This window comes from Phytobacter sp. SCO41 (genome assembly GCF_003073275.1).
Lineage (GTDB): Bacteria > Pseudomonadota > Gammaproteobacteria > Enterobacterales > Enterobacteriaceae > Phytobacter > Phytobacter diazotrophicus.
The window spans coordinates 173015-230685 of sequence record NZ_CP027225.1 but is presented as its reverse complement, the minus strand read 5'-3'; the positions used below and the strand labels follow the sequence as shown (position 1 = coordinate 230685).

Annotated in this window: 51 protein-coding genes, 1 tRNA gene, 3 other RNA genes and 1 pseudogene (1 of these 56 cut by a window edge); 22 read left to right on the top strand and 34 right to left on the bottom strand. The window is 54.7% G+C overall.

Going from position 1 to position 57671, the window contains the following annotated elements:
* The 4 genes in view from bcsB to bcsO are tightly spaced (at most 17 nt apart) and all read right to left on the bottom strand, a layout consistent with a single transcriptional unit that may run on beyond the window.
* Positions 1-794, bottom strand: the beginning of a protein-coding gene (gene bcsB / locus C5523_RS01100) for a cellulose biosynthesis cyclic di-GMP-binding regulatory protein BcsB (RefSeq protein ID WP_108700475.1). It extends 1501 nt beyond the left edge of the window; only the first 794 of its 2295 coding nucleotides appear in the window; the start codon lies at positions 792-794; its stop codon lies beyond the left edge, outside the window.
* Entirely contained in the window at positions 791-2905 is a 2115-nt protein-coding gene (gene bcsA, locus C5523_RS01095; RefSeq protein ID WP_108700474.1) for a UDP-forming cellulose synthase catalytic subunit, read from the bottom strand. Before bcsA ends, bcsB begins: the two co-directional genes overlap by 4 nt.
* A 17-nt stretch (positions 2906-2922) precedes the next feature.
* Complete coding sequence (bcsQ, locus tag C5523_RS01090) at positions 2923-3726, bottom strand: cellulose biosynthesis protein BcsQ (protein ID WP_025760128.1); 804 nt, start codon at positions 3724-3726, stop codon at positions 2923-2925.
* Entirely contained in the window at positions 3717-4301 is a 585-nt protein-coding gene (gene bcsO / locus C5523_RS01085) for a cellulose biosynthesis protein BcsO (RefSeq protein ID WP_039080209.1), read from the bottom strand. Before bcsO ends, bcsQ begins: the two co-directional genes overlap by 10 nt.
* 574 nt (positions 4302-4875) lie before the next feature.
* On the opposite strand from bcsO, the gene C5523_RS01080 reads away from it, so the two are divergent.
* The gene (locus C5523_RS01080) at positions 4876-5787 is read left to right on the top strand and encodes a LysR substrate-binding domain-containing protein (RefSeq protein WP_039080208.1); all 912 of its coding nucleotides are present in this window, start codon (positions 4876-4878) and stop codon (positions 5785-5787) included.
* Here C5523_RS01080 and C5523_RS01075 read toward each other — a convergent pair.
* A complete protein-coding gene (locus C5523_RS01075; RefSeq protein WP_108700473.1) occupies positions 5779-6597 on the bottom strand; it encodes a DUF2877 domain-containing protein in 819 nt (272 codons plus the stop codon). The genes C5523_RS01080 and C5523_RS01075 overlap by 9 nt on opposite strands.
* A 239-nt stretch (positions 6598-6836) precedes the next feature.
* On the opposite strand from C5523_RS01075, the gene C5523_RS01070 reads away from it, so the two are divergent.
* From C5523_RS01070 to C5523_RS01050, 6 genes are all read left to right on the top strand, one after another.
* A complete protein-coding gene (locus tag C5523_RS01070) occupies positions 6837-7499 on the top strand; it encodes a cysteine hydrolase family protein (protein WP_039080206.1) in 663 nt (220 codons plus the stop codon).
* 67 nt (positions 7500-7566) lie between these two features.
* Positions 7567-9114 carry an acyl-CoA synthetase FdrA gene (gene fdrA, locus C5523_RS01065; protein ID WP_108700472.1) on the top strand — a complete coding sequence of 516 codons (1548 nt, stop codon included), beginning with the start codon at positions 7567-7569 and terminating at the stop codon, positions 9112-9114.
* A gap of 3 nt (positions 9115-9117) precedes the next feature.
* Complete coding sequence (locus C5523_RS01060; RefSeq protein WP_079496929.1) at positions 9118-10518, top strand: DUF1116 domain-containing protein; 1401 nt, start codon at positions 9118-9120, stop codon at positions 10516-10518.
* 110 nt (positions 10519-10628) lie between these two features.
* On the top strand, positions 10629-10757 hold the full coding sequence (locus C5523_RS27870) for a hypothetical protein (protein WP_255423272.1): 129 nt from the start codon (positions 10629-10631) through the stop codon (positions 10755-10757).
* 28 nt (positions 10758-10785) lie between these two features.
* Positions 10786-11181: a glutamyl-tRNA amidotransferase gene (locus tag C5523_RS01055; protein WP_039080203.1), complete on the top strand. Its 396-nt coding sequence runs from the start codon at positions 10786-10788 to the stop codon at positions 11179-11181.
* Between the two features lie 19 nt (positions 11182-11200).
* The gene (locus tag C5523_RS01050; RefSeq protein WP_107224358.1) at positions 11201-12799 is read left to right on the top strand and encodes a regulator; all 1599 of its coding nucleotides are present in this window, start codon (positions 11201-11203) and stop codon (positions 12797-12799) included.
* Between the two features lie 126 nt (positions 12800-12925).
* Here the strand turns inward: C5523_RS01050 and dppF are convergent, their stop codons facing one another.
* From dppF to C5523_RS00985, 13 genes are all read right to left on the bottom strand, one after another.
* Positions 12926-13936: a dipeptide ABC transporter ATP-binding subunit DppF gene (dppF, locus tag C5523_RS01045; protein WP_039080201.1), complete on the bottom strand. Its 1011-nt coding sequence runs from the start codon at positions 13934-13936 to the stop codon at positions 12926-12928.
* Positions 13933-14916 (bottom strand): dipeptide ABC transporter ATP-binding protein, encoded by a 984-nt coding sequence (gene dppD / locus C5523_RS01040; RefSeq protein ID WP_039080200.1) that lies wholly within the window; start codon positions 14914-14916, stop codon positions 13933-13935. Before dppD ends, dppF begins: the two co-directional genes overlap by 4 nt.
* Positions 14917-14926: 10 nt before the next feature.
* A complete protein-coding gene (gene dppC, locus C5523_RS01035; protein ID WP_039080199.1) occupies positions 14927-15829 on the bottom strand; it encodes a dipeptide ABC transporter permease DppC in 903 nt (300 codons plus the stop codon).
* 9 nt (positions 15830-15838) lie between these two features.
* The gene (dppB, locus tag C5523_RS01030; RefSeq protein ID WP_039080198.1) at positions 15839-16858 is read right to left on the bottom strand and encodes a dipeptide ABC transporter permease DppB; all 1020 of its coding nucleotides are present in this window, start codon (positions 16856-16858) and stop codon (positions 15839-15841) included.
* A gap of 169 nt (positions 16859-17027) precedes the next feature.
* Positions 17028-18635, bottom strand: a complete 1608-nt coding sequence (gene dppA / locus C5523_RS01025) for a dipeptide ABC transporter periplasmic-binding protein DppA (RefSeq protein ID WP_039080197.1) — start codon at positions 18633-18635, stop codon at positions 17028-17030.
* 868 nt (positions 18636-19503) lie between these two features.
* Positions 19504-19637: non-coding RNA, RtT sRNA (locus tag C5523_RS01020), on the bottom strand.
* Between the two features lie 32 nt (positions 19638-19669).
* Positions 19670-19803, bottom strand: a non-coding RNA gene (locus C5523_RS01015) — RtT sRNA.
* 32 nt (positions 19804-19835) lie between these two features.
* Positions 19836-19969: non-coding RNA, RtT sRNA (locus C5523_RS01010), on the bottom strand.
* Between the two features lie 32 nt (positions 19970-20001).
* Positions 20002-20078, bottom strand: a tRNA-Pro gene (locus tag C5523_RS01005).
* 90 nt (positions 20079-20168) lie between these two features.
* Positions 20169-21851 carry a kdo(2)-lipid A phosphoethanolamine 7''-transferase gene (gene eptB, locus C5523_RS01000; protein ID WP_071195034.1) on the bottom strand — a complete coding sequence of 561 codons (1683 nt, stop codon included), beginning with the start codon at positions 21849-21851 and terminating at the stop codon, positions 20169-20171.
* Between the two features lie 214 nt (positions 21852-22065).
* The gene (locus tag C5523_RS00995; protein WP_039080195.1) at positions 22066-22497 is read right to left on the bottom strand and encodes an organic hydroperoxide resistance protein; all 432 of its coding nucleotides are present in this window, start codon (positions 22495-22497) and stop codon (positions 22066-22068) included.
* 136 nt (positions 22498-22633) lie between these two features.
* Entirely contained in the window at positions 22634-23836 is a 1203-nt protein-coding gene (locus C5523_RS00990) for an MFS transporter (RefSeq protein WP_039080194.1), read from the bottom strand.
* A 244-nt stretch (positions 23837-24080) separates the two neighbouring features.
* Positions 24081-24770 (bottom strand): autotransporter domain-containing protein, encoded by a 690-nt coding sequence (locus C5523_RS00985; protein ID WP_108700471.1) that lies wholly within the window; start codon positions 24768-24770, stop codon positions 24081-24083.
* Between the two features lie 160 nt (positions 24771-24930).
* On the opposite strand from C5523_RS00985, the gene tag reads away from it, so the two are divergent.
* Complete coding sequence (tag, locus tag C5523_RS00980; protein ID WP_039080192.1) at positions 24931-25512, top strand: DNA-3-methyladenine glycosylase I; 582 nt, start codon at positions 24931-24933, stop codon at positions 25510-25512.
* The gene (locus tag C5523_RS00975) at positions 25490-25936 is read left to right on the top strand and encodes an N-acetyltransferase (RefSeq protein ID WP_108700470.1); all 447 of its coding nucleotides are present in this window, start codon (positions 25490-25492) and stop codon (positions 25934-25936) included. The genes tag and C5523_RS00975 overlap by 23 nt, the downstream gene beginning before the upstream one ends.
* Here the strand turns inward: C5523_RS00975 and C5523_RS00970 are convergent.
* A complete protein-coding gene (locus tag C5523_RS00970; protein WP_223878751.1) occupies positions 25899-28247 on the bottom strand; it encodes a molybdopterin guanine dinucleotide-containing S/N-oxide reductase in 2349 nt (782 codons plus the stop codon). The two genes, C5523_RS00975 and C5523_RS00970, sit on opposite strands and share 38 nt — an antisense overlap.
* Between C5523_RS00970 and C5523_RS27350 the strand changes: the two genes are divergently transcribed.
* From C5523_RS27350 to ghrB, 6 genes are all read left to right on the top strand, one after another.
* Complete coding sequence (locus C5523_RS27350; protein WP_146158920.1) at positions 28242-28532, top strand: hypothetical protein; 291 nt, start codon at positions 28242-28244, stop codon at positions 28530-28532. The two genes, C5523_RS00970 and C5523_RS27350, sit on opposite strands and share 6 nt — an antisense overlap.
* Positions 28444-29460: a substrate-binding domain-containing protein gene (locus tag C5523_RS00965; RefSeq protein ID WP_108700468.1), complete on the top strand. Its 1017-nt coding sequence runs from the start codon at positions 28444-28446 to the stop codon at positions 29458-29460. Before C5523_RS27350 ends, C5523_RS00965 begins: the two co-directional genes overlap by 89 nt.
* A gap of 112 nt (positions 29461-29572) precedes the next feature.
* Complete coding sequence (locus C5523_RS00960; protein ID WP_079496922.1) at positions 29573-30322, top strand: sugar phosphate isomerase/epimerase; 750 nt, start codon at positions 29573-29575, stop codon at positions 30320-30322.
* 4 nt (positions 30323-30326) lie between these two features.
* Positions 30327-31265, top strand: a complete 939-nt coding sequence (locus C5523_RS00955) for a sugar kinase (protein WP_108700467.1) — start codon at positions 30327-30329, stop codon at positions 31263-31265.
* A gap of 177 nt (positions 31266-31442) precedes the next feature.
* A complete protein-coding gene (locus C5523_RS00950; RefSeq protein WP_039080186.1) occupies positions 31443-32723 on the top strand; it encodes an MFS transporter in 1281 nt (426 codons plus the stop codon).
* A gap of 20 nt (positions 32724-32743) precedes the next feature.
* Entirely contained in the window at positions 32744-33718 is a 975-nt protein-coding gene (ghrB, locus tag C5523_RS00945; RefSeq protein ID WP_071195041.1) for a glyoxylate/hydroxypyruvate reductase GhrB, read from the top strand.
* Positions 33719-33787: 69 nt separating this feature from the next.
* Here the strand turns inward: ghrB and C5523_RS00940 are convergent, their stop codons facing one another.
* The gene (locus C5523_RS00940; protein WP_039080184.1) at positions 33788-34498 is read right to left on the bottom strand and encodes a DUF3053 domain-containing protein; all 711 of its coding nucleotides are present in this window, start codon (positions 34496-34498) and stop codon (positions 33788-33790) included.
* 377 nt (positions 34499-34875) lie between these two features.
* Here C5523_RS00940 and C5523_RS00935 point away from each other — a divergent pair, with 377 nt between their 5' ends.
* Positions 34876-35169: an HTH-type transcriptional regulator gene (locus C5523_RS00935; RefSeq protein WP_039080183.1), complete on the top strand. Its 294-nt coding sequence runs from the start codon at positions 34876-34878 to the stop codon at positions 35167-35169.
* A gap of 43 nt (positions 35170-35212) precedes the next feature.
* On the opposite strand, the gene C5523_RS00930 is transcribed toward C5523_RS00935, so the two are convergent.
* From C5523_RS00930 to C5523_RS00900, 7 genes and pseudogenes are all read right to left on the bottom strand, one after another.
* Positions 35213-36832 (bottom strand): ABC-F family ATP-binding cassette domain-containing protein, encoded by a 1620-nt coding sequence (locus C5523_RS00930; RefSeq protein ID WP_108700466.1) that lies wholly within the window; start codon positions 36830-36832, stop codon positions 35213-35215.
* Between the two features lie 585 nt (positions 36833-37417).
* Positions 37418-37903 carry a GNAT family N-acetyltransferase gene (locus C5523_RS00925; RefSeq protein WP_039080181.1) on the bottom strand — a complete coding sequence of 162 codons (486 nt, stop codon included), beginning with the start codon at positions 37901-37903 and terminating at the stop codon, positions 37418-37420.
* Positions 37891-38157 (bottom strand): DUF1778 domain-containing protein, encoded by a 267-nt coding sequence (locus C5523_RS00920; RefSeq protein WP_039080180.1) that lies wholly within the window; start codon positions 38155-38157, stop codon positions 37891-37893. The genes C5523_RS00925 and C5523_RS00920 overlap by 13 nt, the downstream gene beginning before the upstream one ends.
* Before the next feature lie 157 nt (positions 38158-38314).
* A pseudogene (locus C5523_RS00915) lies at positions 38315-38563 on the bottom strand (transposase); the annotation flags it as partial.
* A 119-nt stretch (positions 38564-38682) separates the two neighbouring features.
* Positions 38683-40752: a glycine--tRNA ligase subunit beta gene (gene glyS, locus C5523_RS00910; RefSeq protein WP_039080179.1), complete on the bottom strand. Its 2070-nt coding sequence runs from the start codon at positions 40750-40752 to the stop codon at positions 38683-38685.
* A 9-nt stretch (positions 40753-40761) separates the two neighbouring features.
* The gene (gene glyQ / locus C5523_RS00905; RefSeq protein WP_004126458.1) at positions 40762-41673 is read right to left on the bottom strand and encodes a glycine--tRNA ligase subunit alpha; all 912 of its coding nucleotides are present in this window, start codon (positions 41671-41673) and stop codon (positions 40762-40764) included.
* A gap of 105 nt (positions 41674-41778) precedes the next feature.
* Positions 41779-42084, bottom strand: coding sequence for a YsaB family lipoprotein (locus tag C5523_RS00900; protein ID WP_172960866.1), 306 nt, complete (start codon positions 42082-42084; stop codon positions 41779-41781).
* Positions 42085-42259: 175 nt separating this feature from the next.
* Between C5523_RS00900 and C5523_RS00895 the strand changes: the two genes are divergently transcribed.
* Positions 42260-43255 carry an acyltransferase gene (locus C5523_RS00895; RefSeq protein ID WP_108700465.1) on the top strand — a complete coding sequence of 332 codons (996 nt, stop codon included), beginning with the start codon at positions 42260-42262 and terminating at the stop codon, positions 43253-43255.
* A 36-nt stretch (positions 43256-43291) separates the two neighbouring features.
* Here the strand turns inward: C5523_RS00895 and yiaA are convergent, their stop codons facing one another.
* From yiaA to xylA, 5 genes are all read right to left on the bottom strand, one after another.
* The gene (gene yiaA / locus C5523_RS00890; protein ID WP_039080177.1) at positions 43292-43723 is read right to left on the bottom strand and encodes an inner membrane protein YiaA; all 432 of its coding nucleotides are present in this window, start codon (positions 43721-43723) and stop codon (positions 43292-43294) included.
* A 94-nt stretch (positions 43724-43817) separates the two neighbouring features.
* On the bottom strand, positions 43818-44738 hold the full coding sequence (locus tag C5523_RS00885) for a GlxA family transcriptional regulator (protein WP_039080176.1): 921 nt from the start codon (positions 44736-44738) through the stop codon (positions 43818-43820).
* Positions 44735-45274, bottom strand: a complete 540-nt coding sequence (locus C5523_RS00880; RefSeq protein ID WP_108700464.1) for a cysteine hydrolase family protein — start codon at positions 45272-45274, stop codon at positions 44735-44737. The genes C5523_RS00885 and C5523_RS00880 overlap by 4 nt, the downstream gene beginning before the upstream one ends.
* A 133-nt stretch (positions 45275-45407) precedes the next feature.
* Positions 45408-46862 (bottom strand): xylulokinase, encoded by a 1455-nt coding sequence (gene xylB, locus C5523_RS00875; RefSeq protein WP_039080174.1) that lies wholly within the window; start codon positions 46860-46862, stop codon positions 45408-45410.
* An 85-nt stretch (positions 46863-46947) separates the two neighbouring features.
* Positions 46948-48270: a xylose isomerase gene (gene xylA / locus C5523_RS00870; protein ID WP_039080173.1), complete on the bottom strand. Its 1323-nt coding sequence runs from the start codon at positions 48268-48270 to the stop codon at positions 46948-46950.
* 360 nt (positions 48271-48630) lie between these two features.
* Between xylA and xylF the strand changes: the two genes are divergently transcribed.
* The 4 genes from xylF to xylR all read left to right on the top strand — a co-directional run bounded on the left by xylF (position 48631) and on the right by xylR (position 53679).
* Positions 48631-49623, top strand: a complete 993-nt coding sequence (gene xylF / locus C5523_RS00865) for a D-xylose ABC transporter substrate-binding protein (RefSeq protein WP_108700463.1) — start codon at positions 48631-48633, stop codon at positions 49621-49623.
* An 83-nt stretch (positions 49624-49706) separates the two neighbouring features.
* A complete protein-coding gene (locus C5523_RS00860; protein WP_079496913.1) occupies positions 49707-51248 on the top strand; it encodes a xylose ABC transporter ATP-binding protein in 1542 nt (513 codons plus the stop codon).
* Positions 51226-52407: a xylose ABC transporter permease XylH gene (xylH, locus tag C5523_RS00855; protein WP_039080170.1), complete on the top strand. Its 1182-nt coding sequence runs from the start codon at positions 51226-51228 to the stop codon at positions 52405-52407. The genes C5523_RS00860 and xylH overlap by 23 nt, the downstream gene beginning before the upstream one ends.
* Positions 52408-52500: 93 nt before the next feature.
* The gene (gene xylR, locus C5523_RS00850; protein ID WP_039080169.1) at positions 52501-53679 is read left to right on the top strand and encodes a D-xylose utilization transcriptional activator XylR; all 1179 of its coding nucleotides are present in this window, start codon (positions 52501-52503) and stop codon (positions 53677-53679) included.
* A gap of 78 nt (positions 53680-53757) precedes the next feature.
* Here xylR and C5523_RS00845 read toward each other — a convergent pair whose 3' ends face one another.
* Positions 53758-54585: a protein bax gene (locus tag C5523_RS00845; protein ID WP_039080168.1), complete on the bottom strand. Its 828-nt coding sequence runs from the start codon at positions 54583-54585 to the stop codon at positions 53758-53760.
* Between the two features lie 317 nt (positions 54586-54902).
* Here C5523_RS00845 and C5523_RS00835 point away from each other — a divergent pair, with 317 nt between their 5' ends.
* Complete coding sequence (locus C5523_RS00835; RefSeq protein ID WP_108700462.1) at positions 54903-56933, top strand: alpha-amylase; 2031 nt, start codon at positions 54903-54905, stop codon at positions 56931-56933.
* Positions 56934-57506: 573 nt separating this feature from the next.
* Here the strand turns inward: C5523_RS00835 and C5523_RS27345 are convergent.
* Entirely contained in the window at positions 57507-57644 is a 138-nt protein-coding gene (locus C5523_RS27345) for a hypothetical protein (protein WP_172960865.1), read from the bottom strand.
* Positions 57645-57671: the final 27 nt, after the last annotated feature.

The following is a 57671-nucleotide window of genomic DNA, read 5'->3' as shown; positions in this document are numbered from 1 at the left end:
TCGCCCGGATGACCAATCAGGATGCCGTTCTTTTCCGGCAAGCGGTCATGATAGGCGGCAAACGACACGCCACGGTAGTCTGCCTGGATCCCCATCCACGATGAGATCAGCGCACTGGCGCTTAAGGTATCGCCACTGAGCTTCGCCGGGAAAGCCATGGCGATCGCCGCCGGGGTCATTTGCATGCTGTCAAAGAACGGGCGCGGGAAGTGGCTTAAATCGGCGCCAATGTCCAGTTGCTGCCCTTCCAGCTCGAAACGGGAATCCGCCATGATGGTGACGCGATATTTATCGCTCAGGTCGCGCTGGCACTGCATGGCATCGCCATCGTTGATTTTAAAGCTCAGGTTGTTGCTCGACACCATCAGCGCCGAGGGAATATCCAACTGATAACGCGCGGTGTCGCTGTCGGTCACGGTCAGCGGTACCGTCCCCAGCGGCTGACCATTGAGCATCAACTGCATGGTGGCATTGCGCGCCACCATCGCGGGCGACACTTTCAGGTTCAATTCAAGGCGCGCCGTGGTAATCACCTGGTCCACGGGCAGGGTAAAGGAGGCGCCCCCCTGGAACTGACCACCCGTCAGGGAAATCCCTTCCGGGAAACCCATCTGCGCGAGACTGATGCTGTTAACCACCGAAGGAATAAATACCGGTGCGCCCGGCGGCGGCACGGGTGGCGTCTCCGCCGGCTCGTTTAATTTCAGTAGCGACTCGATGGAGGTGTCTTCGGCATGCAGCGGCATAATAAAGAGTGCGCCGACCAGCACAGCCAGTGTTGTCAGACGTTTCATGCGTTGCCCTCCTCCTGGGAAGCGGCCTGGTCCTGGCCGGCGCGCAAACGGCGGTTTTCGCGACGGTCTTTCCAGGTCAGCCAGAAGAGGTCAAACACACAACGCATAATGGTCCCCAACGAACGGAACGGGTTGTCCTGAGGTTTCGGTGGGTGAATCCATGCATCCGCACGGGAGAGCACCACGCGCACCAGTTCACGACGGCGGGCCAGCGGGATGTCTTCAAACATCAGACGAATCGATTCTTCATCCGTGGCGATGGTTTTTACCGGAATGAGGATCGCGCCGGATTGCAGCAGCAGCTCAATCTCTTCAATCTCATCATCGAGATGGCGATCATCCGGTGCCACAATACGGCAGCCGCCCATCGACAGGTCAGCGGTATGGCTGCGCGACACCACGCCGCTGGCATGGTGGAGCAGTACCGGGATTTCCGCATCAATACGAATGGTTTTGCGCGTCTGTCGGGTTTCGCGCGCAACGGCAATCGCGGCCAACAGAAAGATCAGACTGTACAACCCCCAACCGACGTTTAGGGCGATAACGCGCGGATCCACGCCAAAGTAGTCATGAGCACAGGCGCGAACGATACCGGCAATCACTCCGGCCGCCAGCAGCAGGGCGATAATCAAATGCGGGCGCACCACGCTAAAATCAAAGTACCCCACGTCCAGCAGCGCACCCTTGTCGGTCACGTTGAATTTGCCGCGTTTCGGGAAAAACATCGTCACCACAGTCGGCAATGCAATGTGGAAGGCCAGCACCAGGTCGTAGATCTCCCCCCAGAAGCTATAGCGATGCCGCCCGTTCATGCGCGAGTTGACGTAAATCGCGAGGAACAGATGCGGGAGCGCATAGGCGAAAACCAGGCTCGCTGAGGAGTGAATGATGTTCAGGTTAAACAACAGATAGGCCAGCGGCGCGGTCAAAAACGCAATACGCGGCAGCGCGAACTGGTAGTAAAGCATGGCGCTCAGATAGCACAGGCGCTGTTGGATAGTCAGGCCGCGACCAAACAGCGGGTTATCCAGACGGAAAATCTGCGTCATTCCACGCGCCCAGCGGGTACGCTGGATAACGTGCAGCACCAGACGTTCAGTCGCCAGACCGGCAGCCAGTGGGATATCCAGGAATGCCGAGCTCCAACCACGGCGCTGCAACTTGAGTGCGGTGTGAGCATCTTCGGTAACGGTCTCTACGGCAAAACCGCCAATCTCTTCCAGCGCGCTACGGCGAATCACCGCACAGGAACCGCAAAAGAAGGTGGCGTTCCAGTTGTCGTTGCCCTGCTGAATCGGCCCGTAGAACAGCGACCCTTCGTTAGGGATGTTACGTCCAACGGAGAGGTTACGCTCGAACGGGTCCGGCGAGTAGAAATAGTGCGGTGTCTGCACCAGCGCCAGTTTAGGATCTTTCAGGAAACCGCCGACTGTCGCCTGCAGGAAGATGCGTGTCGCAACGTGGTCGCAGTCGAATACGGTAATCAACTCACCCTGCGTCAGCTTCATGGCGTGGTTGAGGTTACCGGCTTTGGCGTGATTGTTGTCGTTACGCGTGATGTACCCGACGCCAACGTCTGCGGCAAAAACAGCAAACTCGCGGCGTTTGCCGTCATCCAGCAGGTAGATATTCATCTTATCACGAGGATAATCAATGCATTGCGCCGCCAGCACCGTATCACGCACCACATCCAGTGGCTCGTTATAGGTAGGAATATAGACATCCACCGTCGGCCACTGGCTCATATCATCCGGCAGCGGCACAATTTCGCGTTTTAACGGCCAGACCGTCTGCAGATAGCTCAGCAGCAACATGACCCAGACGTAGACCTCCGCCAGAAACAGTCCCATTCCAAGAATGGTTTCAATTTCGGAATTAAAATGCAGGGTTTGCGTCAGGCGGAAATACATATAGCGCGTCGATAAGAGCACCGACATGACCACCATAATGACCGACACGCTGCGTTTTTTGCTAAACCCCATCAAAAACAGCACACCGATGCTGAGCAGACCAAAAATATACTGTTTCTGGCTGTCCATAGGCGTAATGATGACCAGCAGCGCAACAGGTAGCATTGCCAGTACCAGCAAAACATAAAGGAACTTTTTCATAGGTTGCCCTGCGCGAATTAGAAGCCAGACATTTTCGGTTTACTGTGAACCGTGCCGTCTCCGATTTTTACGCCTAAGATTCCGGCGACTCTTTTTGCAATGAGTTCGATATCGAATGCAGCGGCGGATGCAGGACTAAAGTCGAAAACCGACTGCTGCGAGGCATTCGCTTCTATGACGCTTTCATCACGATGAATAACGCCTAAAAGTTGATTACCTAATTTCTGTTCCATAAATGCGGTGACATCCCGGCTGACCTGACGACGGTTGTCGCTCTGGTTGAGCACGAAGTAATGGCCCGCTTTTCGATTGAGGACATCCCCGGTCAGACGGTGATTTTCAACGTGAGGCAACAGGGAAAGAGAGGCGGTATCTGCCTGCATGATGACCAGATGCAGATCGGCCAGGCGCGACATGGCTTTCAGTGCAGCAGAGGGACCAGGAGGAAAATCGGCCACAATGATCAGGCCCGGATAATTCAGCAACGTGTTGAGGCCACGAATCAGAAAATGTTCGTCATTCGTCAGACGTTCTTCAAATACCAGGCGTTGATCTTCGCTGGCTTCGCCATAAGGCAACACAAAGATATTCCCGCCTGCGGTCAATACGAACTGACTCCAGTCCGAGGACTCGGCTGATTTGGCGACATAACCACGCTCGTCAGACAGCGGCACGCCAAAGTGCAGACGCAGTGCGTTCTGCACGTCAAAATCCAGCGCCAGGACCTTACTGCCAGAACGCGCAAGGGCGTAAGCCAGATTAGCCGTGAGCGTCGTTTTCCCAACACCACCCTTCGGTGAACAAACACAAATCAACGGCATGAAGCGATCCTTTCTAGCAAAGATTGTAAAGGTTGGTTTTTTTCTACGGTGGGTTTTGCTTCTGGCGCTTTCGTTGCAAACAGCCGGGAATAATCAGCAGGCGCTGTCGCAGACGGAGCAGGTGCGGTGGTGGTCGTTGGTACAACCGGGTTAGCCGCCGGTTGGGCAGAAGGCGCAACGGGTGCCGCCGATTGCGATGCAAGTTGTCCGGCAACTTCACGGAAAATAGACGGGGCGGTCACCGCCGGTAAGTCTGTGTCGACAGGGGGAAGAACGCTTTCGGTGCTGTTTTCGGTGGTTTCGGTGCTTTCAATACTGTTGATAGTATCGATACTTTCGACGCGCTCATGACGTTGGTCGCTCGCGAAGACATCCGGGGCGACAGCCTGCGGTTGCGGCAGCGAAACGTGACCACCCATCGCCAGTTTAGACTCCTCTGTTGCAGGAGCTAGCTGATTCATGATCGCCCAACTTCCATGGTCAGGAGAGAGGTTCTGCGCCGACAGATCCTTGAATTCGTATTTTTGGTTGCGGGTCTTATCCTTAAACCTCTGCAAATCATCATAATGGTTCATAGCTATACTCATGATTTACAAAATAAACTATATACCCACCACCTACATAACCTGAGCGATCAGTTATTGGTAGATTCGTTTTATAATTAGGCTGCTCGCCTGTTGTGTGGGTACGTAGATGCTTTGGCTATTAACAATTCGCCTTATTATCGCGTGATTAAATTACACCAGTGCTAACACGCTGTTTATTTCTAGCAAATATATAAATTTCACCTGTACACATGCTATCTTTTTTTTCCCTAAAAATCATTAAAGTAGTTAATAGCAACTCATTACGTTGAACATCAACCTAAGAATCAACTTAATGTGGATAACTAACACAAAAAACCAAATAATACACGGCATGCAGGGTTTTACACCAGTATGAATAGTGAGCGATTTAATTATTGGTTACCTACTGAAATATATAGAAATACTTATTTCATTTAGAACCGGGATAAAAAACGGCAACTCACGATAACTGTGAGAATTAGCGCAACACGCCTGTTTTTAGTAGGGACCGGATGAGCAAGCTGGTCTGAATGCAGGTAATGCGTTAAAAAATAACAACGCGCTATCCGGCAAGGGAGACGGCATGTTGATTAGTGCACAAGCATTGAATGTAATCATCACCATTGCACGCTGCGGTAGTTTTGCCGCAGCCGCAGAGGAACTGCATAAAGTACCGACGGCGCTTAGCTATACGGTTCACAAGCTGGAAAGTGAATTGGGACTCAAGTTATTCAAACGCCTCGGGAAACAGCTCGAATTAACGGAAGCTGGCCGTTATTTCATTAGTAAAGGCCAGATTATCCTGACTCAACTGGATGATCTCCAGTTTGCCACCCAGCGTATTGCCGCTGGTGTCGAGACTCGTCTCAATATTACCCTTAATAATATTGTCAGCCTGCGACCGGTTTACACCCTACTCTCAGAAAGCGAATTACTGTTCCCACAAACCGAAATTCATATCGCGATTGATGTACATGATGGCGTCTGGGACGCCTTACTGGAAAAACGGGCGGATATCGCCATTGCCGCGCCCAACCAGGTCGCCTTACCCGGTGAAATATGCTGCCTGGAAATTGGCACGGTCGAATGGCTATTCGCCATCGCGCCCGATCACCCTCTTACCGCCATTCATCGTCCGCTGCGTGCCGACGACCTGCGTCCTTATCCTGCGGTGTGCATCCCGGATACCTCGGTAAAACTTGAACCCAAAGTTGCCTGGCAGCTACGGGGACAAAAAGCGGTGGTCGTGCCTGACTATCATGCGAAAATCTCTATGCATCTCAAAGGGCTGGGCATTGGTTTTCTGCCACGCCATATTTGCCAGCCCTATATTGATGATGGCCGACTCGTACATCTGCATGTTGAAGAGAGCAAACAACCGACGCCGCTGTTTCTGGCCTGGCAAAGCCGCCCGCCGCGCCCCTGTTTTAACTGGTGGCTGCAGCAGTTAAAACAGACGGAGGTGCAGAAAGCGTTATTTACGCCGTTAAGCTAAGACGTGCGCTGCCGTGAGGACGCCCGCCAGCATGTCGTGACCAGAAGAGTGCCCGTAGTCGGCGACGCGCGCGATGGCCTGCGGCCCTGTCTCGCTTTCGCCTCTCGCCAGCGTCAGCAGTTGGGCGCTGTAATGATGATTACAGCCCTGCTCCAGCATGGCGCGGCTGATATCGGTCGTACGGTCGAGTAAGGGGAGCAGCGCCGCGTTAAATGCCGCTGCACGCGCAAAGCGCCAGTTATGAAGAACCAGCGACACACCCAGCAGGAAATCATCTCCGGCGGGGGTAAGCCCCTCCCCCCGACCAATAAAGCCCATAAGGAATTCATTGAGATCCCCTTCACCCGTGCGCAGCCAGTGGGCCAAAGAGGTCTGTGCGCGTATTAACGTCGCGTCCGTACGCAGCGCGAGGCGAATGCCTTTTTCCGGCTGATGGCTGAAAAAGGCGGCGATCTGTGCTGCCAGGCGCGCCAGCATTTGCGCTTCGCCGCAGGGTATTAGCCGCGTGGAAACCGGCATGGCTGAGCCCAGTTCGATACGCGCTTTTGTGCCGTACAGGCAGGTTTCATCACGCCAGCGTAGCCGTTCCCCCACGGTAAAAAAGGGGCGCAGGTCAACGCAGTCAGTCACCATTCCCGCCGGGGCCAGCGGCATATCGCTCGCCTGCACCACCCATAGCCTCCCTTGTGGCGTTTGCACGTTACAGGCGCGCTGAAAAATCGAATGGACCCGAAGCCAGGGAACCATCGGGCGCCATGGGGGTAAAGCGTCGCAGAGTTGTATCGCCGCAATATCTCTTCCTGAGGTCATGATTACGCCTGTCAATAGGTGCGAGGTCACAAATCCGCTATCTTGTTTTGGGTGCTTTTTTTACCCAAATCCGACGCTTGTACGCCTAAAGCCTCGCCAGTTCACGATTTACGCATTATGGCGTTTTCGCGTACAGAGATGCCTCATATTTTTTGAGGTTCAGGCAGAAAAGCTTTTTGCGCACACGGCGTTATCACTCCGTACACTCCAATGAAAGGCGAATTAACAAAGGAACGTTTATGCGCACGATTAAAGCTCAACCTTTTGACTTTCAGTTCGATCCCGCCACCACCGCCCTCGTGGTGATTGATATGCAGCGCGACTTTGTTGAACGCGGTGGTTTTGGCGAAGCTCTTGGCAATGATGTCTCCCTTGTTCGCCGTGCGATCGAACCCTGTGCCGCATTGCTGAAAAGCGCTCGCGAGGCGGGTCTGCTGGTTATTCATACCCGGGAAGGACACCGTGATGACCTCAGCGACTGCCTGCCCGCCAAACGCACCCGTGGCGGTAAAACCTTTATTGGCGAGCCCGGTCCGATGGGCCGCATTCTGGTGCGAGGCCAGCCCGGCCACGACATCATTCCCGAACTCGCGCCACAGCCCGGCGAGCCGGTGATTGATAAGCCAGGCAAAGGGGCGTTTTACGCCACTGACCTGCATCTCATCCTGCAATCTCACCGCATCGCCTCGCTCATTATCTGCGGCGTCACCACCGAGGTGTGTGTGCAGAGTACCGCCCGTGAAGCCAACGATCGTGGCTATGAGTTGGTGATTCCGGAAGATTGCTGCGCCTCCTACTTTCCGGAATTTCATCAGGCGGCGCTGGCGATGATCAAAGCCCAGGGCGCCATTGTCGGCTGGGTGAGCCATTCAGCGGAGGTCATTGCGGCGCTACGCCCATGACGCTCCGGCAGACCGATACAACGTAGTAAGCAGCAAAATGAGTACCGTTTTTGCTCAAGGATAAAAGATGACACTGCACTATCAATGTTTCCCGAACCTGTATAAGGACTCCGTTTCCCTTATGCAGATCTCCGCCAAACTCAACGCGCTGGATGGGGTAGAGCAAGCATCTGTCGCCATGGCGACCCCGGCTAATATTGAACGCATGCGTGACGCGGGCATGGACATTGTCATCGACGCGCGCCCTAACGATCTGTTAATTGCGCTGGAAGCCAGCGAAGCCGCTGCGCAAGCGGCGCTGGAACTCGCGGCCTCCTTGCTGCGCCCGTCGGCAGTCGAGCCCGCTTCCGGCGCGACACAGCGTGTACCTGTCAGTATCGCTATGGGTCTGCACGACGCGCTGGAGGCCAATTTTGCCCTGATTTCTGTGCCAGGCCGCTATGCCGCTGCCGAAGCCTTGAAAGCGCTGAGCAACGGTCTGCACGTAATGATATTCAGCGATAACGTTCCGGAAGATCAAGAAGCCGCCATCAAGCGTTATGCCAGTCAGAACCAGTTGTTAGTCATGGGGCCTGATTGCGGTACCGCCATTATCAACGGTCTGCCGCTGGGCTTTGCCAATGTGGTACGACGCGGCGCTATTGGCCTGGTGGCAGCATCCGGGACCGGACTACAAGAGGTCAGTTGCCATATTCACCATCTTGGCGCTGGCGTGTCGCAAGCCATTGGCACGGGCGGGCGCGATCTGCACGAAGCCATCGGCGGTCTGAGCATGATTCAGGGCATCACCCTGTTAGCAGAAGACCCTGAAACACAACTTATTGTTCTTATTTCTAAACCACCAGCACCAGGGATTATGCAAAAAGTACTGGCCTGCGCACGCCAGTGTGAAAAACCCGTCGTCGTCCATTTTCTGGGCGCCGACGAGCACAGTTTGCAATATGAAGGCGTCATACCCGCGCTCAGTCTGCGTCACGCAGCGGAGATCGCGGTAGCCACGTTAGAGGGTAAAAAGGCGCCCAAAGAGACCAGCACCAGGGAATCTCTCCTCGCCAAAGCCCGGGACAGCATTGGGGCAATGGCGGCAAAACAAAAAGACATTCGCGGCGTGTTCGCCGGCGGCACATTCTGTTACGAAGCACAACTCGCCCTGCTGGCGGCGGGGCTGCCATGTGAATCCAACGCCCCTGTTCGTGGGGCCACGGAATTACGCAGCCGTCAGCAGGGTACCGGACATAGTCTGGTCGATATGGGGGATGACGAATTCACCCAGGGCCGACCGCATCCCATGATTGACCCCAAACTGCGCAACGCACGCCTGTTGTCGGAAGGTCGCGATCCCACCACGGCAGTCCTGTTGTTTGACATTGTTCTGGGCTACGGCGCCAGCGCAGATCCTTGCGCCACGTTATTGCCTGTGCTGGATACGCTGCGGCAAGAAGCCGCACAAACGCAGCGACACCTTTTGCTGATTGCGCACGTTTGCGGGACCGAAGACGATCCTCAGGATCGTCAGCAGCAAATTGAATGTTTAGAACAGGCTGGCGTTCTGGTGGCGGACAGCAATATCGAGGCCGCGCGACTGGCGGCTTTTGTAGCCCTTCAACGGAAATAGATTATGACGACGTTATTTCAACAACCGCTCAGCGTGCTCAACCTGGGTCTGGAGAGTTTCGCCAATAATCTGCGGGATGCAGGAGGGGATGTGTTGCATCTGCAATGGCAGCCCGCCGCATTCGGCGATGAAGAGGCTAACTGGATGTTGGCGAAATTAATGGCGGATACCCGCGTGGATGCGGCAAATGACATCGCGTTGCAGCGCTACCTGGATGCGCAACCGGTGCTGATCGGAATCAGTACAGCGCAGGAAGCCATTCCGGCGCTGGCAGCAGAACGCAAAATTTTGCACGCAGGTCCGCCCATCGCCTGGGCAGACATGTGTGGCCCAATGCAAGGGGCGATTGCCGGCGCGATTGTGCTCGAAGGGTGGGCCGACAGTGTTGAGCAGGCCATGCTAATGGCGGCAAATAGCGAGGTCGCGCTGGAACCCTGCCATCACCACCACGCCACCGGGCCAATGGCGGGGATTATCAGTCCTTCCATGCCTGTCTGGATAGTAGAGAACAAAACGCATGGCAACCGGGCCTACTGTAATTTCAACGAAGGGCTCGGGAAAGTGCTGCGCTTTGGGGCCAATCACGAAGAGGTCCTGACCCGCCTGCGCTGGATGGCCGATGTGCTGGCGCCGGTGCTCAAGAAAGCCCTCGCCATGAGCGGCGATATTGAACTTAAGCCAATGATTGCCCAGGCGCTACATATGGGTGATGAATGCCATAACCGCAACGTTGCGGCCAGCGGGTTATTCTTTCGCCGCCTGGCCTCCCATCTGGCCCGCATTGAAAAGGGCCCGGAAGTGCTGGAGTTTATCGCGGCCAACGATCACTTCTTCCTGAATCTCTCCATGGCGGCCTGTAAATCGATGCTCGATGCCGCCAGCAATGTCCCGCACAGTTCCATGGTCACGGTGATGGCACGCAACGGCGTCAACTTCGGTATCCGTCTTTCCGGGACCGGCGATCGCTGGTTTCAGGCTCCGGCTAACCCGGTTGATGGCCTGTTCTTCCCCGGTTTTGGCGTTAATGATGCGGCGGCGGATCTGGGCGACTCGGCCATTACGGAAACCGCAGGCATTGGCGGTTTTGCCATGGCGGCGTCACCGGCTATCGTGAAATTTGTTGGCGGCACCCCGGCCGATGCGGTGAGACACAGCCAGGCCATGCATGAAATTACCTTAACCACCCAGCCGGCATTTACCCTGCCCGCCCTCAATTTTGTGGGCAGCGGCTGCGGCATTGATGCGCGGCGCGTTGTCGATAGCAATATTCTGCCCATTATCAATACCGGTATCGCCCATAAGCTGGCAGGGGTCGGACAAATTGGCGCGGGTATTACCACCGCACCGCTGGCCTGCTTCATTGCCGGGCTGACGGCTCTGGCGCAAGGGAACGATCGTGTGTAGCGGTAAGGTCGCTGTCGTCGCTGTCGGCGGCAACGCAGCGCTGGCTTAGCCAGCTTTCACTCGCCGAAGCAGAAGCGCTGCTGCAAAGCCGCGAATTTGGCGCAGGCAGCATGGCCCCGAAAATTGAAGCCATGCTGACTTATTTACGCGCTCAGCCGCAGGGGCTGGGCCTGATTACCACGCCGCAGGGCATTTCCCGCGCGCTAAGCGGCAAGGGTGGCACCCGTTTTACCCGCTAACGCTGCACACTTTTCTGAGCAAAAAACCATGATAAGTAATAAGATTTTACTGGCCGTTAATGGCACATTAATGCGTGGCCTTGTGCTTAATCCTAATATGATTGCCGCACAGGCTGAGTTTGTTCGTGAAGACACTACCGCCGCCTGCTACCGCTGCTGGAGCATTAATGATAATCACCCAGGCATGATTCGCACACCCGGAGAGGGCGGGCAGATTGCGCTGGAAATTTGGGCGGTGCCGCCTGCCGGGCTTGGCGAGATCCTGCTAAAAGAACCTGCCGGATTATGTGTCGGTAAGGTCGAGTTGAGTGACGGTAGTGAAGTACTGGGTGTGCTGGCCGAACCCTGGCTGGTAGAAGGACAAAAAGAAATTACCTCTTTGGGAGGCTGGAGAGCTTATACCGGCCACTTTATGACAGCTTGATAACGTCAGGAGTAGGATCATGGCGCAAGGAAATCTCGCTCATCGGCCACAGCTTTGGGTCGCGGGCGATTTAAATGCTTTTTTTGGTCTGTTCACGAATGTGTTATTGAATGTGCTGGTGCTCTCCGGGCTGGCACTGTACGTCGCGCAAATCCCGGCAACAACGGTTTATGGTCGTATCCTGCCTGCTCTGGGCATTGCACTTCCCCTCGGAAATCTCTTCTATGCCTGGCTTGCCTGGAAATTAGCCCAGCGCGAAGGCCGCAATGATGTTACCGCCCTGCCTTATGGCCCCAGCGTGCCGCATATGTTTATCGTGGTCTTTGTGGTGATGCTGCCTACGCTGCTGATTCATAAAGACTGGATGCTGGCGTGGAAGCTGGGTCTTATCTGGGCGATGTTCGTCGGCGTTATTGTCCTGCTCGGCGTTGTCGTTGGCCCGACCATCCGTAAATACACCCCGCGTGCCGCTATGCTGGGGACGCTGGCCGGGATCGCGATTGCTTTTATCGCGATGCGCCCGGCTTATCAGATGTTTGATACCGCATGGATTGGCGTCATCTGCTTCGCCATTATCCTGCTCAACTGGGTCGGGAATGTCCGCCTGCCGTTCGGTTTACCGGGTGGGCTGGCCGTGGTCATCGTTGGCTGCGTGCTCGGCTGGGGGGCTACGCTGCTGGGTCTGAGCGACATCATGAACCCGGCTGCCGTAAAAGAAGCAACCGGCAATTTTGCGCTCCATCTGCCTTCCATTACCGGCGATGTGTTCAGCGTGCCGTCGGAGCTGATCTGGCCGCTGCTGGTGACGGCTATCCCGCTGGGTATCTTCAACTTTACTGAAATCCTCAATAACGTGGAGTCTGCCGCCGTAGGTGGCGACAGTTATAACCTGCGTGCGGTGCTGGCGGCAGATGGCGTGGGGGCGATTGTCGGTGCGCTGCTGGGCTCGCCGTTCCCGCCTGCGGTCTATATCGGCCACCCCGGCTGGAAAGCGATGGGCGGGCGTATCGGTTATTCGCTGGCGACCGGTATTGCGATGGCGATTGTCTGTTTCCTGGGGCTTACCGCACTGCTGCTGTCGATCATTCCGCTGGTCGCGATAGTGCCGATTCTGCTGTTTATCGGGCTGGTGATTGGCGCACAGGCGTTCCAGGTGTCGCCGAAACGTCATGCGCCCGCCATTATTCTGGCGCTGGTGCCGAATATTGCGGAGTGGGCGAAAACGCAGGTCGATGGCGCACTGAATGCGGCTGGGGCCAACACGGTTAATCTGCCTGCTGAGGTGATGACCAATATGGCTAATAACGGCGTGCTCTATAACGGTATGGCCACCACCGGTGGGGGTGCCGTGCTGGCAGGGCTGATGATGGGGGCGATTGCCGCGTTTATCATTGACCGCCGTTTTAACTGGGCCGCGGTCTATGCCGCAGCCGCCACGGTGCTTTCCTTTTTTGGTTTTATTCATGGACACCAGATGGCGGTTAACGCCTCGCCAACGGTGACTTTCGCCTATGCGGTGGTGACGGTGATGCTAACCTTCCTCGCCTGGCGTCAGGTGCGCGAGCAGGGCAAGCTGGACTGGTCACCGATTGATAACGACAGTGAGCCGATGAGCTAAACCCGCAGTCCCCGGTGGCGCTGCGCTTACCGGGGCTACGAACGGTAACCCGGATAAGCAATTCGCGCATTCGGGGAGGCATAAAAAAAACCGGAGCACATGGCTCCGGTTTTTTATTTCAGCGCGTTACGCCTGTGGTTTCTCGCCGTTTTCATCCTGATCGACCGCGAAGCAGGCAACCAGTTGACCGCCGTAGTCTTTGAGCTGCGGCTGCAACTGGGTGCAGGGACCGAAGCGGCGGCGGCAGCGGGCGTTAAACGCACAACCCGGCGGCGGACTCAGCGGGCTCGGCAGCTCGCCGGTCAACTTGATACGCTCGCGGCGATCGTCCGGGTTCAGGCGCGGCGTCGCAGAGAGCAACGCCTGGGTGTACGGATGACGCGGATTAGAGAAGATCTGGTCCTTGGTACCCTTCTCGACGCAGCGGCCCAGATACATCACCATCACTTCATCGGCAATGTGTTCCACCACGGACAGGTCGTGGGAGATAAACACATAGGACAGCCCCAAATCCTGCTGCAAGTCCATCATCAGGTTCAGCACCTGCGCGCGAACAGAAACGTCCAGCGCGGAGACCGGTTCGTCGGCGATCACCACGTCCGGGTCCAGCATCAGACCACGGGCAATAGCGATACGCTGACGCTGACCGCCGGAGAACATGTGCGGGTAACGGTCGTAATGCTCGGTTTTCAGGCCGACTTTCGCCATCATCGCCAGCGCTTTCTCACGACGCTCCGCCTTGCTCAGGGAGGAGTTAATCAGCAGCGGTTCTTCCAGAATCTGTCCCACTTTTTTGCGCGGGTTCAGCGAACCGTATGGGTTCTGGAACACGATCTGGATTTTCTGGCGACGCAGTTTCTGCGCATGCGGATCGTGTTTCAGCAGATCCTGCCCCTGGTAGTACAGCTCACCACCGGTCGGGGTTTCGATCATTGTCAGCAGACGGCCCAGCGTGGATTTACCACAACCGGATTCACCAACCACAGCCAGCGTTTTGCCACGTTCCAGGGTGAACGATACGCCGTCCAGCGCTTTTACCAGGCGTTCCGGGGCAAACAGCCCCTTCTTCACCGGGTAGTGTTTTTTCAGGTCGATAGCCTGCAACAGCGGTTGCGTGGCGGCCTCGTGCGTACTCATAGTGTGGGCCTCCCGGCATCATCGAGTGGGTAGTGACATTTCGACTGGCGCCCACCGTCAACGGTGTTCAGCGCAGGCTCTTCGGCGCGGCATCGGTCCGTTGCGTAGGGGCAACGCGGGTTCAGCAGACAGCCATTCGGACGGTCATACTTACCGGGTACGACGCCTGGCAGCGACGCCAGACGCGCTTTATCCTGCGCAAATTCCGGCAATGCCCGCAGCAGTGCCTGGGTATACGGATGACGCGGTGCGCGGAAGATATCTTTCGCCGCCCCGGTTTCCACCACCTGGCCTGCATACATCACGATGATTTTGTGTGCCGCTTCGGCCACCAGCGCCAGGTCATGGGTGATCAGGATCAGCGCCATGTTCTCTTTTTGCTGTAGCTCCAGCAGCAGCTCAATAATCTGCGCCTGAATAGTCACGTCCAGCGCAGTCGTTGGCTCATCGGCAATCAGCAGTTTCGGCTGACACGCGATCGCCATCGCAATCATGACACGCTGGCTCATCCCACCGGAGAGCTGATGAGGATAAACGTCCAGCCTTGATGCCGGATCGGGAATACCGACCTGGTTGAGCAGATCAATTGCGCGCTGGCGGCGGGTGTGCTTGTTGCCCCCCTGATGCACTTTGATCGCTTCCATAATCTGGAAACCGACGGTATAGCAGGGGTTCAGGCTGGTCATCGGATCCTGGAAGATCATCGCTACTTCGGAACCCACCAGACTGCGGCGCTCTTTTTCCGAAATGCGTTTCAAATCCTGACCGTTAAACTCCAGATTTTCCGCCATTACGCGGCCTGGGAAGTCAATCAACCCCATGATCGCCAGCGAACTGACCGATTTACCAGAGCCAGACTCCCCCACGATGCCAACCACTTCACCCTGATTCACACTGTAGCTTACGCGGTCTACTGCGCGAAACTCGCTGCCTTCGTCGCCGAAATGCACCGATAATTTATTAACATTTAATAACGCCATCTCGAACCTCTTACTGCTTCAGTTTGGGGTCGAGCGCATCACGCAGGCCGTCACCCATCAGGTTAAATGCCAGCACCGTCAGCAGGATCGCCAGACCAGGGAAGGTCACGACCCACCAGGCACTTTGCGCGAACTGCAACACGTCGGAGAGCATAGTGCCCCACTCCGGTGTTGGCGGCTGCGCACCCATGCCAAGGAAGCCGAGGGCGGCCATGTCGAGAATGGCGTTCGAGAAACCGAGCGACGCCTGAACAATCAGCGGCGCAAGGCAGTTAGGGAAAATATTGACGAACATCTGACGCATCGCGCCAGCCCCCGCTACGCGGGAAGCCGTCACGTAATCGCGGTTAACTTCCACCAGCACCGCGGCACGGGTAAGACGTACATAATGCGGCAAGGCGACGAAAGTGAGCGCTAACGATGCGTTGACTATCGAAGGACCAAATATCGCCACCAGGACCAGCGCCAGCAACAGGCTCGGCAGGGCCAGCATGATGTCGACAACACGCATGATGATGCTATCGATAACGCCGCCAAAGTAGCCCGCCACCAGACCGAGGATAATCCCCATGATCAGTGACAGCACCACCACCAGACAGCCGACCAGCAGCGACAGACGCGCGCCAAACATCAGACGCGACAAGGTATCGCGGCCTACGTCATCAGTACCCAGAATATGCGACCATGTGCCGCCATCCTGCCAGACCGGCGGCGCCAGCAGCGCATCGCGGAACTGATCCGCCGGGTTATGCGGCGCCAGCACGTTCGCGAAGATAGCGATAAGCAGCATCACGATCACGTAAACCAGACCAACAACCGCGCCTTTATTACGCTTGAAATAGTGCCAGAACTCCTGCAGCGGGGTCATCGGGACCGGTGCAGAGATAACTTTATTTTCAGTAACTTGTGACATGATGGCCCCTTACTTCTTGTGACGAATACGCGGGTTCACCACGCCGTAGAGCAGGTCGACCAACAGGTTGACGAGAATGATCATCGTCGCGACCAGCAATACCCCACCCTGCACAACCGGATAATCGCGGCGTTGCAGCGCGTCAATCAACCAGCGGCCCAGGCCCGGCCAGGAGAAAATGGTTTCCGTCAGGATCGCGCCTGCCAGCAATGTCCCGACCTGCAGACCGATAACGGTCACCACCGGCAGCATCGCATTACGCAGCGCATGGACGATGATAACGCGCATACGGGTTAACCCTTTGGCGCGCGCGGTACGGATATAGTCTTCGCCCAGCACTTCCAGCATCGAGGAGCGGGTCATACGGACGATAACCGCCAGCGGGATTGTCCCCAGCACGATGGCAGGCAGAATCATGTGCGCCAGGGCATCGATAAAGTTACCCTGCTCGCCCCAGATAGCCGTGTCGATCAGCATAAAACCGGTAAGCGGGTTACTGTCATCAAGGAACACCATGTCACTGACGCGCCCGGATACCGGCGTCAGGTTCCAGTGTACCGACACCAGCATGATCAGCATCATGCCCCACCAGAAGATAGGCATGGAGTAACCGGTCAGCGCGAGGCTCACGGCGGTATGATCAAAAATGGAACCACGCTTCACCGCGGCCATTACGCCCACAGGGATACCGACAGCCACCGCGAAAATCATGGCGCAGACGCCGAGTTCCAGCGTCGCTTTAAAACGCGGTACGAACTCGTCCCACACCGGAAGACGGCTCTTAAGAGAGATCCCTAAATCACCATGCAACACGCCCCACACATAGTTGACGTATTGCTGCCACAGCGGCTTGTTGAGACCAAGCTCTGCCAGCAACTGGGCATGACGCTCAGGAGAGATACCACGCTCACCTGCCATGATCATCACCGGGTCACCGGGAATCATATGAACGAAGGCAAAGGTGAGAAGGGTGATACCGATAAACGTCGGGATAACTAGCCCCAGACGTCGGAGGATGAACTGCAACATAACCCGGATTCTCTGTAGTGACGCATGCACCTGGCGGTAGTGCGTCTGTATTGCTCACAAATGTTTGGATAAACGGGAAAATCCCACTCTATCCAGGCCTTTTCCCGGAGGAATAAGGAACAAAAACCCTCCCCCCGGAAAGGGAGGAGGGACTCAGGCATCGTGCCTATTATTCAACTGACACGTTTTCGAAGTGGTGTTTGCCCAGCGGATCAACCACGTAGCCTTTGACTTCTTTACGCACCGGCTCATACACGGTGGAGTGCGCGACGATCAGTGCCGGAGCCTGGTCATGCATCACTACCTGAGCCTGTTTGTACAGTTCAATACGCTTGTTGTGGTCGTCAGTTGCGCGAGCCGGCTGAATCAAGTCTTCAAACGGCTTGTAGCACCAGCGAGAGTAGTTGGAACCGTCTTTCGCCGCAGCGCAGCTAAACAGGGTTGCGAAGAAGTTATCCGGATCCCCATTGTCGCCGGTCCAGCCCATCATTACAGCCTGGTGCTCACCCGCTTTGGCGCGTTTCAGGTACTCGCCCCACTCGTAGGTAACGATCTTGGCCTGAACACCGATTTTCGCCCAGTCAGCCTGAATCATCTCAGCCATACGGCGAGCGTTCGGGTTGTACGGACGCTGTACCGGCATCGCCCACAGTTCAACGGTGAAGCCCTGCTCGTGGCCGGATTCTTTCAGCAACTGTTTCGCTTTCTCAACGTCGTAGGTGTAATCCTTAACGTCGTCGTTATAGCCCCACATTGTCGGCGGAATCAGGTTTTTCGCGGCTACGCCAGCACCCTGGTAAACGGCTTTGATGATCGCTTCTTTATTTACCGCGTAAGTCAGCGCCTGACGCACTTTCACGTCATCAAACGGTTTCTTCTCGGTGTTGAAAGACATGTAACCGACGTTCAGGCCAGCCTGCTCCATCAGGTTAATGTTTTTGTCTTGTTTCATACGAGCGATGTCAGCCGGGTTCGGGTACGGCATAACCTGGCACTCGTTTTTCTGCAGTTTGGCATAACGTACGGAAGCGTCAGGCGTGATGGAGAAGACCAGACGGTCAATCTGCGGCTTGGTGCCCCAGTAACCTTCAAACGCTTTGTACAGAATACGGGAATCTTTCTGGTACTGTTGCAGTTGGAACGGACCGGTACCGATCGGATCCAGGTCAACTTTGTCCGGCGTACCGGCTTTCAGCATGTTGTCGGCATATTCTTTGGACAGAATAGACGCGAAGTCCATTGCCAGGTCAGCCAGGAACGGAGATTCCGGACGGGTCAGCACGAATTGAACGGTGTTGTCGTCGACTTTCTTCACTTCGCTAATCAGGTCTGGCAGGCCCATACCTTCAAAGTATTCGTAGCTGCCGCCAGAGACTTTATGGTACGGGTTCTGGGCGTTTTTCTGACGATCAAAGGAGAATACGACGTCGTCCGCGTTGAATTCACGCGTCGGTTTGAAATCTTTGTTGTCCTGCCACTTCACGCCTTTACGCAGGTGGAAAGTGTAGGTTTTGCCATCGGCGCTGATATCCCACTTCTCAGCAAGACCCGGAATGACCTCAGTAGTACCGGTTTTGAACTCAACCAGACGGTTATAAATCGGCACAGAGCTGGCATCGTAAGTAGTACCAGAAGTGAAAAGCTGTGGGTTAAAGCCTTCAGGCGAGCCTTCTGAACAATAAACCAGGGTTTTTGCCTGCACGCTGGCCGCCACAGTCATAGCCACCAGGCTAAGACCAAGCTTCAGCATCCCTGACTTCTTCAAGGAAATACTCATTATTCTGCTCCAATGTGATATGTGTTGTTACCCTTGCGCTGGGTTATCCGACAGGCCGTTATTAGATTTTTGCCTGGACTTATCGGAAGCTATGAGAGACGGGAAATCCTTTCACGAGATTGACTGAGTTGCAGTGCAGATTCTCCATGAAATGCCCCTCATGCCCTACAATCTGTCAATAGAATGTCAAAACGTCAATACAGGTAACGGGGATTTACATCGTTGATGAGAATCAACAAACAAAGTTAAAAAAAACTTCAAGCTGCTATTTTCAGCAGGTAAATTTGTGCTATGCCGTTATGGGCAGAATAATAAGCTTGAGAATCATCTCAGGTTGGTGTTTAACGTTTGAGCAGATTATGAAAAATTTCTTGCGGAATGATGAATATCTGAGCGATTAATACCGCGAACGTTAAAACGCACAGCGTAAAATGCTAACTCTATCCATAAGCAACGCGAAAAAAGATCGAACTATATATAAAAAAATACAATGGATTATGTCACAAAACCGTGACGCGGCAGGGTGAAATAAGGTGATGGAACGGTAACAGAAGCGGATGATTTTCTCCTAACCTTCTCGCCAGGGAGCCAGAAGATAGGTTCCGTGGGCGCCAGCATAAAATGGTGGATATCTGCCACCCTCCAAGACATCAGGCAAACAGGCCGCATTGGTTTTCCCCCTCTCCCTTGAGGGCTGAGGAATCCCCACAAAAATGCGAGCACGATCGGTCCCCTCTCCTCTTTGGGGAGAGGGTTAGGGTGAGGGGGAGATGCGGTTCAATATCACCACCCCGGCGGCGCTTTGCTTGCCAGGGCTACAAAACCACAGATGCAAAAAAGCCTGCTCATTGAGCAGGCTTTTCAAATTTGGTCGGTGATAGCGATTACTCGCCACTGCGTGGCTCGCCCTGCGGGCCGTTGCTGACGCAACGTTCTCTCGCTTCGCTCGGGTCGAACCTCCCTGCCCCCGGAGGTTCTCATCCTCATTGAAACAGATGCAAAAAAGCCTGCTCGTTGAGCAGGCTTTTCGAATTTGGTCGGTGATAGCGATTACTCGCCACTGCGTGGCTCGCCCTGCGGGCCGTTGCTGACGCAACGTTCTCTCGCTTCGCTCGGGTCGAACCTCCCTGCCCCCGGAGGTTCTCATCCTCATTGGCACAGATGCAAAAAAGCCTGCTCATTGAGCAGGCTTTTCAAATTTGGTCGGTGATAGAGATTACTCGCCACTGCGTGGCTCGCCCTGCGGGCCGTTGCTGACGCAACGTTCTCTCGCTTCGCTCGGGTCGAACCTCCCTGCCCCCGGAGGTTCTCATCCTCTTTGGTACAGATGCAAAAAAGCCTGCTCGTTGAGCAGGCTTTTCAAATTTGGTCGGTGATAGAGGATTCGAACCTCCGACCCCTTCGTCCCGAACGAAGTGCGCTACCAGGCTGCGCCAATCACCGAATGCGGGGCGCATCTTACTGCCACACACCCCGACCGTCAATCCCTTAATGTAAAAAAGCCAACTGACTGGCGAGAAAGCCGCCAGCGCCTCAATTTACCTTGTTAGCAGGCACATGGCACCAGTTGTTATTTTCATTAATCCCGCCGTTTGGCGAGGTATATCCCAGGCAGCCCATGATGGTGTCGTACAGTTCAACATGGCGGCGCGGTACCTTGATCGCCGCCTGCTGTTTGAGCTGTGCAAACATCTTCGCCTTGTCCGGGTTTTGCAGATATTTGTCCGACATCCATACCATCATCGGTACGCGGAACTGCTCCGGTGGCGCCATCTTACGCGGCGTACCGTGCAGATGTTCCTTCTCATTAATCGACTCACCGTGGTCCGCCGCATAGAAGATAATCGCTTTCTTATCACGCAGCTTGTCGATTACGTTGTCGATAAAATAGTCCACATAGGTGACGGAGTTATCGTACGAATTGATCAACTCTTCTTTGCTGCATTTATCGTCTACCCCCACACACTCCGGCGTCCATTGTGCGAAGCTACGGGGATAGCGCTGGGTATAATTGAAGTGCGAACCTTTGGTATGCAGAATAATCAGATGTTTACCCTGCTTGTTGTTATTTAGCGATTGCTGCAACTCATCAATTAACAGCATATCGTCAACGCTCTTGCCCCGATTACGCGGCTCCGCGCCAATCTGTTCACGATAGGCAATGTTGTCTGCCATTGTGTTGCTGTAAAACCACATCTCGCTTTGCATCGCATACAGGTCGGAAGAGAAGCCCATCTGTTTCAACACGGAAAAGACGTTTTGCTCTTTTAACGTGCGCTGGGGATTATCCTCAGCCCCACCTTCACGTACGAACATACATCGCAGCGATAGCTTGGTGGCGGTATCACACGAGTAGCCACGGAAAGCGACCAGGTTCTTCTCCTGCGCCAGCTTTGGCGTGGTGTTACGCGAGTAACCGAGTAAGCCCATGTGATCCCAGCGCGTCGTTTCACCAATGATAAACACGACATAGGTGTCATTGATGTCGTCCGGCGCGACATAACTGAATTTCGCCGCCGGGTTGATCAAGGAACGATGATCCGACGACTCGTCTACCTGCGCCCAGGCGTACAGCCCAAGTGCTGAAAGCCAGTTGGAAGGGAGATAGGAGTTCGCCACCACGCCGCCATAGCTCGGCATGTCCACGCCCGATGTCCGTTCTTCTTCCTTCTGCTGCAAATCCAGAAGGCGAATGGGACCCCATACCAGCAGCGCGGCCAGGACTACCAGGGTCACGCTCTGCACACGGTGGCCGCGCGTACGCAACTGGCGCAACAGGGTGTAGCGACAGCGGTTATTCCAGATAGACAACAGCGGCATAACACTGACAATCGCCACCCAGGCAATGAGCTGCCAGCCCACTACCTCTTTGGAGAGATCGATGTCTGTGGTCATCACCGAAGCGATAATGCCATAGCCAATAACCACATTCAGGAAGGTCATGTAATAGCTGGCTGCTGCTGAAAACAGCACCACCAGCGATGCCAGTACACGCCAGGCCCGGCGCCCGAACAATGAGAGCACACGTAATAAAAAGAAAGTCACCAGGACAGTGGCAACCAGTTCAACAACCGCAGAGAGTCCTTTCCAGACGGTGAACGCTTGCGCATAACCATCAAACCGACGGTAGAAAACTGCGCTATTCATAAACAAGCCAATATACAACGCCAGCAGAAAACTCAATTTCTGCTGAGTCATTGCTTTTAAATAACTCATGCAAGCAACCCTGGAAAAAGGGAAAACAAAGCCGCTCAGCGCTTGTAGCAGCACCGATCGGGCATTAAACGCAAGGGAAGTTAATTGAGGAACTTCTTAAGCGCGGATAAGTAGACCACAAGGAAAGGAAAAAGTGTCTGTCCGGAGTGTGATCCGGTCATACATTTACAAAATTATATAACCGGAAACACACTATCTGACACCTGAATAGTATTCAGGCAGTGATTACGTTCAGCTTAACGTCAATATTGCCGCGAGTCGCATTGGAATAAGGGCACACTATATGGGCTTTTTTCACCAATTCCTGTGCTACCTGATGATCCATTCCCGGCAGGTGAATATCCAGTTGCGCTTCAATACCAAACCCGGTCGGCAAAGGGCCAATGCCCACGGTGCCTTCAATATAAGCCTCTTGCGGTAGGCGCTGTTTTTCTACCGACGCGACATGTTTTAACGCTCCGAGAAAACAGGCCGAATACCCGGCGGCGAAAAGTTGTTCCGGGTTCGTCACCTCCCCACCGGCTCCCCCCATCTCTTTTGGCACGCCCAGTTTCACATCCAGAACGCCATCGGAAGAGATGGCTCTGCCGTCACGGCCTCCGGTGGCTTTCGCCTTCGCCCGATACACCACTTTTTCTAACGACATGTGCAACTCCTTCTGTTGGAAGACCTGCCATTAAGAATAGTCGTTGTCAGGGGAGCCTCAGAAAAGCCCGCACGTAAGGGTAATAAAAAACCGCCGACAGTCTATGTCGGCGGTTTTTTGTAAAGCAGAGGGGGAATCAGGCATGCGCTGGTTTATACACGCTGCGCTGCGGCTGACGGATGGTCGTGGAAAGTGCCAGGGAGACAATCAGGAGCGCGAAGATGACGCAGAAAGTGACATAGAAACCGCCAAACAGCGAAGCGATAATCGAACCACAAATACTGCCAATACCAAAACCTAAGTAAATCACACCGTAGTTTTTCGCGAGGTTGTTCAGACCAAAGAACTCGCTGACCAGCGACGGGAACACGGTAATGGTGCCGCCGAAATTGAAAGCTACGCAGGCTATCGCCGCGAAAAAGGAAACCGCATTCAGTGGCGCAAACAGCAGGGCTGCCATGCCAACCAGTGAAATCACCTGGCCAATGGTAATAACGCGGATGCGGGCGATTTTATCGGACAGAATGCCCAGCACCAGGCGACCGGTGAGGTTCGCAATAGAGATAACGGTGACCGCATTGGCGGCGGTTGCCACATCAAGATGCACCATGCCCTGCGCAATATCTTTCGCTACGCCAATCACATACAGGCCACTCATGCAGGCAGTCAGGAACATCACGGCTAACATCCAGTATTGCGGTTTACGCATGGACTGCGCCAGCGTGAAGTCGTTTTCCACCACACCATTGACCGCACCCACTTTTTGTTGCGGAGCGTCAGTCATCAGCATCGCGCCGCAAACAATCATCACCAGCACCATCGCCCCCCAGATCATGAAGGTCTGTTCCAGGCCAACGGTGGCCAACAGGTGGCTGTCGATAAATTTAAACCCCAGGCTGCCCAGGCCATAAGCCCCGATGGCGAAGGCGGAAATCAGCCCTTTACGTTCCGGGAACCATTTCACGCAGTTGGAAAGGGTCAGCAGGTAACCGGCACCATCCGCCAGCCCCACAAGCACACCCGCACTTAGCCACAGCATCGTCAGGTTGTTGGAGTGGGCGGTCAGGAAAAAGCCGATACCCAACAGCACGCCAGACGCTATGGTCACCCGTTTTACGCCAAAACGTTCCTGCAGTTTCCCGGCGATGGAGGAAGATAACGCCAGCCCCAGGCTTAACAAACCAAATGAAAACGCAACCTGGCTTACCGGCTCGCCCAGCTTGTCTGCCAGCGCGCTATTAAACAGGCTCCAGGTATAAACAGATCCCAACGCAAATTGTGTGATGATGGTGCCAGCCAGCGTCAGCCAGCGTGTGCGATTCAAGGATGATGTATTCATGGCAGTTGTCCTGCAAAGAAAATTAAGGGAATTCACTGCGGACAACAATAACGAAGCGCATTTCATGCCAGGGCTAAAAAGGCATGAAATGCAGTAAGCGGGGAATGAAATGCATATATGCAGGAATGAATGACATTTCGAAAAACAGACTCACCTCATTTTCTCAGGTGAGTTAGTACATACTATCGACACAGAGCGCGTGTTTATTGTTTCTTAATTGTGATCACTTTGTATTAAATGATCTTTAAAAACGGGCGCTGACGCCCATGCTGTAGAGATAATTCGGCCCGGTGAGCGAGTTTTCCGACTGCGACATTGAGGCATAAGCGGCGAAATGTTGATTAAGCAGCATATCGGCACCGACAGACACATCCAGCCAGTTGCCGTACTGGTTCGCCGCGGTCAGGCGACTCAGCCCGGATTGTGATTTCCAGACGTTTTCACCGAACTGTTGGTTGTAACTAATTTGCGCCCATGGACGAAAGTCACCAATGTGGCTATCCACGCGCCATCCCAGGGAACTGACGGTCGCGTGCCAGAGCGGATCGCTGTATTGCGACGTGGTCGCGCTGTCGCCATATTCATTGTACATTGACGTCGTAGAGCCATCGTAATGCCAGACGGCCACCGGCCCGGTCATCACATTGCCTGTGAGTGGAATATTCAGGCCAATACTCATGGTGCTGACGGCATCCATCGGCGTTTTATCGGGCAGATTAAAGGCAACGCCAGGCCCACTCTGCGCCGAGCGAATGCGTTCTTCCAGGATATCGTTATAACGTGGCTGGTGATCGCTATCCCATGTATAGCGTTGCGGCATATTATTTTGCGAATCGATCGCGATATATTCTTGTTGCCAGGCATATGCAGCATGGCTAAAAAGCAGACAAGCAGGCACTACCGCTATCAAACGGCCACTGTTTTTAATTTTCATCAATGCGACTCCACAAAAGAGCCAAAACGGCGTATTTGTTATCGTTTTTGTTGGGCAAAAGGCGAGGGTAGATATCCCTTACCTAACTATTGTCTTTTTAGCAGTCGCGTCAAGTCTGCAACTTACATAATTTTGATCAACATCAGCAACGGAGAAGGATATGCAGCGTTGTGGTTGGGTGACTCAAGACCCCCTTTATCTTGCTTATCACGATAAAGAATGGGGCGTACCGCAAACAGACGGTAAAAAATTGTTTGAGATGATTTGCCTTGAAGGACAACAGGCAGGTTTATCATGGATTACGGTACTCAAGAAACGCGAAAATTACCGTAATGCCTTTCATCAGTTCGATCCTGAAAAAGTGGCCGCGATGGGGCCAGAGGATGTCGAACGCCTGATGCTGGATGCCGGAATTATTCGCCATCGCGGCAAAATTGAGGCGATTATCGGCAATGCCCGCGCCTTGCTTGCCATGGAACAAAATGGCGAGCCTTTCGCCCCGTTTGTCTGGTCGTTTGTTGAAAACGAGCCGCAGGTTACCCAGGCCGCCACACTCGGCGACATTCCCACCTCAACGCCCGCGTCAGACGCCCTGTCAAAGGCGCTAAAAAAACGCGGCTTCAAATTTGTCGGCACCACCATCTGCTACTCCTTTATGCAAGCTTGCGGTCTGGTTAATGACCATATTACGGACTGTTTCTGTCATCCCGGAGGTCGGCATGATCCGAGAGTGGCACAGTAAAGATTTGTCTCCTCTGTTGAGCCTGTGGCTTGAAAGCACCACCTATGCGCACCCGTTTATTGCGGCAACCTACTGGCAAGACAGCGAGATGCTGGTGCGGGAAGTTTATCTCCCGTCGGCCCGCACCTGGGTCTGGGAGGAAGAAGGCAAACTGTACGGCTTTATAAGCGTAATGGACTCGCAGTATATCGGGGCGTTGTTCGTCTGCCCGAAGGCGCTGCGCAAAGGGATCGGCACCGCACTGCTTGATCACGTCAAGCAGCGCTTTAATGCCTTAAGCCTTGAGGTGTACCAGAAAAACGAGCGGGCGGTGAATTTCTATCACGCGCAGGGCTTTCGCATAGAGGACAGCGCCTGGCAGGAAGAGACGCAGCACCCGACCTGGATTATGAACTGGCAGGCGGATCAAACGCCGTCAGCGTAAGCGCCGGACCGCTGTATTTTTCCATCCATACCAGTGCGGTATTCCCCGCACAGCCATTCCCCAGCTTTGAGCTGGGGAGATCTTTTGTCAGCACGTTAACCGCGCCGTTTTTACAGATCCCCCCTTCGGCACGCTCAAGGTCCGGCCAGGCGCCCTGGTGAATACAGATCACTCCGGGCTTGATCCCTTCGCTGACCACGGCGCCTGCCAGCACCTGTCCGCGTTGGTTCCAGACACGCACCAGATCGCCATCAGCGATGCCGCGCGCTTTTGCGTCACTCGGATGCAACGTCACCGGTTCGCGCCCCGCCACCGCATACTGCTCGCGAAGTGATGAATAGTTAAGCTGGCTGTGCAGACGATGCGCCGGGTGAGCAGAAAGAAGCTGCAACTGCTCTGGTCGGGCATTACCGTGCCATTCATCCGGCTCAAGCCACATCGGATGCGGCGGGCAGTCGGCATAACCAAAACCGGCAATGCGCGCCGAGTAAATTTCGATTTTACCACTGTCGGTTTTAAGCGGATGCGCCTGCGGGTCACGCCGGAAATCAGCGAAGCGTACAAAGCGGGCATTCTCTTCGCTTTCTGGCATTTCAATCAGGGCATTCGCTTCCCAGAACTCGGCAAACGGCGGCAGGGTAACGCCCTGCGGGGCACCACGCTGCGCCGCGATGTTGTAGAAGATTTCCAGCCATTCGAGGTCGCTTTTACCTTCGGTAAAGCGCTCACGTCCGCCCGCTTCCCAACGCTCGCTGAGATCGGCGAACACCTCGAAATCGTCACGCGCTTCATCCCGCGGGGGCACCACGCGCTTCATCGGCACCAGATGCTGGTTGCTGTAGTCGCCCGTCATGGTCATATCGTTACGTTCAAACGATGTGGTGGCAGGCAGGACAATATCCGCGTGTTTTGCCGCTGCGGTCCAGAAACACTCGGAAATGACGACCAGTTCCGGCTTCTGCCAGGCGCGAATCAGCCGGTTCGTGTCCTGATGGTGGGTAAAGTTGGCGCCACCCGCCCACCAGATAAATTTAATATCCGGGAAGTGCCGGTCCATACCATTGTGCTGGTAGAAGGCTCCCGGTTTTTCCAGCGCTTCAATAATGCGCGCCACGGGGATTTTTTCGACCGCCTCAATGCCGCCTTTAACGCACCCCTGCATGGAGGCCAGTACTGCCGCCCGGCGCGTAGGGTTACCGCCGTTGGCAAAATGATACGACAGGCCAAAGCCGCCGCCGGGGATCCCAATCTGGCCCAGCATCGCCGCCAGGGTCACCAGCATCCAGTGTTTCTGCTCGCCAAACTGCTGGCGCTGCATTCCCCAGCCGGACATCAACATCGTGGTGTTTTCGTGGAAAAGTTTTGCCAGTTCACGAATTTTCGCCGCCGGAATACCGCAAATATCCGCCGCCCACTCTGCCGTTTTCGCCACGCCGTCGCTTTTCCCGGTCAGGTAATCTGCAAAGACGCTATAGCCTTGCGTACAACGCGCCAGGAATGCCTCATCCTGCCAGCCGTTTTCTACCAGCGTATGGGCGATACCGAGCATCATCGCCACATCGGTCCCCATGTGCGGCGCTAACCATTCCATACTGTCGCCAAAGAAATCGACGGTCTCCGATCGCATCGGATCGATGCAGATCAGCCGTTTGCCGCTTTTGCGTAAGGCATCGAAATAGCCGATACCCTGCTCATCCGAGGCATTCCAGGCAATTTTCAGCGTATTCAGCGGGTTGGCGCTCCACAGCACCACCACATCGCTATGTTCCAGCACCAGCGGCCAGCTAGTTTGCTGCTGATACACCTCGTTGCCGCCGACCACGTACGGCATGATCGCCTGCGCAGCACCGGTGGAGTAGTCCCCCAGATGGCCGGTATAGCCACCAGCAAGGCTCATATAACGCTGCAACAGGGTTGCCGCTTTGTGCAACACACCGTTCGAGCGCCAGCCATACGATCCGGCGAAAATGGATGCCGGGCCATGTTCTTCGCGAATGCGTTTGTGCTGCTGATGGATGAGGGCAAGCGCATCATCCCAGGAGACACGGACGAATTCATCCTCGCCGCGAACGCCCTGCGGGCTGTCCGGAGATGCCAGAAAGCCTTTACGAACCATAGGAAAGCGGACACGAGTTTTACTATGGACCTGGTCGCGGACCACCGTTTGCAGCGAGTTAGGGTGGTTCGTGGGAAGCGCCCCGCGTGATGACAGCACCGTTTCGCCGTCGGTTTCGACCAACATCGGCCCCCAGTGGGCTGCCGTAAGAACTGTTTTAACTGCAGAGTTTGCCAAAGCGCGCTCCTGATGCATGCAGGTGGCGACAGTGTCGTTTCGCTGTCTTATGAAATAATGGATGTCGCGCTCTATCATCCACACGCGCGGCAAATTGGCAAAGAATTAAACGGCATGATGGCCACGCAGAAGGCGATAAGCGGGATGTTCCCCCTTGCCAGTGCGGATTTTCGCGCTATCGTGTGGTCTCACAACTACCGCGAGGGAAGCATTTATGGCGAAAACGACGCGCCCGACCATCAGCGATGTCGCGAAAGCGGCAAAAACGGGCAAAACCAGCATTTCACGCTATCTGAATGGTGAAAAACATCTCCTGTCGGATGCCTTGCTGGCGCGAATTGAACATGCCATTGCCGAACTCGATTATCGCCCCAGCCTGATGGCGCGCAACCTCAAGCACGGGCGCACTCGCCTGATTGGTCTCATTATTGCCGATATCACGAACCCCTATTCCGTACATGTGCTGAGCGGAATCGAAGCGGCCTGCCGGGAAAAAGGCTTCACCCCGCTGGTCTGTAATACCAACAACGAAGTCGATCAGGAGCTGCACTACCTGGACCTGCTGCGTAGCTATCAGGTGGAAGGCATCGTGGTGAACGCGGTGGGGATGCGCGAAGAGGGGCTAAACCGCCTGCAGCAATCGTCCCTGCCCATGGTGTTGATTGACCGTAAGATCCCCGATTTCGCCTGTGACGTCGTGGGGTTAGATAACACCCAGGCTGCCACCACCGCAACTGAACACCTGATTGAACAAGGCTTTGAAGCCTTGCTGTTCCTCAGCGAACCGCTGGGCACGGTGAATACGCGGCGGGAACGCCTGGATGCCTTTCGAACCACGCTCGCCCGCTACCCCGGCGTGGTGGCAGAAAACGCCGAAACGCCGTTACACGAAGCCAGCCAGATCGATAACGCCCTGCGCCAGTTCCACTCTCGCCACCGTGGGATGCGCAAAGCGGTGATCTCTGCCAATGGCGCATTGACGCTGCAAGTTGCCCGCTCGCTGAAACGCATTGGTCTGCACTGGGGCAGTGATATCGGCCTGCTCGGCTTTGATGAGCTGGAATGGGCTGAGCTGGCAGGGGTCGGTATCACTACCCTCAAACAACCGACCTGGCAAATTGGTTATGCCGCGGTAGAACAAGTGGTTGAGCGTATCGAAGGCAACAGTGATACCGTCCGCGAGCGGGTCTTTTCCGGGGAGCTCATCGTGCGCGGTTCAACTGCACGATAATTAACCTTCGTGATGACGATCATAAATTCGATGCACTGTGCTTTTCTTTGGAACCGGTTCCATCTAGCGTTACAGACAAGCAAATTGTCTTTAACTCCTGGGAAGCCGGAAGATGAAAAGAAAAATCATCGTTGTCACCGCCGCCTATGGCAGCGAACAAATTAAGGCGATGGGCGGCCAGCAGGCCGTCCTGCCGCTGATTGCCAACGCAGGCGCAGACGGCGTGGAAATACGCCGCGAACTGTTAAGCGATCAGGAATTGAACAGCCTCTCTACCCTGGCCGCCACCATTGAAGACCACCGTTTACTGGCCTGTTACTCCGCGCCATACGCGCTGTGCCTGCAAGATGGTTCGCTGAACCCGCACTTGCCTGCCCTGCTTGAAGAAGCGCGCACGCTCAAGGCACTGTGGCTCAAGGTCTCTCTCGGCCATTATCAGCGTAAAGACGTGCTGGAAACCCTACGCGGCTGGCTTGCAGAGAGCGGCATGGCGCTGGTGGTAGAAAACGATCAGACCGAATGCGGACAACTGGCGCCGATGCAGCGCTTTAAAGCTGCCTGCAATGTACTGGCGCTGCCGGTGACGCTCACCTTCGATACCGGCAACTGGGTATGGGTCGGCGAGTCGCCGGAAGCGGCAGCGCATCTTCTGGCCCCCGCAGTGAGCTATATTCATGTGAAGGCTGCCATTCCACACCATGAGAATTATCGCGCCGTCGCACCCGATAAAGCCGATGAACGCTGGCTTGCCCTGTTAAACCAGCTACCGCCCGATGCCCCACGTGGGATTGAATTTCCACTTGAAGGCGACGACCTGACCGCCGTCACCCGTCACTACGTCGAATTGTTACGTGAGGAGTAACGCCATGCATAACTCGCTTGATGTCATCACGATTGGCGAAGCCATGGCCATGTTTGTCGCCACCGAAAACGGCGATCTTGCCGATGCAGAACATTTTGTGAAGCGCGTTGCGGGCGCGGAACTGAACGTGGCGACGGGCCTGGCGCGTCTGGGAATGAATGTCTGCTGGATCAGCCGCGTAGGCGATGACAGTTTTGGACGTTTTGTTCTTAACTCGCTGAAAAAAGAGAATATTGACACCCGCGGCGTCACCGTTGATGGACGCTTCGCAACGGGCTATCAGCTAAAATCGAAAGCCGAAAATGGAACCGATCCCATTGTGGAGTATTTCCGTAAAGGATCGGCGGCAAGCCACCTTTCAACAGATGATTTTCACGCCGCAGCCTTCAACGAAGCGCGCCACCTGCATCTGAGTGGCGTGGCGGCAGCGCTCTCTTCGACATCCTATGAACTGCTGGAACATGCGGCGGCGGCCATGAAAGCTCAGGGCAAGACCATCTCTTTCGACCCGAATCTGCGCCCGGTGCTGTGGAAAAGCGAAGCAGAGATGGTAGAGAAACTGAACCGCCTCGCTTTCCAGGCCGACTGGGTGTTACCGGGGCTGAAAGAGGGCGTGATCCTGACCGGACAGCAATCGCCAGAAGGCATCGCTGATTTTTACCTGCAACGCGGCGTTAAAGCCGTAGTGATTAAAACTGGCCCGGATGGCGCCTGGTATAAAACCGCCAGCGGCGAGCAAGGCGCGGTCGCTCCCGTGAAAGTGGATAACGTGGTCGATACCGTCGGCGCCGGGGATGGTTTCGCCGTCGGTGTGATTAGCGCCCTGCTGGAAGGCAAGACGCTGCAACAGGCCGTTCAGCGCGGCAACAAGATTGGCTCGCTTGCCATCCAGGTGCTTGGGGATAGCGAGGGGCTGCCCACACGTGAAGGGCTGGGTGAATGATTCCCCTCACCCCTGCCCTCTCCCACGGGGAGAGGGAGAAGAACATCGCAGCGGACTTATCCCCTCTCCCTTGAGGGAGAGGGTTAGGGTGAGGGGGTAAACCCATCACTAAAAGTAACAAAGCCACCCTGGACCCTACAAACAGGCGGCGCAAACCTCAACCATAGAGGCAACATTATGAAAAGCTCGACAAATGCAGCAAAACGCTGGCTTTACATCATGCCGATTGTTTTCATCACTTACAGTCTGGCCTACCTCGACCGGGCGAACTTTAGCTTCGCCTCCGCCGCCGGGATCAACGACGACTTAGGTATTACCAAAGGGGTCTCTTCCCTGCTTGGCGCACTGTTCTTTCTGGGCTATTTCTTCTTCCAGATCCCCGGTGCGATTTATGCGGAACGCCGCAGTGTTCGTAAACTGATTTTTGTCTGCCTGATCCTGTGGGGCGGCTGCGCGTCACTGACCGGGATGGTCACCAATATCCCGATGCTCGCCGCCATTCGTTTTATTCTCGGCGTAGTAGAAGCCGCAGTCATGCCCGCCATGCTGATTTATATCAGCAGTTGGTTTACCAAATCGGAACGTTCACGTGCCAACACCTTCCTGATCCTCGGTAACCCGGTCACCGTGTTGTGGATGTCTGTGGTCTCTGGTTACTTGATTCAGGCGCTCGGCTGGCGCGAGATGTTCATCATTGAAGGGGTTCCTGCCATCATCTGGGCTTTTGCCTGGTGGATGCTGGTCCGCGACAAACCCGCTCAGGTTGGCTGGCTGTCAGAGGACGAAAAATCTGCCCTGCAAACACAGTTGGATCAGGAACAGCAAGGCATCAAAGCTGTGCGTAATTACGGCGAAGCCTTCCGCTCCCGTAACGTTATCCTGCTGTGTATGCAATATTTTGCCTGGAGTATTGGTGTTTACGGTTTCGTACTGTGGCTGCCGTCCATCATCCGTAACGGCGGGGCCAATCTCGGTATGGTCGAAGTGGGCTGGCTCTCCTCCGTTCCGTACCTGGCTGCGACCATAGCGATGATTCTGGCCTCCTGGGCATCGGATAAGCTGCAAAACCGTAAGCTGTTCGTCTGGCCACTGTTGCTGATTGGCGGCTTCGCGTTTATTGGCTCCTGGGCAGTTGGAGCAAACCATTTCTGGGCCTCTTACACCCTACTGGTGATCGCCGGTGCTGCCATGTACGCCCCCTACGGCCCGTTCTTTGCGATCATCCCCGAAATGCTGCCGCGTAACGTTGCGGGCGGTGCCATGGCGCTTATCAACAGCATGGGCGCGCTCGGCTCCTTCTTCGGTTCCTGGTTCGTTGGTTACCTTAATGGCGCAACGGGCAGTCCGGCAGCCTCGTACATTTTTATGGGGGTGGCACTTTTTGCATCTGTATGGCTTACTTTAATTGTGAAGCCTGCTAACGATAAAACAATTCCAGCGGGCGCTCGTCACGCCTGAACCTTAACGAGGGAGAAGCCATGAAGCCGTCCATCATCCTGTATAAAGCATTGCCTGATGACCTGAAACGCCGTCTGGAAGAACATTTCACCGTCACGCAGGTGGCTAACCTGCGCCCGGAAACGGTGGAGCAACATGCCGACGCGTTCGCCAGTGCCGAAGGCCTGCTGGGTTCCAGTGAAAAGGTGGACGCCGCATTGCTGGCAAAGATGCCGAAACTGCGCGCCGCATCGACCATTTCAGTGGGTTACGACACCTTTGATGTGGACGCGCTGAATGCAAAAAATATTCTGCTGATGCACACCCCGACCGTGCTGACCGAAACTGTGGCCGATACCATCATGGCGCTGGTGCTGAGTTCCGCACGTCGGGTGGTGGAAGTGGCGGAGCGAGTGAAGAAAGGCGAATGGACCAGGGGCATTGGTCCGGACTGGTTTGGCGTTGACGTCCACCACAAAACGCTTGGCATCGTGGGGATGGGGCGCATTGGCCTGGCGCTGGCGCAACGTGCGCACTTTGGTTTCGGTATGCCGATTCTCTATAACGCACGCCGCCAGCATCAGGAAGCGGAAAGCCGTTTCCAGGCCCGCTACTGCGATCTGGATACGCTGCTTAAAGAGTCTGACTATGTGGTTCTCGTCCTGCCGTACACCCAGGAAACACATCATCTGATCAACGCAGAGAAATTCGCCATCATGAAATCATCGGCGATTTTCGTCAACGCGGGTCGCGGTTCGGTTGTTGATGAGAAAGCCCTCATTGAGGCGCTGAAAAAAGGCGAGATTCATGCAGCCGGTCTGGATGTGTTTGAGAAGGAACCTTTACCGGTGGACTCCCCTCTGCTGACGTTACCCAACGTAGTGGCACTGCCGCATATTGGTTCTGCCACTCACGAAACACGCTACGGTATGGCCGCCTGCGCGGTGGATAACCTCATTGATGCGCTGAATGGCAACGTCGAGAAAAACTGCGTTAACCCGCAGGTTTTAAAATAAGCTTTCTCCGGCAGAAACAAAAAAGAGGCGATTATCTCGCCTCTTTTTTATTTATTATGGGTTCCACGCTTACTGCGTCGCATTCACCGTGGCAGTCCAGGCTTGCATAAACGCCTGATGCTGAGCCGCCAGCGGCCCAATCAGTGAATTATACTGGCTGGCCTGCTGTGAGGTCGGGAACTGGATGCCATTGGCAACAAAGCTCACCTGCGTACCCTGCTGAGCAATAAAATCACCCACCTGCACCAGTTGCTGCGTGAAAGTCTGTGCCGCCGGGATCAGCGGTTGCAGCGCGTTAGCCGGAGCAGTGACCACTTTCGAATACACCTGCTCGAAGACCGGTTTCAGGTCATCCGCCTGTTTCAGCCCCGCGTGAGCTGTATCAGCCTGCACTTTCGCATTCTGCAATTGTTGACTCAGCACGCCGAGAGAACCATTGGCCTGACGCAGCGGTTCACGCTGAGTCATATAATCCTGCGGTACGCGAATCGCGTTCACGCTATCCACCACTGGACGCAGACCGGAATCCATCGCCTGGTTCACCTGCTGAGAATAACCATACAGAATGGCGTAATCAGAGACGAACGGTCCAAACTGTTTTTTCTGGTCGGCCGTCAGCGCGGGAAGACGTTCACTGCTACGCATCGCCGTATTTTGCAGGAAATCGATAAAAGCCTTGCGCTGATCGCCTTCTTTATCAAAACACCCACTCAGGCCAACTACCATTAACAACGCCGCAAGAGGCGCAAACCAGCGAGAGCAGGACTTACCTGTCGCCATTTTAATACTCCTTTCACCCAAAAATGCGCACAACGAAACACGCGTGCCTGACGGCTTACAAGGATAGTCCAGGTCGGCGTCTCAGGATACCCTTTTCCATGCTTTCTTATGCACGTCGGGACACACTCAGGTCAGACCTCGCGCCGTTTCGTCATGCGATTTTTTGCTAACGATTTACAAAAAAATACGTATTTATTCCTGGGCTTGCGTAATCAAGTAATTAACGTTTAGCGAAACGTTTGAATATGCATTTCAAAAGCATTAAAAGCCCTTTTATCCACGATATATCCTGGTCACGCCCTCCCGCCCGCGTTTTTAACGACTATTCTTATTAGTGCTGTATCACTATCCGCTGTGTGTTTTTAGAGGAGTTCTCAATGGAATATAAAGATCCGATGTTTGAGCTGCTGAGCAGTCTGGAACAGATTGTCTTTAAAAAAGATGTAGCGCAAGCGGTTACCCTGACCCAAAAGCCTAATTCTTTTAATGAGTTTGAACAATTACGACGTGGCACTGGGTTAAAGATTGATGATTTTGCACGCGCAATGGGTGTTAGCGTAGCAATGGTTCAGGAATGGGAATCAAAACGAGTTCGTCCTTCCGCGACCGAAATGAAACTGATGCGCCTGATCCATTCAAATCCGATGCTCAGTAAACAGTTAATGGAATAAATCTGGCTGTAAAACCCCCGCCATGACGGGGGTCAATACCCTCTTACTTCCTTTCACAGTGCCATCTTTCTTCTCGCCACTCAATCTGGTGCGTTAAGTTTAGCGCCTGAAGAAATGCCTCATCATGTGAAACCACCACTATTGCGCCCGGAAATGCCGACAATGCCAACTCAATCGCCTGCGTCGAAGCCAAATCCAGGTGGTTCGTGGGTTCATCAAGCAAAAGCAGTTGTGTCGCCTCACGACGCCAGAGTACACAGGCCAGCGCCGCTTTCAGGCGTTCTCCACCGCTTAAAGCCGCCAGCGGAAGCGTCACTTTCTCTGCCCCCAGTTGCAGTTGCGCCAGTCGGGTTCGCAGTATACCTTCGTCGAGTGGCGTCTCACTGGCGTGAAGGTGTGCCAGCACCGGGAGGGAAAGATCCAGTTGCGACAGATGCTGGTCGAGGTACGCCGTCGCGACCGAGACCTGACACGTGCCTGATAGCGGCTTTTCTTCTCCGAGCATGACGCGCAACAGAGTCGATTTTCCACAACCGTTTGGCCCGCGTAGCGCTACACGCATCGGCCCGTCCATTCGCCAGCTCAGGGGAGATGAATTGCCATAAGGCAAGATGAGGTTGTCCATCACCAGCACCTGTTTACCCTCAGCCACCTGGCTGCCCGGCAGGGTAAACAAGACTGGCGCATCGTCTTCAACTCGCTCGCGGGCCTGTGCAACTGCGGCATTCAGCGCCTCGTTCTGCTCACGGTGCTGCCGACGCAGCGTGCCTGTCCGCTCCTTTGCGGCTCCTTTGTATTTCACCCGCTCGAACGAGGCAATGTTGAGTGTATCGACAGTTCGCAGAGTCTGGGCTGAACGCCGTTGGCTGGCATCATGCTCCTTTTGCTGGCGGTTACGTACCCGACGACGCTCGGTAGCCGCATGCGCAAGCGCCGCGTGGGCTGCCTGCTGCTCGGCTTCGCGTTGACGCTGATAATCACCATAATGGCCGCCATAGCTGCGTAATCCGGCGGGAGATAATTCAAGGATGCGCGGCATCAAGGCCAGCAGTTCACGATCGTGGCTCGCCACCAGCGTTCCGCCCTGCCGACGGGCAAGCCGCGTATAAAGCCATTCTCGTCCTTGTCTGTCGAGATGGTTGGTCGGTTCATCAAGCAGCAGGTAATCGGCGTCTGCCATCAATGCCGCGCACAGCAGGGCACGAACCCGCTCGCCGCCGCTCAGCGCTGCGGCAGGTCGCTCGGGGGTGAACGGAGGCAGACTGGCATCCATAAAGGCCGCAGTCAGGCGCTCCTCAAGATCCCAAAAGCCTTCCATACGTTCGAGATCTTCTGGCAGGTAATCACCCGATTCGATACGCCGACGTGCAGCAAACACAGCGTCATAATCCAGCAATTCGGCAAGCGTAGTCGACGGGGAAACCGCGTGTTGTTGAGCGACGTAAGCCACAGTACCAAAACGTTCGATATGTCCGGATGCGGGGAGGTCCAGCCCCGCCAGCAGGCGCAATAAGCGGGTTTTACCGCAACCGTTGCGCCCGACCAGGCCACACAACGCGGGTTCGAGCGAAAGAGAAATTGGGCTAAAAAGTGTCACGCCTGTCGCAAACTGACAGGTGACCTGATGCAAAATAAATAAGGGGGATTGGGCGCACTGAGCCATAAGCACTCCTGAGTGAAATCAATACATCCCCTGCTCGCCATAAGCGCGAAGCAAGGATTCGAAGTCAGCAGGTGTGTTTATCCATTTTCAGTGGGCCTCAGTGAGACGAGGGATTCGTCGGGGCAAAGGATAGCCGCAGACCGGACAGGATTTCAAGGTTAAATTTCATCTTTTTAATTAGCCCGTTTTTAATTCGCATCAATAGTTATTATCTGATTCAAAATAAAAGACCCTAAAATTGTGCAACAAATGTTTTATATAAATTACACCCAATACTTTAAATAGCTCCAATTACAGGAGCGCGGCAAGCGGGCCTCACTTTTTGCTGCCGCCAAACGTTGGAGAGGTTAACCGAAGCACCTGATAAAGAATTTATGGAATACATAGACTCTTTTTTCCTGTTAAAGATAAATAAAGTTGTCCGCAACCGAATTATTCATTCCACTACTTTCTGACATCGCGCGCTTTCCCCTTTCATCTATAATGCATTTACAATCTGTTTCGTGAAAATGTTCTACTGAATCAGCCATGGATATACCATCCCATTATCGCTTATAGCGATTTGGGCGTAACGGTCTTCGCATTCTATTGAGGAAGTTTAAGGAATAACGTCCGCTGCTGAGTTTGTGATGGCTTGAAACCATGGTGAATATAGAAATTTTTGGCTTCTTCCGTCAGCGCGTGAACCATGATTGCACGCACACCAATATTTTCAGCAACTCGATAACAACGAAGCACCGCATCGTGGAGTAAATCAGCGCCAAGCCCTTTTCCACGAAATGAGACGTCGACAGCAAGCCGGGCGAGTATAATCACAGGAATAGGGTCTGGCATGTTACGCCGAAGGTTGCCTGTAGTTTCTGTATGGTTGACGCTACCGGTGGCCAAAGAGTAAAAACCGACTATTTGTTTCGTGTCTTTCTTACATACAACAAAAGTTCGGGCAGCTCCGAGAGCCTGATTTTTGAGGCCTCTCTGCTTTAGCCAATCATCGAGCACAGCTTCACCGCTAACAAACGCCGCCACCTGATGGAAATTGGATAAAGGCTCTGGCGCTGTTACACGTCCCACTGAGGTTTCCTTGCCAGCAGTTTGTCGATAACGGGATCATCCGCAACCGGTGCATCGAGCATATCGATGAACTCTGCATATTGCTCATCGTTAAAATTAAAGGCACGTCGCTCAAGAATCACATTTTCAGCAGCCTGACAGGCCATTTCCAGAATGAAATCTGTACGTGATTTGTGCAGGATCTCAGCGGCGGCATCAATGAGTGCTCGCTGTGATTCCTTGGCTCTAAGGTTAAGTTGAACATCTGATTTCATGAGATCCCCCTGTATAGCATTTGCTTTACAAGCATAACACAATGTTTATGTATAGCAAACGCTATACATAAACATTTCCTCTCTGATATAAATAATTTTGATGTCCACTTTGTGCTGTGAGTTCAACCGATGGATGCAACAGATTGGTTAAAACGCTCTGCTGGCTGTGAATCGATAAGTCAGTTCCTTTTGGCAAATGCGGCCTGAGCAATCTGTTCGTATTTTCATTTGAGCCAGGTTGCCGGAGGGGTTGAGGGTCGCAGACGTAAACCTGAATATCTGTGGCTACATTAGAGCGGGTGTTGTTGGTCATTTCAGCGCCCCGGTCCCATAGTAGAGTTTTATAAAGCTCAACAGGTAATTCACTGACTTGTTTGATGAGTGCAGATATAATCGTTATGGTCTTCTCATAAAACAAATGAAATAAAAATTTAATTCGTCTGAATATTCTTACCTGTTCCTTTTTATTTACTCAGGCGTAAAAAAACCCGCCCGCAGGCAGGTTTTTATTTATCGACCACGCAATTACTGCAGCAGGGAAATATCCGCAACTTGCAGGAACAACTCGCGCAGTTTGGACAGTAGCGTCAGACGGTTCAGACGAACGTCTTTATCTTCCGCATTCACCATCACGTTTTCGAAGAACTCATCAACCGGCTCACGCAGGGATGCCAGTTCGACCAGCGCTTCCTGGTAACGGCCTGCGGCAAAGTACGGCTGCAGCTTGTCGCGCAGAACGACCAGATTGCCCGCCAGTTTGATCTCTGCCGCTTCTTTCAGCACGGAAGCATGCACGATGTCGTTCAGCGTCTCGTCTGATTTCGCCAGAATATTAGAGACACGCTTGTTGGCCGCAGCCAGCGCAGAGGCCTCTTCCAGCGTGCGGAAGTGAGATACCGCTTTCATGCGCGCATCGAAATCCGCCGGACGGGTTGGACGACGCGCCAGTACCGCCTGGATGGTGTCGACGGTATAGCCTTCGTCCTGATACCAGGCGCGGAAACGGCCCAGCATAAAGTCGATAACGTCGTCGACCACTTTGGCATTCGTCAGCTTGTCGCCATACAGACGCACCGCTTCTTCGGTCAGCGTTTGCAGATCCAGGTTGAGGTTCTTCTCAACGATGATACGCAGCACGCCCAGCGCGGCACGACGCAGCGCAAACGGGTCTTTGTCCCCTTTCGGGTGCTGACCGATACCAAAGATACCCGCAAGGGTGTCCATCTTATCGGCAATCGCCAGCGCACAGGCAATCGGGTTAGACGGCAGGTCATCGCCCGCAAAGCGCGGCTGATACTGCTCATTCAGCGCAACCGCAACATCTTCCGCTTCGCCGTCATGGCGCGCGTAATGCATACCCATCACGCCCTGGGTGTCGGTGAACTCAAAGACCATATTGGTCATCAGGTCGCACTTAGACAGCAGGCCCGCGCGGGTCGCGTGATTCACATCAGCGCCAATCTGCCCGGCAATCCAGCCCGCCAGCGCCTGAATACGATCGGTCTTGTCGCGCAGCGTACCCAGTTGTTGCTGGAACAGCACGGTTTGCAGGCGCGGCAGATGGTCTTCCAGACGTTTTTTACGGTCGGTATTGAAGAAGAACTCGGCATCCGCCAGACGCGGACGAACCACCTTCTCGTTACCGGAGATGATTTGTACCGGATCTTTGGACTCAATGTTGGCCACAAAGATAAAGTTCGGCAGCAGCTTGCCTGCATTGTCATAAACCGGGAAGTACTTCTGGTCACCCTTCATGGTGTACACCAGCGCTTCGGCAGGCACCGCGAGGAATTTCTCTTCGAATTTCGCCGTCAGCACCACCGGCCATTCCACCAGCGAGGTCACTTCTTCGAGCAGGCTGTCGCTCAGGTCAGCGTTGCCGCCAATCTTACGCGCCGCTTCTTCTGCGTCTGCTTTAATTTTGGCTTTACGCGCTTCGTAATCAGCCACAACTTTGCCGCGCTCCAGCAGGATTTCAGGATACTGGTCGGCATTGTCGATGGTGAACTCCGGCTCGCCCATAAAGCGGTGACCGCGAATCACGCGATCGGACTGGACGCCCAGAATAGTTGCCGGGATGACGTCATCGCCCAGCAGCAGGGTCACGGTATGAACCGGACGCACGAAGTGGACGTCAGACGCGCCCCAGCGCATCAGTTTCGGAATCGGCAGCTTCGCCAGCGAGGTGGCGATCATATTCGGCAGCAGCGCTTCGGTGCTCTCGCCTTTCACGTGCGCACGATACAGCAGCCATTCACCTTTGTCGGTGGTCAGACGTTCGGCCTGGTCAACGGTGATACCGCAGCCGCGCGCCCAGCCTTCTGCCGCTTTGCTCGGATTGCCGCTGGCGTCAAACGCCTGAGCAATCGCCGGGCCGCGTTTCTCAACTTCACGGTCAGGCTGAGAAGCCGCCAGATTCGCCACTTTCAGCGCCAGACGGCGCGGTGCGGCAAACCATTCGATTTTACCGTGCGCCAGGCCAGCGTTATCCAGCTCAGCGGTCACGTTCGCAGCAAAAGATTCAGCCAGGCTGCGCAGGGCTTTTGGTGGCAGCTCTTCGGTGCCAATTTCCACCAGGAAAGTTTTCTCAGACATGGCCGCCTCTTATTTATTCTTGTTGCACATCGGGAAGCCAAGGGCTTCACGGGAAGCGTAATAGGCTTCTGCTACCGCTTTGGTCAGCGTGCGAATGCGCAGAATGTAGCGCTGACGCTCGGTGACGGAGATGGCTTTACGCGCATCCAGCAGGTTGAAGCTGTGAGCGGCTTTCAGAATACGTTCGTACGCAGGCAGCGGCAGCGGATTTTCCAGCGCCAGAAGCTGCTGGGCTTCTTTCTCGTACTGCTCGAAGCAGGAGAACAGGAAGTCGACGTCGGCGTATTCGAAGTTGTAGGTGGACTGTTCCACTTCGTTCTGATGGAACACGTCGCCGTAGGTGGTTTTACCCAGCGGGCCATCGCTCCAGACCAGGTCGTAAACACTGTCCACGCCCTGAATGTACATCGCCAGACGTTCTAAGCCGTACGTAATCTCACCGGTAACCGGCTTACATTCCAGACCGCCAACCTGCTGGAAGTAAGTGAACTGGGTCACTTCCATACCGTTCAGCCACACTTCCCACCCCAGACCCCAGGCACCCAGCGTCGGGTTTTCCCAGTTGTCTTCCACGAAACGGATGTCGTGGATGGTCGGATCCATACCCAGCTCTTTCAGAGACCCGAGGTACAGCTCCTGGATATTGTCCGGAGACGGTTTAATCACGACCTGGAACTGATAGTAGTGCTGTAAACGGTTCGGGTTTTCGCCATAGCGGCCATCGGTTGGACGACGGGAAGGCTGCACGTAGGCAGTCGCCATCGGTTCTGGCCCCAATGCACGCAGGCAGGTCATTGGGTGAGATGTGCCGGCGCCAACTTCCATGTCCAGAGGTTGAACAATGGTGCAGCCCTGACGAGCCCAGTAATCCTGTAAGGTCAGGATCAGGCCCTGGAAGGTCCTGGTATCAAACTTTTGCATATGATTTCGTGCTGGATACGTGTGGATTTAAAGGAAGGGGCCAGTATACCCGCTGACCGGAAGATATACAGTACGAAACGGGTCTGTTTGTGGAAAATTGAAGAACTAGCGCATCGAGAGATGCAAAAACTGGCCTTCCTGGTCAAAAGAGCAGACAAAACCCTCCTTCCGGGGGGTAACACCACGCATTTCATAGCTACTCTGAAACTGTTCGAAGCTGGTAACCGCGATGGCTTGCGAGTCGGTATTATAGCGATGCGCCGCAGATTGCTTGCAGAGCTGTTCCATTTCGAGGGAGTGCGCCGGGCTCACTTTCGCTTTTTGCGCGCGTTGCGCAGGCGTTTCTGGTGGCGCGCTGCATCCTGCCACCAGCAAGACTAACAAGGCTGACGCCATACTTTTGATCATCATTTTTTTACCGTCAGGCTAAGCTGCTGTTATTTTTAGAAGTCAGGAGTGCTAAGCAGTGAATTTTGCAAAACTGCCGTAACATCACAAGTATGGGCAGGAAAACTCAGAATTATCCAGAAAGAAAGTGCGTTAAATCGTAAGTCAGAGGGTATTTAACGGGAAAATTGAGGAACAGATGTCGTCGAAAATTTACTGGATTGATAATCTGCGAGGGATCGCCTGTTTGATGGTTGTGATGATCCATACCACCGCCTGGTACGTGACTAACGCGGCCAGCGTGAGCACTCTCGACTGGGGTGTCGCCAATCTCCTCAATTCTGCTTCTCGCGTCAGCGTGCCGCTCTTTTTTATGATCTCAGGTTATCTCTTTTTTGGCGAACGCAGCGCCCAGCCGCGCCATTTTTTGCGTATCGGTTTATGCCTGCTGTTCTACAGCACGATCGCCTTTCTCTACATCGTCTTATTTACCTCAATTAACAGCGAGTTATCACTACGAAACCTGCTACAAAAACCGGTGTTTTATCATCTGTGGTTTTTCTTTGCGATTATCGTTATCTATCTCGTCTCGCCGCTTATTCAGGTAAAGCAGGTGAGCGGGAAGATGCTGCTGGCGCTGATGGTCGTCATTGGCATTGTTGCCAATCCCAATACGGTGGCGCAAAAAATAGGCCATTTCGAATGGCTGCCCGTCAATCTGTATATCAATGGCGACACGTTCTATTACGTGTTGTACGGCATGCTGGGCCGTGCGTTAGGGATGATGGATACGCAGAAAAAGTCACTCACTGTGCTGAGCGCGACTGTTTTTGTCGTCGCCGCATTCGCTATTTCTCGCGGCACCCTGCATGAACTGAAATGGCGGGGTAATTTCGCCGACACCTGGTATGTCTATTGTGGCCCGCTGGTGTTTATCTGCGCCATGTCGCTGTTCACCCTCGTCAAAAACACCCTTAGCGCGCGGGCGCTGCCGGGGCTGGCGATCATCTCCCGCCACTCGCTGGGAATCTATGGTTTTCATGCCCTTATCATTCATGCGCTACGCACCCGTGGCGCTGAAATTCAGACCTGGCCCGTGCTCGATATCCTGTGGATTTTTACCGCAACGCTGCTCATCAGCCTGGGCTTGTCGATGCTGTTGCAGCGTATTGATACGCGGCGCTATGTGAGCTAAACGAGCAGCCCGGCCAGCAACGCCGGGCGATTGAACTTACTCCTCCGCCTCAGCGGGTACGACTTCCGGCTCGGTTTGATCCCAGCCATCACGGACATTTTTTTGCACGGCGACAATGCCAAACAGACTAAGAAAGAAGGCCAGTCCGTAAAACCCTTTCTCACTGAGCAGCAGTGTCGCATTCCACAATCCGACAAGCAGCAAGCCGATAGAAAGAATAAACGTTATCAGGCACATAAAGTAATACATCTGGGTGGTGGGAATACCTTCGTAGCGGTCTCTGACCGTTTTTTGATAGGAGGCTGCGGCAAAAAGTCCAAGAAGCAGCACCGCAAAGTAATAACCCCGCTCATTCAGTTGCATCTCGGCATTCCACAGACCTACCAGATAAGATGCGACGCCCCCCATCAGGGCAACCCACGACACGATATTGAACGCGGGAGAAACATGTACTGCGTTTTTTTCCATAAATAACACCCTCCGTTTTTGGTAACCCATAGTAAAGGCACGGGGGCGAAGCGGGAGAGGGAGAGCAGTTTTTCAGAAAACACCAATAGTGACGTTACCCGGCGGCACGCTGACGCGCGCGGTGCAACTGGCGGGGTGAGGAAAACCCGGCGGCCATCGCAGCCTGCTCCGTACCCCGCCCCTGTAATAGCCACTGTTCGGCCACCGCCAGACGTAGTTGTTCCAGATAATCACGCACGCTGATGCCCAGATGTTGCTGAAACAGACGTGTTAAATGCCGTGGACTCACGTGCGCCTGCTCAGCAATATCCGCCAGTTGCCAGGGTTTTTGCGGCTCGGCGGTAAGCACATCCTGCGCGCGGTGAACCGCCGGGTGGAGATGATTGCGATAGCGCAGCCACGGTGAGAGCTGTGGGTCATCGCCGGAACGACGGAACCAGACCACCATCTCGCGAGCCACCGCCAGCGCCGTTTCCGGCCCGCACAGTCGGTGAATAATGTGCAGCGTCAGGTCAATACCGGAGGTGATCCCCGCACTGGTCCAGATCCCTCTGTCTTCAATGAAAATCCGGTTCTCTTTGACCAGCGCGGCGGGTGCCGCCGCCCTCAGACGAGCAATCACATCGTGGTGCGTGGTGCACTGAATCCCCGTCATCAGCCCTGCTTTTGCCGCTAATAGCGAGCCGGAACAGACACACATCAGCAGCACCTTCTGGCTGTGGATCAGCGGTTGCATACGCATCAGCCAGTGGCGGACGGTATCAGCCTGGGGCGTGGCAAAATAGCGTGCGGACTGATGAACGCCGGGCAATACCAGCAGACTGCCTTCCGGCAGGCTGTCCGGCAGCGGCGCAATATTGCCCATCGTCAGGCCGATAGAGGTCGGCACCTCTGCGTCCGGTCCAATGTAATGCAAGCGAAAGGCCTCACCCGCCAGGGAGAAGGTTTCTGCCGGGCCGGTCATATCCAGCGCCAGCACGCCCGGCAACATCACGAACCAGACATCGGTGGTCATAGGGATCCCAGAGTTTCACTGACAGTTTTCACTGTGGCGAAACGGCCTTCAAGCACCGTTTCTGTACGATGACGCAGCGCGTCGCAGTCCAGCGTAATCCCTTTATGCGTCATCGGGAAGGTTAACGTCGCTTCACTGACAAAGGTCACTCTGTAGCCAAGATCTGACGCCACGCGGGCCGTCGTTTCGCAGCACTGTTCGGTGCGCATCCCGCAAATAATGACATGATTAATATCCTGTTTACGCAGCCAGTGATCCAGCCCGGTATCGGTAAAGGCATTATGCACATGCTTGTAGAAAGTCACCGCAGGCTGATGTTGCAAAAAGGCCATTGGCGCGACATAACCACTTTCCAGCGCGAACAGCCCGCCGTCAGCGACATGAAAAATGTCTACCACCGGCACATCCCGCGCAATACAGCCGGCTATCAGGTTCAACATGGCGTCGCGAAAAGCGGGAAAATTGTCCTCCTGCCAGCTATCGCGATGCAGGAAAGAGTTCTGAGTATCAATATTGATAAGGGCGGTACGTGACATTTTGGGACTCCTTACGCAGTGGGTGTAGGGCTATTCTGGCAAGGAACGGGCAAGGTGCTAAGACCAAAAAAGGACATCATCAGGTGGATTACAGACGAACATCCTCCCCGCGCAAACGGGGAGGACACAGACGTTACGACATCAGCGGTAAAAGCTGCTGATAAATACGACGGAAGGTTTCGCGACGCGGTTGATACAACGCATGGCGCGCGGCATCCGGCTGGTGCTGCTGTTCAATCGGCAGTTGTGGCAACAGGCGGGTCACCGGGACATCCGGGTTGGCGGCAATTTGCGCCAGACGTGCCGCGCCTAAAGCCGGGCCGACATCGCCCCCCGTGCGGTAATCAAGCTGCTGCCCGCTGATGTCCGCCAGCATCTGTCGCCAGTAGCTGCTGCGCGCCCCACCGCCGATAAGCGTGATGCTTTGCGGCTTCACGCCGCAGGCGTGCACCACATCCATCCCGTCTGCCAGCGCATAGCCCACCCCTTCGAGCACCGATTTCGCCAGCTCATTCGGCCCGTGCTGATGGGTCAGGCCAAAGAACACGCCTTTGGCTTCCGGGTTGTTATGCGGCGTACGCTCGCCGGAAAGATAGGGTAAGAACCAGAGATCGCCCGCGCTGTCATCCGCCTGTTCCGCTGCGGCAATCAGCGCCTGTACAGAATCCAGCCGGGTCAGCTTCGCGGCCCAGTCCAGGCAGGAGGCGGCGCTGAGCATGACCGACATCAGATGCCAGCGTCCCGGTAGCGCATGGCAGAAACTGTGCACCGCGCTTTCGGGATTACTGAGGAAACCTTCGCTGACCGCAAAATAGACGCCGGACGTTCCCAGGGAGAGCATCGCCTGCCCGGCGTCCGCCATGCCAACGCCGACGGCACCCGCCGCGTTATCGCCACCACCTGCGACGACGGCAACCTGTGCCATGCCCCAGCGCGCTGCCACCTCCGGCAGCAAGGTGCCTGTGATGTCGCTGCCTTCGAACAAGGCAGGCATATGGTCGCGGGTCAGCGCGCAGGCGGCAAGCATCTCGTCGCTCCAGTCGCGTTTTGCCACATCCAGCCACATCGTTCCTGCGGAGTCCGACATATCGCTGGCGTACTGTCCGGTCATTTGCCAGCGCAAATAATCTTTCGGCAGCAGGACTTTCGCCACGCGGGCAAACACGTCAGGTTCGTGGCGCTTCACCCATAGTAATTTTGGCGCGGTGAACCCCGGCATCATCAGGTTGCCGGTTATCGCCCGTGCGTTTTTTACCTGCGCTTCCAGCAGCGCACACTCTTCGGCGCAGCGCCCGTCATTCCACAAAATAGCCGGACGAAGTACCTGATTTTCGTTATCAAGCAGCGTGGCGCCGTGCATCTGCCCGGCCAGGCCAATGGCCTTCACCTGCTGTAATGAATGCTGTTCGCCGAGGGCGCGAATCGCCCGGTCCGTGGCCTGCCACCAGTGCAACGGGTCCTGCTCCGACCACAAAGGGCGCGGGCGCGACACCGTTAACTTTTCCGTTTGTGAGGCCAGTACGGTGCCCTGCTCACTGAGCAAAATTGCTTTTACCCCTGATGTGCCAAGATCAACCCCGATATACATAGATGGCTCCTTAAAAAAACTGCCCGGTAACGCAACGCGTTCCGGGCCTGGTCGGTGTGCAGGCCCGAATGCAGGCCAGCGCCGGTTACTTGTCGAACAGGTAATGGTTTACCAGATTTTCCAACAGTTCCTGATGCCCGCTCTGATGGCGCGGCGCCAGGTTTTGCTGTTCAGCGTACTTCGCCAGTTCAGCAAGCGTTAGCTGGCCCTGCAGAATTTGCTGGCCAAGTTCACCATTCCAGCCGGCATAGCGTTTCGCGACGCGTTTATCCAGCTCACCGTCTTCACTCATCCGCGCGGCCACTTTCAGCGCCAGCGCCATGGTGTCCATTGCGCCAATGTGGCCATAGAACAGATCGTATTTGTCGGTGCTCTGACGACGCACTTTGGCGTCAAAGTTCAGGCCGCCAGTGGTAAAGCCGCCCGCTTTGATGATTTCATACATCACCAGCGCGTTCTCTTCCACGCTGTTCGGGAACTGATCTGTATCCCAACCCAGTTGCGCATCGCCGCGGTTAGCATCGACCGAACCGAAGATACCCAGCGCGATGGCAGAGGCAATTTCATGGTGGAAAGAGTGGCCGGCCAGCGTGGCGTGGTTCGCCTCGATGTTCACTTTAATCTCTTTTTCCAGACCGAACTGTTTGAGGAAGCCGTACACCGTTGCCACATCATAATCATATTGATGTTTGGTCGGTTCCTGCGGTTTTGGCTCAATCAGCAGCGTGCCACGGAAGCCGATTTTATGTTTGTGTTCGACAACCATCTGCATGAAGCGGCCAATCTGCTCACGCTCCTGACGCAGATCGGTATTGAGCAAGGTTTCATAGCCTTCACGACCGCCCCACAGCACGTAGTTTTCGCCGCCCAACTGATGAGTTGCGTTCATCGCGGTGACGACCTGGGTCGCAGCCCAGCTAAATACTTCGGGATCCGGGTTAGTGGCAGCCCCTGCGCCATAGCGCGGGTTAGTAAAGCAGTTAGCGGTACCCCAGAGCAGTTTCACGCCGCTCTGCTGCTGTTTTTGCGCCAGCACATCCACCATGTGGGCAAAGTTATTCAGGTACTCTTTCAGCGAAGCCCCTTCCGGCGAGACATCGACATCGTGGAAGCAGTAGTAAGGCACATTCAGTTTGTGGAAGAACTCAAACGCTACATCCGCTTTGCGCTCCGCCAGCGCCAGCGCGTCGCCCGGCTGTTGCCACGGTCTGTCGAATGATCCCACACCAAACATATCCGCACCGTTCCAGCAGAATGTATGCCAGTAGCAGGCGGCAAAGCGCAGGTGATCTTCCATTCGCTTACCCAGCACTAACTCGTCCGGGTTGTAATGACGAAACGCTAAAGGGTTGGTTGTTTTCGGGCCTTCATAACGAACACGTTCGAGCTGGTCGAAATAAGCATGCATAATGAGCTCCATAATCAGGTGTCGGCAAAGATTCATTTTCCAGGTAATACTGGATTCTCTCCTCGCCTTGCTCAATTACGTTATTTCACACTGACATTAAGAGAATACGCAAATGTGCACCACCTCGCAAAATAAGCCATAACCAGGCCGTTTGCTTAATTGTTGCCGCCTGCAAAACCGTTTCCGCTTATTTTAAAATCAGATCACCGTCAAACTTCCACAAATAAACCAAAAAACATAACGCCGGGATAAAAACCAGGAATTGCCAGCCACCGTTTACGCGTTAAAAATTTGCAACGTTCATCGCAGTGCATGTTTCTTTTATCTCGCTTCGTCACCCTACAAAAAGGTATTACTATTATGAAGATAAAGAACCTTTGCCTTACTTTGTGTGCTTCTTTGCTGCTCGCCAGCATGGCGGGTCACGCAAAAGAAGTAAAAATCGGTATGGCGATTGATGACTTACGCCTCGAACGTTGGCAGAAAGACCGTGATATTTTTGTTAAAAAAGCCGAATCGCTGGGTGCCACGGTTTTTGTCCAGTCGGCTAACGGTAATGAAGAAACCCAGATGTCGCAAATCGAAAATATGATCAACCGCGGCGTTGATGTTCTGGTTATTATTCCCTACAACGGTCAGGTATTAAGTAATGTTGTAAAAGAGGCCAAACAAGAAGGGATTAAAGTGTTGGCTTATGACCGTATGATCAATAATGCCGACATTGATTTTTATATTTCCTTCGACAATGAAAAGGTTGGTGAATTGCAGGCGCAAAGCCTGGTCAGCAAAGTGCCTCAGGGCAATTACTTTTTGATGGGCGGTTCGCCCGTTGATAATAACGCTAAGTTGTTCCGCGCAGGCCAAATGAAAGTATTAAAACCGTACATTGATAGCGGCAAGATTAAAATTGTCGGCGATCAGTGGGTCGACGGCTGGCTGCCTGAAAATGCGCTGAAAATCATGGAAAACGCCCTCACGGCGAACAACAACAAAATCGACGCGGTCGTGGCGTCTAACGATGCGACCGCAGGCGGCGCAATTCAGGCGCTGAGCGCTCAAGGCCTGGCAGGCAAGGTCGTCATTTCAGGCCAGGATGCCGACCTCGCCGGGATTAAACGCCTGATCAACGGCAGCCAGACCATGACGGTCTATAAGCCCATCACCCAACTGGCTAACACGGCCGCAGAAATCGCCGTTGAGCTCGGTAATGACAAACAGCCAAAAGCGGACTCCACCCTCAATAACGGTCTGAAAGACGTCCCCGCCCGTCTGCTGACGCCGATTGAAGTCACCAAAGACAACATCGACGCCACGGTTATCAAAGATGGGTTCCATCAGAAAGATCAGCTCTAAGCCTCGCGGCGTGTCTCCCGACAGGAGGCACGCCGGAACATGTCTTCAGGCACTGTGAATACCTCGAATTACGTGGAGCAGTTATGCCTTATTTACTTGAAATGAAGAACATCACCAAGGCCTTTGGCGCGGTCAAGGCCGTTGATAACGTGAGTCTGCGGCTCAATGCAGGCGAGGTGTTATCCCTTTGCGGTGAAAACGGCTCCGGCAAATCCACGCTGATGAAAGTACTGTGCGGCATCTATCCCTGGGGCAGCTATGACGGCGAAATTGTTTTTGCTGGCGAAACCCTACAGGCCGGGCATATCCGTGATACCGAGCGTAAAGGCATTGCGATAATCCATCAGGAACTGGCGCTGGTTAAGCACCTGACGGTGCTGGAAAACATCTTTCTTGGCACCGAGATCACCCATCACGGCGTGATGGACTACGACACCATGACGCTGCGCTGCGAAAAGCTGCTCGCCCAGGTCAGTCTGACGATTTCCCCCAATACCCGTGTCGGCGATCTCGGGCTTGGGCAACAGCAACTGGTAGAAATCGCCAAAGCGCTGAATAAACAGGTCCGTCTGCTTATTCTTGATGAACCGACCGCCTCACTCACCGAGCAGGAAACCGCCGTCTTACTGGATATCATTCGCGATCTGCAAAACCACGGTATCGCCTGTATTTATATCTCGCACAAACTCAACGAGGTGAAGGCTATTTCTGACGTCATCTGCGTGATCCGCGATGGTCAGCATATCGGCACGCGCGATGCCACCGGGATGAGCGAAGACGACATCATCACCATGATGGTGGGCCGCGAACTCACCGCCCTCTACCCCAACGAACCGCACACCACCGGCGATGAGATCTTACGTGTTGAGCATTTAACCGCCTGGCATCCAGTCAATAAACACATCAAGCGAGTCAATGACGTCTCTTTCTCCCTTAAACGTGGCGAAATTTTGGGTATTGCCGGGCTGGTGGGCGCCGGGCGAACCGAAGCGGTACAGTGCCTGTTTGGCGTCTGGCCGGGACGTTGGGAAGGCAATATTTTCCTTGATGGCAAACAGGTGCACATCCATAACTGCCAGCAGGCGATTGCCAGTGGTATCGCGATGGTGCCAGAAGACCGCAAAAAAGATGGCATCGTCCCCGTGATGGCCGTCGGTAAAAACATCACCCTCGCGGCGCTGGACCAGTTTTCCGGCACGCTGAGTAGCCTGGACGATGCAGCAGAGCAGCATTGCATTTTGCAGTCGCTGCAACGTCTAAAAGTGAAAACCTCCTCCCCCGACCTGGCGATTGGTCGCCTGAGCGGTGGGAATCAGCAAAAAGCCATTCTTGCCCGCTGCCTGCTGCTCAACCCGCGCATTCTGATCCTCGACGAACCGACGCGCGGGATTGATATCGGCGCGAAATACGAAATTTATAAATTAATCAATCAACTGGTACAGCAGGGGATTGCCGTTATTGTCATCTCTTCCGAATTGCCCGAAGTGCTGGGGCTCAGCGATCGGGTACTGGTGATGCATGAAGGCAAGCTAAAAGCCGACCTAATTAATCATCAACTGACCCAGGAGCAGGTCATGGAAGCGGCGCTGAGGAGCGAACATCATGTCGAAAAGCAACCCGTCTGAAATGAAACTATCCGCCCCGGTACCGGGTGCCTTCAAAGGATTGAAGTCTCTGAATTTCCAGGTCTTTGTCATGATTGCAGCCATCGCTGTGATCATGCTGTTCTTTACCTGGATGACCGACGGCGCTTACCTGAGCGCGCGTAACGTCTCAAACCTGCTGCGCCAGACGGCCATTACTGGCATCCTGGCGGTGGGCATGGTGTTCGTCATTATCTCGGCGGAAATCGACCTCTCCGTGGGCTCGATGATGGGTCTGCTGGGCGGCGCGGCGGCGATTTTCGACGTCTGGCTGGGCTGGCCTTTACCGCTGACCATTGTGGTCACGCTGGTACTGGGATTACTGTTAGGTGCCTGGAACGGCTGGTGGGTCGCCTACCGTAAGGTGCCGTCGTTTATCGTCACCCTTGCGGGGATGCTGGCGTTTCGCGGCGTGCTGATTGGCATCACCAATGGCACAACCGTCTCACCCACCAGCGCTGCCATGTCGCAAATCGGGCAAAGTTATCTGCCTGATGGTGTCGGTTTCGGCGTGGGTGCGCTGGGGCTTGTCGCCTTCATTCTGTGGCAGTGGCGTGGACGACTGCGCCGCCAGGCGATGGGGCTGACCACCACCGCGTCCACCTCCGTCGTGGGTCGCCAGTCGCTCATCGCCGTGCTGGTGCTCGGTGCCATTTGGCTGCTCAATGATTATCGCGGTGTTCCGACGCCGGTATTGCTGCTCGTCTTCCTGCTGCTGGCGGGGATGTTTATGGCTACGCGTACCGCGTTTGGTCGTCGTATCTACGCTATCGGTGGTAACCTGGAGGCCGCACGCCTGTCCGGGATCAACGTGGAACGCACCAAGCTGGCGGTGTTCGCCATAAACGGCTTGATGGTAGCGATTGCCGGGCTAATTCTCAGCTCACGTCTGGGGGCGGGTTCACCCTCGGCGGGCAACATTGCTGAACTGGACGCTATCGCCGCCTGCGTTATCGGCGGCACCAGCCTCGCGGGCGGGATTGGTAGCGTGGCGGGCGCGGTGATGGGGGCATTTATCATGGCGTCACTGGATAACGGCATGAGCATGATGGATGTGCCCACGTTCTGGCAGTACATCGTGAAAGGAGCCATTTTGCTGTTGGCGGTATGGATGGACTCCGCCACCAAACGTCGGGCGTGAAACCAGGAGCGATCACACTGCCGGAAGATTTTTCTCCGGCAGTGTGCCGAATATGATAATCAGAATTAATGATTAACCAGCGACGGAACCGATATGTTCGAGAAACGCCACCGCATTACGTTGTTATTCAATGCCAACAAAGCCTATGACCGCCAGGTGGTTGAAGGGGTTGGTGAATATTTGCAGGCGTCACAATCTGAGTGGGATATCTTCATCGAGGAAGATTTCCGTACCCGCATCGAAAACATCAAAGAGTGGCTCGGCGATGGCGTCATTGCCGACTATGACGATCCTGAAATTGAGCGCCTGCTGGCCGATGTCGACGTACCGATTGTCGGCGTCGGCGGCTCCTATCACGCACCGGAAAACTACCCTCCGGTGCACTACATCGCCACCGATAACTTTGCCCTGGTCGAGCAGGCCTTTTTGCATCTCAAAGAGAAAGGGGTGCACCGTTTTGCGTTCTATGGTCTGCCCACCTCCAGCGGTAAACGTTGGGCCGTTGAGCGAGAGCATGCGTTTTGTCAGTTGGTCGCACAGGAGAAATACCGCGGGGTGGTCTATCAGGGGCTGACTACCGCGCCTGAGAACTGGCAGCACGCCCAAAATCGGCTGGCGGACTGGCTACAAACGCTGCCACCGCAGACGGGCATTATTGCCGTTACCGATGCCCGCGCCCGTCACGTGCTCCAGGTGTGCGACCATCTGCATATTCCGGTGCCGGAGAAACTCTGCGTGATTGGCATCGACAACGAAGAGCTGACTCGCTACCTGTCACGCGTGGCGCTCTCGTCGGTTGCGCAGGGAACCCGGCAGATGGGCTATCAGGCGGCGAAACTGCTGCATCGCCTGCTGGACAATGAGCCGATGCCACTGCAGCGTCTGCTGGTTCCACCGGTACGTGTGGTGGCGCGACGCTCAACGGATTACCGCTCCCTGAATGACCCGGCGGTCATTCAGGCGATGCATTACATCCGTAATCACGCCTGTAAGGGTATCAAAGTAGAGCAAGTGCTGGATGCCGTCGGGATTTCACGTTCGAATCTGGAAAAGCGCTTTAAAGAGGAAGTGGGCGAAACCATCCATGCGGTGATCCACGCGGAAAAACTGGAAAAAGCACGCAGCCTGCTGGTTTCCACCTCCCTTTCCATCAACGAAATTTCGCAGATGTGTGGCTATCCGTCACTGCAATATTTCTATTCGGTGTTTCGCAAAGAGTACGACAGCACGCCGAAGGATTACCGTGAACGCTACGGTGAGACACTGATTTAACGGGGCATTCAGGAACAGAGTATTCAGGAAAGAAAAACGCCTTCCGGGTGGAAGGCGTTATGCGATGACATGTGACTATTACATGTGCGAGGCGATGAGCTGCTGGTTGTCCTGATACATGGCAAACAGATAGTTGTTATAGCTCGCGCCCTTCGTTGAGTAGCCTTTCAGCTTATGAATCATGTTGCTGGCTGTTACTTCCTGGTCCGCTTTACGCAACTGCGCACGGGACTTACGGAAAGAAGCATAAGCCGGGTGAGTGTTCAGATTCACCACATAAGCATCCACGGACTCTTTCACCGATTCAAAGTGCGAATAACCTTTCACTTTGCCTGGACCGTTTTTACAACTGCCTTTCCCGCATTTCATGCCGAACAGGTTGTTGTTGGTACGCGCCAGTTTTGAAGTACCCCAGCCGCTTTCCGCCGCCGCCATGGTCGCGACCATACTGTCCGGGATAATATCCACGCGTTCCATCAACGCATTCCACGGAATACGGCGGGTATTGCCAGACCAGCTCACCTTGTAGCGTTTGGCGATATCCTTCAAGCGTGTACGGTCCGCCGTCGACCATTGTTGGCTATATTGACGTGACATCAGCCAGTTACGGTCAGCGGTAATCGCTGCATTTTGACTGGTAATATAAGGCATGACCGTCCGGAGAAACGCTTTCTTTCTTGGTGCTCCGGAAGGGTATTTTCGCAAGTCAGGAAGTGAACTGCTATTTACACTATTGCGAGAATACTCTTGTTTACTGCTTGCCTGTTTTGTACCGGTCGTCTTTGAGATTGGGGCTTTGTGACTCGCTGTTTTGCTGTGCGTCTGCGCAAGCACCTCACCTGAAAATGCGATGGTGAGTAACATGAGTATCGTGGCCCCTAGTCGTCGCAAGGGAGTCGATATCATTAAGTCTCCTGGTCGGATATAAACATTCCAACACCTTATTTTTTACACAATTTTGAGAGCTGAATCTCAAATCATATCAAAAATAGCGCTTCAGGGCACGTACAGAAATAATCCAATTCCGAAAGCCTGTCATCTCAAACCTGCTACGTCGCGAAAACAACAGCATAGATTTGTGGCGGTTATCGCAAATTCTGCGCAAAATTTGCGCACGATCACTCACCCGGCGCTCTCCACCCTGGCGATTGCGCTCACGGGATGAGTTGCCCGCGCCGGGCTAATGACACAATGGTAAAAACGGATGCCTCGGGAAGGATCAGATGAAATACAGTGCCCTTTTTCTCCTGCTTATACCGGCCTTCGCCAGCGCTAACTGGTCAGCTCCCGGTCTCTCTGCCTTTTCCGATGATGGTACTGGAGTCTGGCGTAGCAACAGCACATTACAGAAAGGGTCATACCCGCTGACGCTGCACCTTGATCAACAATGCTGGCAGCCTGCCGCCGACATCAAACTCAACCAGATGCTCTCCCTTAAACCCTGCACAGGCGATGCCCCCCAGTGGCGCGTTTTTCGTGAAGGGAATTATCAGATTCAACTTGATACCCGCTCCGGCACGCCAACGCTAATGCTGTCGGTAAAAAGCAAAGCCGTCACCCAGGCCGTTAATGTCGTGCGCCAGTGCCCCACCTGGGACGGTAAAGCCCTGACGCTGGACGTCAGCAAGACATTCCCGGAAGGGAGCATGGTGCGCGATTTCTACAGCCAGAAAACAGTGATGGTGCAAAACGGAAAGATAACGCTGCAACCGGCTAACGGTAGCGGCGGCCTGCTGCTGCTCGAACGCGCTGAAACCACCGCCCCTGCCCCCTTTAGCTGGCAAAACGCGACGGTCTATTTCGTGCTGACTGACCGCTTCGTCAACGGCGATCCGTCGAATGACAACAGCTACGGACGCCACAAAGACGGGATGCAGGAGATTGGCACCTTTCACGGCGGCGATCTGAAGGGGCTTACCAGCAAACTCGACTACCTGCAGCAGCTTGGTGTCAACGCCCTGTGGATCAGCTCACCGCTTGAGCAAATCCACGGCTGGGTAGGCGGTGGAACAAAAGGCGATTTTCCGCATTACGCCTACCATGGCTACTACACGCAGGACTGGACCCGTCTGGACGCCAACATGGGCAGCGAAGCGGATTTACGTACTCTGGTCGATGAAGCCCATAAGCGCGGTATCCGTATCCTTTTTGACGTGGTGATGAACCACACCGGCTACGCGACGCTGGCAGATATGCAGGAATTTCAGTTCGGCGCGCTCTATGTTCAGGGTGAAGAGCGCAAAAAAGTGCTCGGCGAGCGCTGGACAGACTGGCGGCCAGGCCCGGGGCAAAGCTGGCATAGCTTTAACGACTTTATCAATTTCAGCGACAAAGCGGCCTGGGAGAACTGGTGGGGCAAAAAGTGGATCCGCACCGATATTGGCGACTACGACAACCCCGGCTTCGATGACCTGACCATGTCGCTGGCCTTTCTGCCGGATCTGAAAACCGAATCCACCACGCCGTCAGGATTACCGAACTTTTATCGTCATAAACCCGATACCGCCGCACGAGAGATCCCTGGCTACACGCCGCGAGATTACCTGACCCACTGGCTAAGTCAGTGGGTGCGTGACTACGGCATCGACGGTTTCAGGGTCGATACCGCCAAACATGTCGAACTCGCGGCCTGGCAGCAGTTAAAAACCCAGGCCACCGACGCGCTGGCCGAATGGAAAAAAGCGAACCCGCAGAAAAAACTCGACGACGCGCCGTTCTGGATGACCGGAGAATCCTGGGGGCACGGTGTCATGCGCAGCGATTATTACAACCATGGCTTCGACGCGATGATCAATTTTGATTACCAGGAACAGGCCGCGGGTGCGGTGAAATGCCTGGCGAATATGGATCTCGTCTGGCAGCAGATGGCAGAAAAGCTGCAGGGCTTTAATGCGCTGAGTTATCTCTCTTCCCATGACACGCGTCTGTTCCGCGACGGCGGTCAGGAAGCGGCAGAGTTGCTGATGCTGGCGCCAGGGGCAGTACAGATTTTTTATGGCGATGAAACCAGCCGGCCTTTCGGGCCGACCGGCTCCGACCCGCTACAGGGGACACGTTCGGACATGAACTGGCAGGACATCAACGGCAAGGCGGCGCCAACCCTGCAACACTGGCAAACGCTGGGGCAATTCCGCGCGCGTCACCCGGCACTGGGGGCGGGTAAGCAGACAACGCTTAGCCTGCCACAAGGATACGGCTTCGTGCGCGAGCACAACGGCGACAAAGTGATGGTGGTCTGGGCGGGGAATCGCTAATTCTCTTCCTGCGTAGCGTTTACGCCGCCTTCCAGTATATTCCCCGGCGGCGCTGCGCTGACCGGGGCAACCAGACCGTGGACATCCATAATCTTTTTAGCCATGACTGACCCGTTTACCGCACGGCAACCACAGCGACATCTTTGTGCCCCCCCTGGCGCAGAGCGTACAGCGAGGGGGTTGAGTCCCCGCTGAAATCGGTGAGACGAAGACCCGATGACAAGGGCAGGCCGCCAGGGATGGCGGACTGAGGTTTGTCGAGACACGACAAAATCGTCCGGAACGATTTTGAACAACGCAACGCGTTGGCCCGAAGGGCGAGCCCCAGGGATAGGGCGAGTAACTCGAGTCAAACCGACCGCAGGCAGCGGGGCGGGAGGCGAACGCAGTGCGAAGCACCGATTTCTTTGCGGGGCCGCGGGGATTGTAAAGGGGAACGCGGTGTTCCCCTTTACCCGTTCACGTGTTCAGGAGGTCCATTTCGCCATGAACATAAGGTGAACGGAACCCACCACCTGAGCCGCATATTCCCCTCACCCCAACCCTCTCCCTGAGGGAGAGGGAGAAAACCGGTCATAGCCCGGAGAAGGCGTTTACGCCGCCTTCCAGTATATTCCCCGGCGGCGCTGCGCTGACCGGGACGACAAACTCATCGGCATCACAATATAAAAACCCACCAAACCATAAATTCACAAAATAAAACGTCACCACACCCCATCTCATCCGATTTGCACAGCA

Excerpts from the sequence above, each read along its gene's own strand:
- xylA (WP_039080173.1), bottom strand. The coding sequence starts at position 48,270 with ATGCATGCTTATTTCGACCAGCTCGAACGTGTTCGTTATGAAGGCCCG.
- fdrA (WP_108700472.1), top strand. The coding sequence starts at position 7,567 with ATGACACTGCACTATCAATGTTTCCCGAACCTGTATAAGGACTCCGTT.
- C5523_RS00975 (WP_108700470.1), top strand. The coding sequence starts at position 25,490 with ATGATCCGAGAGTGGCACAGTAAAGATTTGTCTCCTCTGTTGAGCCTG.
- xylR (WP_039080169.1), top strand. The coding sequence starts at position 52,501 with ATGTTCGAGAAACGCCACCGCATTACGTTGTTATTCAATGCCAACAAA.
- C5523_RS00895 (WP_108700465.1), top strand. The coding sequence starts at position 42,260 with ATGTCGTCGAAAATTTACTGGATTGATAATCTGCGAGGGATCGCCTGT.
- dppB (WP_039080198.1), bottom strand. The coding sequence starts at position 16,858 with ATGTTGCAGTTCATCCTCCGACGTCTGGGGCTAGTTATCCCGACGTTT.
- bcsO (WP_039080209.1), bottom strand. The coding sequence starts at position 4,301 with ATGAACCATTATGATGATTTGCAGAGGTTTAAGGATAAGACCCGCAAC.
- C5523_RS27350 (WP_146158920.1), top strand. The coding sequence starts at position 28,242 with ATGCATGCAGGTGGCGACAGTGTCGTTTCGCTGTCTTATGAAATAATG.
- dppA (WP_039080197.1), bottom strand. The coding sequence starts at position 18,635 with ATGAGTATTTCCTTGAAGAAGTCAGGGATGCTGAAGCTTGGTCTTAGC.
- glyQ (WP_004126458.1), bottom strand. The coding sequence starts at position 41,673 with ATGCAAAAGTTTGATACCAGGACCTTCCAGGGCCTGATCCTGACCTTA.
- C5523_RS01080 (WP_039080208.1), top strand. The coding sequence starts at position 4,876 with ATGTTGATTAGTGCACAAGCATTGAATGTAATCATCACCATTGCACGC.
- C5523_RS01055 (WP_039080203.1), top strand. The coding sequence starts at position 10,786 with ATGATAAGTAATAAGATTTTACTGGCCGTTAATGGCACATTAATGCGT.
- C5523_RS01075 (WP_108700473.1), bottom strand. The coding sequence starts at position 6,597 with ATGACCTCAGGAAGAGATATTGCGGCGATACAACTCTGCGACGCTTTA.
- C5523_RS00880 (WP_108700464.1), bottom strand. The coding sequence starts at position 45,274 with ATGTCACGTACCGCCCTTATCAATATTGATACTCAGAACTCTTTCCTG.
- xylF (WP_108700463.1), top strand. The coding sequence starts at position 48,631 with ATGAAGATAAAGAACCTTTGCCTTACTTTGTGTGCTTCTTTGCTGCTC.
- C5523_RS00930 (WP_108700466.1), bottom strand. The coding sequence starts at position 36,832 with ATGGCTCAGTGCGCCCAATCCCCCTTATTTATTTTGCATCAGGTCACC.
- C5523_RS00990 (WP_039080194.1), bottom strand. The coding sequence starts at position 23,836 with ATGAATACATCATCCTTGAATCGCACACGCTGGCTGACGCTGGCTGGC.
- dppD (WP_039080200.1), bottom strand. The coding sequence starts at position 14,916 with ATGGCGTTATTAAATGTTAATAAATTATCGGTGCATTTCGGCGACGAA.
- tag (WP_039080192.1), top strand. The coding sequence starts at position 24,931 with ATGCAGCGTTGTGGTTGGGTGACTCAAGACCCCCTTTATCTTGCTTAT.
- C5523_RS00995 (WP_039080195.1), bottom strand. The coding sequence starts at position 22,497 with ATGTCGTTAGAAAAAGTGGTGTATCGGGCGAAGGCGAAAGCCACCGGA.
- C5523_RS00970 (WP_223878751.1), bottom strand. The coding sequence starts at position 28,247 with ATGCATCAGGAGCGCGCTTTGGCAAACTCTGCAGTTAAAACAGTTCTT.
- C5523_RS01050 (WP_107224358.1), top strand. The coding sequence starts at position 11,201 with ATGGCGCAAGGAAATCTCGCTCATCGGCCACAGCTTTGGGTCGCGGGC.
- C5523_RS27870 (WP_255423272.1), top strand. The coding sequence starts at position 10,629 with ATGGCCCCGAAAATTGAAGCCATGCTGACTTATTTACGCGCTCAGCCG.
- bcsQ (WP_025760128.1), bottom strand. The coding sequence starts at position 3,726 with ATGCCGTTGATTTGTGTTTGTTCACCGAAGGGTGGTGTTGGGAAAACG.
- C5523_RS00965 (WP_108700468.1), top strand. The coding sequence starts at position 28,444 with ATGGCGAAAACGACGCGCCCGACCATCAGCGATGTCGCGAAAGCGGCA.
- C5523_RS00940 (WP_039080184.1), bottom strand. The coding sequence starts at position 34,498 with ATGGCGACAGGTAAGTCCTGCTCTCGCTGGTTTGCGCCTCTTGCGGCG.
- C5523_RS00985 (WP_108700471.1), bottom strand. The coding sequence starts at position 24,770 with ATGAAAATTAAAAACAGTGGCCGTTTGATAGCGGTAGTGCCTGCTTGT.
- C5523_RS01060 (WP_079496929.1), top strand. The coding sequence starts at position 9,118 with ATGACGACGTTATTTCAACAACCGCTCAGCGTGCTCAACCTGGGTCTG.
- C5523_RS00845 (WP_039080168.1), bottom strand. The coding sequence starts at position 54,585 with ATGATATCGACTCCCTTGCGACGACTAGGGGCCACGATACTCATGTTA.
- C5523_RS00950 (WP_039080186.1), top strand. The coding sequence starts at position 31,443 with ATGAAAAGCTCGACAAATGCAGCAAAACGCTGGCTTTACATCATGCCG.
- C5523_RS00885 (WP_039080176.1), bottom strand. The coding sequence starts at position 44,738 with ATGACCACCGATGTCTGGTTCGTGATGTTGCCGGGCGTGCTGGCGCTG.
- C5523_RS00935 (WP_039080183.1), top strand. The coding sequence starts at position 34,876 with ATGGAATATAAAGATCCGATGTTTGAGCTGCTGAGCAGTCTGGAACAG.
- C5523_RS00900 (WP_172960866.1), bottom strand. The coding sequence starts at position 42,084 with ATGATGATCAAAAGTATGGCGTCAGCCTTGTTAGTCTTGCTGGTGGCA.
- xylH (WP_039080170.1), top strand. The coding sequence starts at position 51,226 with ATGTCGAAAAGCAACCCGTCTGAAATGAAACTATCCGCCCCGGTACCG.
- C5523_RS00860 (WP_079496913.1), top strand. The coding sequence starts at position 49,707 with ATGCCTTATTTACTTGAAATGAAGAACATCACCAAGGCCTTTGGCGCG.
- C5523_RS00920 (WP_039080180.1), bottom strand. The coding sequence starts at position 38,157 with ATGAAATCAGATGTTCAACTTAACCTTAGAGCCAAGGAATCACAGCGA.
- ghrB (WP_071195041.1), top strand. The coding sequence starts at position 32,744 with ATGAAGCCGTCCATCATCCTGTATAAAGCATTGCCTGATGACCTGAAA.
- bcsA (WP_108700474.1), bottom strand. The coding sequence starts at position 2,905 with ATGAAAAAGTTCCTTTATGTTTTGCTGGTACTGGCAATGCTACCTGTT.
- xylB (WP_039080174.1), bottom strand. The coding sequence starts at position 46,862 with ATGTATATCGGGGTTGATCTTGGCACATCAGGGGTAAAAGCAATTTTG.
- dppC (WP_039080199.1), bottom strand. The coding sequence starts at position 15,829 with ATGTCACAAGTTACTGAAAATAAAGTTATCTCTGCACCGGTCCCGATG.
- glyS (WP_039080179.1), bottom strand. The coding sequence starts at position 40,752 with ATGTCTGAGAAAACTTTCCTGGTGGAAATTGGCACCGAAGAGCTGCCA.
- yiaA (WP_039080177.1), bottom strand. The coding sequence starts at position 43,723 with ATGGAAAAAAACGCAGTACATGTTTCTCCCGCGTTCAATATCGTGTCG.
- C5523_RS00960 (WP_079496922.1), top strand. The coding sequence starts at position 29,573 with ATGAAAAGAAAAATCATCGTTGTCACCGCCGCCTATGGCAGCGAACAA.
- eptB (WP_071195034.1), bottom strand. The coding sequence starts at position 21,851 with ATGAGTTATTTAAAAGCAATGACTCAGCAGAAATTGAGTTTTCTGCTG.
- dppF (WP_039080201.1), bottom strand. The coding sequence starts at position 13,936 with ATGAGTACGCACGAGGCCGCCACGCAACCGCTGTTGCAGGCTATCGAC.
- C5523_RS00835 (WP_108700462.1), top strand. The coding sequence starts at position 54,903 with ATGAAATACAGTGCCCTTTTTCTCCTGCTTATACCGGCCTTCGCCAGC.
- C5523_RS01070 (WP_039080206.1), top strand. The coding sequence starts at position 6,837 with ATGCGCACGATTAAAGCTCAACCTTTTGACTTTCAGTTCGATCCCGCC.
- C5523_RS00955 (WP_108700467.1), top strand. The coding sequence starts at position 30,327 with ATGCATAACTCGCTTGATGTCATCACGATTGGCGAAGCCATGGCCATG.